Raw genomic sequence first — 57,671 nt, 5'->3', positions numbered from 1 at the left:
GGCGCGCCAGCTGCGCAACAGGAAGATCCTCGGTTCCGTCGCCCGCGCGCTGGCCCGCAGCGGACTGGGGCCGGCGCAACTGGAACTGGAGCTGACCGAGTCGGCGCTGATGGAAGACACGGAAACCGCGGCCCGGCTGCTGAAGGAACTCAAATCGTTCGGGCTGCGCCTGTCGGTGGACGATTTCGGCACCGGCTACTCGTCGCTCGCCTACCTGCGGCGCTTTCCCTTCGACAGCCTGAAACTGGACCGCTCTTTCCTGCTGCGGAACCAGGCCGACGAGGTCAGCCCGTGGAAGCTCGCCGAAGCCATCATCAACCTCGCGCACACGCTGGACCTGTCCGTGGTCGCGGAAGGCGTCGAATGCGAGGAGCATCTCGCCTTCCTGCGCACCACCGCCTGCGATGAGATCCAGGGGGCATGCATCAGCGAGCCGCTGCCGGCAGCGCGGCTGGAAAAACTGCTGCATGAGGCGTTCGCAACCGACGCCTGGGACAAGGAAGCCGGATAGCCGGAGGCGTGGCGGCCGCGGCGTCCGTTTGTCCCACCCACCCTACACCTTCATCTGGATGAGCTTCTAGTAGATCATCCAGATGATTTTGATGACTGGAGGACCGTAGGGTGGGTTGAGCAACGCGAAACCCACCATGTGCCTCGATGGGCGTAGCCAAAACGGTGGGTTTCGCCTGCGGCTCTACCCACCCTACGATCCTGCCAGATTCATCTGGATGATCTACTAGCCGAAGAACCAGTAGCAGACGAGAATGGACGCGAGCACCCCGGCCGCGTCTGCCACCAGCGCGCATCCCACCGCATGGCGTGCGCGCTGGATGCCGACGGCGCCGAAATACACCGCCAGCACGTAGAACGTCGTTTCCGTGCTGCCCTGCACGGTAGCGGCAACCAGCGCCGGGAAGCTGTCGACACCGGTGGTCTTCATCAGTTCGATCAGCAGGGCGCGCGCGGCGCTGCCGGAAAACGGCTTGACCAGCGCGGTCGGCAGCGCGTCGACGAAGCGCGTATCCCAGCCCACGAACTCCACCAGGTGGCGCAGTCCGCCCAGCGCCGCGTCCAGCGCGCCGGATGCGCGCAGCACGCCGACGGCGCACAGCATCGCCACCAGGTAGGGCAACAGGTTCTTCGCGACCTCGAACCCTTCCTTCGCGCCCTCGACGAAATTCTCGTAGACCGGCACGCGCCGCCATGCCCCGGCCAGCAGGAACAGCAGGATCAGGCAGAACAGCACGAGGTTGCCGAGCAGGGAAGAGAAGGCCGACAGCGCTGCCGCGGTCATGCCGGCCAGCAGCGCGATGAATCCGCCCAGCAGCAGCGCGGCGCCGCCCAGCCATGCCATCACCACCGGGTCGAGGATCTTGAGCCGCTGCATGGCGGCCACCGCCAGGAATCCGGCCAGCGTCGAGGCGCTGGTTGCCAGCAGGATGGGAAGGAATACCAGGGTCGGATCGGCGGCGCCCTGTTGCAGGCGATACATGAAGATCGACACCGGCAGCAGCGTCAGCGAGGAGGCGTTGAGCACCAGGAACAGGATTTGCGCATTGCTGGCCGCAGCCGGCGTCGGATTCAGTTCCTGCAGCGCGCGCATCGCCTTCAATCCAATCGGGGTCGCGGCATTATCGAGGCCGAGCGCGTTGGCCGTGAAATTCAGCGTGATCAGTCCCAGCGCCGGGTGCCCGGACGGCACTTCCGGCATCAGCCGGCGAAACAGCGGCGACAGCAGGCGCGCCAGCATTTCCACCAGTCCGGCCTTCTCGGCGATGCGCAGGAAGCCGAGCCACAGCGTCAGCGTGCCGAACAGCAGGATCATGACTTCCACCGACAGTTTCGCCATCGCAAAAAGGCTTTCCACCATCGCAGCGAATATGCCGGCATCGCCGCCCGCCAGCCAGCGCCCGAATGCGCTTGCGGCGGCGACAACGAAGAAGCCGAGCCAGAGGCCGTTCAGCATGGTCAGCCCCGGCTCGCGCCGCGGGGTGTAGCGCAAAGGAAATTCCGATGGAAGGTAAGGGACAGCGTCATGGTCAGGCGATCCTGGGGGAACGGCTCACGTAAAATAGGCCAAGGCGTTGCATGTTAACATCGACGTTATCGCTGCGGCGTGCGCCGTGGCATCTTTTTCCTCGTATTGCAGAAGACAATCGTGACAACTTCACAAGAGCTGCTCTCCCGACTGGCCACGCCGGCCATCGTTCTCGACCGCCAGCGCCTGCTTTCCAATTGCGCCCGCATGGCGGAGCGCGCGCGCAGCGCCGGGGTCAGGCTTCGGCCGCACCTGAAGACCGCCAAGTGCGCCGAGGTGGCGCGCCTGGCTACGTCCGGACAGTCCGGCGGCATCACGGTGTCGACGCTGGCCGAGCTGAATTATTTTTTCGAGGCCGGCTTCCGCGACCTGACCTATGCGGTCGGTATCGTTGCCGCCAAGATGGACGCGATCGAATCCCTGATCCGGCGCGGCGCGCAGGTGCGCATCCTGCTCGACTCGGTGCAGGCGGTCGCCGATCTGGCGGCCCGAGGCAGCGCGCTCGAGGTGCCGGTGCTGATCGAAATCGATTGCGGCGGCCGCCGTGCCGGCGTTGCTGCCGACGGGGACGCGCTGCTGGCGATCGCGCGCCATATCGAAGAGGCGCCCGGACTGGTCCTGGACGGCGTCCTGACGCATGCCGGCCAGGCCTACCATGCCGCCAGCGCCGCCGTGCGCAGCGAGATCGCGCGCGCGGAGCGCGATGCGGCGGTGTGCGCGGCGCGCCGGTTGCGGGATGCGGGGTACGCATGCCACACCGTCAGCATCGGTTCCACGCCCACCGCACTAACCGACATTCCGTTAACTGGCGTAACGGAGATTCGGCCAGGTGTGTATATGTTCATGGACCTCGCGCAGGCCGGGCTCGGCGTGTGCAGGCCGGAGGATATCGCCGTCAGCGTGCTGGCGACCGTGATCGGGCACCACCGCGAGGCCGGCCACCTGCTGGTCGATGCCGGCGCGCTCGCGCTGTCGAAGGACACCAGCGCCGGCGAGTTTGCGCCGGCAACCGGCTTCGGCGCCGTGTGCGACATCGACGGCCGGCCGGTTCCCGGGCTGCATGTCGCCGACGTCCACCAGGAACACGGATTCGTACGCAGCAGCGGCGGCCCCGTTCCCTTCGACCGTTTCCCGGTCGGCTCCCGGGTGCGCATCCTTCCCAATCATGCCTGCATGACGGTCGCGCCTTACCCGCAGTACGAGGTCATCGATACCGACGCCGGAACGCTGTCGCACTGGACCAAGACATATGGCTGGTAAGCGGATTCTGGTGATCGAGGACGACAGCGCGAACCTGCGGCTGATGCTGTTGCTGTTGAATGCGGCCGGACATAGGGCGAGCGGCGCCGCGAACGGCGAGTCGGGGCTGGCCGCGATGCGGCAGGACCTGCCTGACCTGGTGCTGTGCGACGGCTGCCTGCCCGACATTGACGGTTTCGAAGTCATCGGGCGCGTGCGGGCAGACGCCGGCCTGGCGCGCGTGCCGGTGATTGCGGTGACGGGCCTGGCGCGGTCAGGGGAAACAGACCGGTTGCTGGCTGCCGGATTCGACGGCTGCATCGGCAAACCGTTCGATATCAAGACTTTCGCAGCCGATGTGGGGCGCTTCCTCGAGCGGTAGGCGACCTGCGGTGTCGGCCGGTGCGGCAGGTCGGCGCCCGTTACGCGGCGACCACCCTCATTTGACCTTCGCGGTGTCGCCGGCGCCGAGGTCCAGCCGCCGGTTCTCGCGCACCATGCGCTCGAAGTCCGCCGGCGGGACCGGCGGGCTGAACAGGTAGCCCTGCAACTGGTCGCACCCGAGATCGCGCAGGAAGGCCATCTGTTCCGGCGTCTCGACGCCTTCGGCGACGATTTCCTGGCGCAGCTGCTGGCCCATCGTTACGATCGCGCGCGCGATCGCGCAATCGTTCTCCTCGTGCGGCAGGCCGATCACGAAGGCGCGGTCGATCTTGAGCGTGCTGATCGGGAATTTCTTCAGGTAGGCCAGGCTGGAATAGCCGGTGCCGAAATCGTCGAGCGCGAGCGCGAGCCCGCGCGCGGCGAGATCGTTCATGATCGGAATCACCGCTTCCGGCCCGCGCACCAGCAGCGTTTCGGTGATCTCCAGCTTGAGGCGATCGGGCGCCACCCGGTGCCGCTCGAGCACGTCCTGGATATGGTCGGGCAGGTGGCGGTCGAACTGGCGCGAGGACAGGTTGACCGCGACCGGCGGCACCTCGATGCCCGCATCCTGCCACTGCCGGATCTGACGGCAGGCTTCTTCCAGCACCCAGGTTCCCAGTTCCAGGATCAGGCCGGTTTCCTCGGCCACCGGGATGAAGATGCCCGGCGATACCATGCCGCGTTCCGGATGCTTCCAGCGCAGCAGCCCTTCCGCGCCGACGATGCGTCCGCTGCGCAGGCTGACCTTGGGCTGGTAGTGCAGAAGCAGCTGATCGCCGGCGAGCGCCCGGCGCAGCTCGCTCTCGAACCACAGGTGTTCCTTTGCCCGCTGGTTCATTTCGGGGCTGTAGAACATGTAGCCGTTTTCGCCGTTGTCGTGTACCCGGGTGCGGGCGGCATCGGCAAAGCGCAGCAGCGCCGCCGTCTCCATGCTGTCTTCCGGGTAGACCGATATGCCGACCGAGGCGCCGATGCGCAGGTGGTGGTTGTCGATCTCGAACGGATCGTCGAGCGTGGCCAGCATCTTGTTGGCGACGATGCCCGCGTGTTCGCGCTTCTGGATGTCGAGCAGCGCGACAGCGAACTTGTCGCCGTCGATGCGCGCCAGCACGTCGCCGTCGCGCAGCACCTGGCGGAAACGCCCGCTGATCTCGCACAGCAGCGCGTCGCCGACTTCCGGGCCGAGCGTGTCGTAGATCGAATGGAAGCGCTGCAGCTCGACCACCAGCAGCGCGCCGTGCGACTTGCTGCGCCGCGCGGCGGTCAGCGCCTGGCCGACCAGCTGGTGCAAAAGCGCGCGGTTGGGCAGGCCGGTCAGCGTGTCGTAGTTGGCCAGCCGCTGCATGCGCGCCTCGGCTTCCTTGTAGACGCTGATATCGGAAAAGATGGAGAACGCATGTGTGGTCTCGCCCTTGTCGTTGCGCACCACGCTGATCGTCACCGATTGCGGAAACACCTCGCCGTTCTTGCGCCGCCCCATGATTTCGCCGTGCCAGGGTCCGCCGCCTTTCATCGCGCCGCGCACCTGCGCGCGGAAGTCGGCGCTATGCTTGCCCGAGCGCAGCAGGTCCGGCGTCTGGCCGATTGCCTCCGCCGCCGAGTAGCCGGTGATGCGGGTGAACGCGGTATTGACCGAGACGATCCGTTCCTCGGCGTCGGTAATCAGGATGCCCTGGTCGCTGTCTTCGATGATACGCGCGTGCAGCCGCAGCTTGTCCTGGTACGACAGGCGCTCGGTGATTTCCGACATGCGCGCAACCATGCCGGCCGGGTTGCCGGCTTCATCGGTAGTCATCGTCAGCGCCAGGCTGGCCCAGAAGATCTCGCCCGATTTCTTGCGTCGCCTGACTTCCATCAGGGAATCGCCCTGCTCGAGGAAGAGTTCGGCGACTTCCTGGTCCTCGTCTGCATACAGGAACAGCACATGCTGGCCGATCGCTTCCGCAGCGGTGTAGCCGAACAGGCGTTCGGCGCCCTCGTTCCAGCCTGTCACATAGCCGGCCAGGTCCATCGTGATCACCGGTTCCGCCGGCTTTGCCGCCTCGCCGTCTTCCGTACCCCGCAGTGCGGCGAGCGCGGCTTCCAGGGCGCTCAACGCCTGCAGCTGCGCCGCGCCATCGAGGTCGCGCGCGTTGCGGCAGAGCGCAATGCAGCGGTCGATGGCACTTTTGTCAGGCATGTGCGCCCCCGCCGCTTTCGCGCACGACGTCCAGCATCCAGAGATGCGCCTGCACGATAAGAAGATTGAAATCCGTGTGCGCAACCGGGACCGCGGCCAGGCCGGCCGCAAGCACGTCGAGCTCGGATCGCTCGGCCGCTTCCACCAGGGTCAGCAGGCGGCCGACGTCGCCTTCATGCCGAAGCAGCGCGCCCATCAGGTGATCGCTGATCTTCAGCGGCCGCAGCACTTCCTCGAGCGGCATGCCGAACAGGATGCCGAGCAGGGAGAACATGCCGGCCATGAAGGCGGTTTCCTGTCCGGACTTGTCCAGGCCGGTCTCCCTGGCCAGCAGCTCCATCAGCCGTGCCCGCACCGCCACGCGCGCCAGAAGCATCGGCGAGCGCTCGTCGCCGGAACGCGCCGAAAACAGCATCAGGTTGAGCCAGCGGCGCAGCTGCGCGCGTCCGAGGATGAGGATCGCCTGCGCGAAGCTCGTGATCTGCCGGCTCATTCCCATGCCGAGCGAGTTGACCAGTCGCAGCAGGTGATAGGAAAGCGCGGGATCGCGGCGCAGCACCGCTTCGATTTCATGGGTGTCGGCGTCCGCCGACACCAGTTGCACCAGTTGCAGCGCCAGCGCACGGGATGCCGCCTGGCCGCGGCCGGGCTTGGCCGGCGGCGCCAGATACCAGCGGCCGGCGAGCCACCGGACTTGCGGCGGCAACCCCGGGGCGCACGCTGCGTCGGCATGCAATATCACTTCCGGCTCGACGAGGGTACAGCCGGCGGCGGCGAGGGCAGAAGCCATTTCGGCCGCCAGCCCGGGGCGGTAAGCCAGGCAAGGAAAGCGCTGCGCCAACTGCACGAAGTCTTCCTGCTCCAGCAGGGGCTGCAGCAGTCCGGGCGCGCCGTCGCCGATGCCGAGAAGCAGAGCGGCGGGTTTCCGGTTTTTATCGGCAAGCAGATCGACGGAAAGAAGCGGTACAGCGGGCATGGGCAGTCGAGCTCTGTGGAGTTGGAGAACATGTTACTCCAACGATCCGATATTGTTGATTACCGGAAAGAACTAGACGGAAAGTCTGGTGGCGGAAGCCAGGCTCGCGGACAGGAAGGCAAGGCGCGCGCCTCAAGCAAGCGTCGAGGCTATTTGCGGACCGGGGTCAAATGTGGAGAGTTGAGCCGGAGCCCCGTATTTCATCTTTGAATCAGGGGCCGGAGGGCGGGGGACCGGCGGCCGGGACGGGACGCCGGCCGGGGATGAAGCGCAGGGGGATTCAGCGGAAGGGAACGCACTTGGATTTGCGGATCGCGGTCTTGCGGGCTTCGACCACCTCACGCAATGCCGCCGCCAGCATTTCCTGCCGCCGGGTCGGCGGGATCATGTGGGCCGTGACGCTATACGCGCGGACGGCCCGCTCAAGGTTACGCAAGGCGCGCAATTCTTCGCTGTGTTGCTCGTCTAGCATCATGGATTTTTTCTTCCTGTTCAAAAGCTGCTCGGTATTCCCTAGACCGGGATTTCGCGCGCTTGTTCCCTGGAGGAAAAATTTCTTATGGAAAAAGAAGCACGAGAGCGCCTGGCTGCAGGAAAGCACGGGCGTTCGATTTTTAGTGGAAAGCCTCTAAACATAGTGAAGATCGAATAAAACGGCATGTTTATAATTGGTTGCTAAAGTTGCACCGGGGAAATAGGATTCGATTCCAGGCCGGATGCCGGCGCGTACAGGAACCGGGCTGCAAGCCGGGGCGCGTTAGCGGCAGCCGCGAGAAAAGCAGGGTGGGTATGGATATTCCAGTAACGGCCTCGCAGTCCAAAGTCTTTCCGCTCAATCTCGGCAGCGAGATGGGGCACGCATGCTTTCGCCTTACCGGCACGGTTGCCTTTTGCGTCTACCTCGCGCTGGCGTACTTTTCAGGTCATCTCGGCTCGCTGAACAATGCGGTGGTCGGCGTCTCGGCCTACCTCGCGTTCTCGGCGATCTGGATCGCGGTGGTCGGCCTGTCGCTGCTGACTTTCCGTACCCGCCGCATGCTATCCATCGTGCTCGACCAGGTGGTTTTTGCCTTTGCGATCTACCATGCCGGCGATGCCGCCGCGTCGGTGATCTGGGCATCGGTAGTGATGGCGATCGGCAACGGCCTGCGCAACGGGACGGGTTACGCCCGCCTGTCGTCGGTGCTGGGCGGGGTCTCGGTCGGCATTGCGTTGTCGCTGTCGCCGTACTGGCATACAAGCAAGTTCGTGATCGAGGGCATCGTGCTGTCGATCCTCGTGCTGCCCGCGTACACCCAGATGCTGTCGCAGCAGATTGCGCAGGCCAAGCGCGAGATGCAGCAGCGTGCCGCCCGTTTCGAGTCCGCGTCGCTTACCGATTCCCTGACGGGGCTGATGAACCGCTCCGGCTTCTTCCAATGCCTGCAAAAACTGATTGACGATGTTGCTCGCAACGGCACGCGCAGCGCGGTCATGCTGATCGATCTCGACGGTTTCAAGGCGATCAATGACGTCTGCGGCCATGCGGCCGGCGACGAGGTGCTCAAGCATGTCGCAACCCGCCTGCATGACTGTACCGAGGGCACCGGGCGGGTGGCGCGCATCGGCGGCGACGAATTCGGCATTGTGGTGGCCGACGCGTCCAGCCTGGCGGAACTCGAGCGGCTGGCACAATCGCTGATCGATGCCGTATCCGGCATGCAGGTCGCCGGCCGGCAAGACCTGAAGCTGGGCGCCAGCATCGGCATCTGCCTGCTGCCGGACGACGATTGCCGCGACGAGACCCGCATCATGGAAACCGCCGACCGCCTGATGTACCAGGCAAAGAAATCCGGCAAGAATCAATACCGGATCAATCCTTCCTGACAACGCGGCTCGCAAATCATCGGCGGGCATGCCCCCGGGCCGCCGCAATCGTCACGCTTTCGCGCCGGGTTTGAGGCGCCGCAAACGTCTCCCGCGCCAACATCCTAAGGTTGCTGTAGCACTCGACTGCGCAAGTCCTCCCTTTCCCGCAGCCATTCCCTTTCCTGTCAGGAAAGCCGCATCGCAGCGATCTTGCGCAATCTCCAACCACTGGGCCGGCCGCCTTGAATCGCTGTTTTACCGGACGTCCAAGAAGGCCGCCGCCCGCGCTCCACGGAGAGAAGAAATGACGGCGATTGTGCGCATCGACGATGAAGAGGTCGGCATGGCGGATTTCGTCAGGACCCTCAAGCTTACCGGACAGTTCGAAAGCCTTATCGAGCAACTTGTGCGGGACAAATTGACGGTCAGGGCGGCGAAGAAACACGGGATCAAGGTGAGTCCGGACGACATCCAGGAACGCGCCGACAACTTCCGCCGCGTACAGGGCCTGCACCGGGCGGCCGACATGAACAACTACCTGAACGCGATGGGCGTCTCCCTCGACGAGTTCGAGACTTTCGTTACCGACAGCCTGTATCAGGAAAAGATGATGGCCGAGGTGTGCAGCGACCAGGCTGTGCAGAAATATTTCAAGCTGAATTCGCCGCGCTTCGACAGCATCGAAGTCAGCCATATCGTGCTCGACGGCGAGGGCAAGGCCAAGGAAATGATTTCCTACCTGCGCGACGATCCCGACAGCTTCGAGGAAATGGCGCGCGAGCATTCGGTAGCCGACACGCGCGAGCAGGGCGGGCTGATCGGCAAGGTGCTGCGCGGTTCGCTCAAGACCGACATCGAGGCAAAGGTGTTCAACGCGTCCGAAGGCGACCTGCTCGGGCCGTTCCCTTCCGCCGATCGTTCCTTCTTTGAAATCTTCAGGGTCAACGCCAAGCATCCCGCGTCCCTCGACGAGGAAACCGCCGCCGAAGTGCGCCGCCTGTTGCGCGAGGAGTGGCTGTTTGCCCGCGCGCAGGAGCACATCATCGAAGTCCGATAGCCGGACCGCATCATGGACGCCGCGCAAAAGCCGCAGCAATCCCTGGCGGACTTCCTGTCGTCCGTCGAAATCCTGTCGCCGTTTTCACGCGAGGAAATCGAACGCCTCGCCGCGCACGCGGAGTCGCGCTTCTTCGCGTTCGGCGACACCGTGTGCAATGCGGGCGACCCGGCGGAAGGCATGTTCGTGGTGAAGTCCGGCTCGGTACGGGTGTTTACCGAGGAGCACGGCAAGGAAATCAGCATGGGCGTGCGCAAGGAGCGCGAGGTGATCGCCGAAATCGCGATGCTGCGCGACTACCGGCATGAATCCTCGGTGCGCGCCTCGCTCAAGACCGAGCTGCTGTTCATCCCGCGCAAGGTGATCGAGCCGCTGATCGCACGCAATCCGGCGGCGCTGGAATTCGTCGCCAGTTATGTCGCGATCAGTTCCGCCGGCGGCCTGGTGACGCGCCTGTTCGACCTGCGCGGCAAGGTGAACAAGGCGGAGCTGGAAGAGTTCGTGCGCAGTGTCGGCGTCAAGCGCGTCGCGGCCGGGCGCGAGATCCTGAAGCAGGACGGGCGCGAGGACCGCCGCCTGTACGTGATCCGGCATGGCGAGGTGAAGCTTCTGCGCACCGAGGAAGACACCGAATATCCGCTGGCCACGCTGCGCCAGGGCGACATTTTCGGCGAGAAGGCGTGTCTGATGCGGCAGGAGCAGATGGCGACGGTGACCGCGGTCACCGATACCACGCTGCTGGTGATTCCGGAAAAGACCATCCACCAGATCCTGGAACGCAACCCGAAGCTGCGCGAGGTGCTGGAAGACCGCATCCGCATCATCGAGCGCGAACTGCAGCGCCAGAAGAAACTCGCCGAGCGGCGCAAGCGCCCGATCCTGCTCGACCTGCAGACCAAGCCGGAGAGCGGCGAAAAGGTGATCAAGCGCTTCCCGCTAGTGGAGCAGGCGGAAGAAATGGACTGCGGCGCCGCCTGCCTGGCGATGATCTGCAAGCATTACAGCATTCCAATGACCCTCGGCAAGCTGCGCGAAATGGCCAACGTCACAACCCAGGGCGCGACGCTCGACAGCCTGGCGCGCGTCGGCGACTCGCTCGGCTTCGCCACGCGCGGCGTGCAGTGCACCTATGAAGCGTTGCTCGGCTTCCAGCTGCCGTTCGTCGCGCATTGGGAGGGCTATCACTACATCATCGTGTACGGCGTGTCGAAGAGGCATGTCTGGGCGGCCGACCCGGCGGTCGGCTTCAAGAAGATGACGGTGGAGGAATTCGAGCGCGGCTGGAGCGGCACCTGCCTGGTCTTCACGCCCGGGCAGGACATGGCGCAGCTGGCGGCAACGCGGTCGCCGTGGATACGCTTCGTCGGCTACCTGAAGCCGTACAAGAAAATCCTCGCGCACCTGTTCATGGCGACCTTCGTGATCCAGGTGCTGGGACTGGTGCCGCCGCTGATCATCCAGAACATCCTCGACGGCGTGATCGTGCACCAGAACGTCAGCCTGCTGCACCTGCTGATCGTCGGGCTGGTAATCTCCAACGTGTTTACCCAGCTGATGGCGACGATACGCTCCTTCCTTGCCAGCTTCATGGTGCGCAACCTGGATTTCGCGATGATGTCGCACTTCTTCAAGCACACCATGTCGCTGCCGTTCTCGTTCTTTGCCAAGCGCAAGACCGGCGACATCCTCGCGCGCTTCCAGGAAAACCAAACGATCCGCGCGTTCCTGACCGAGTCGACCATCACCACGATGCTCAACCTGCTGATGGTGTTCATCTACTTCACCATCATGTTCCTGTACAACGTGAAGCTGACGCTGGTGCTGATCGCCTTCGTGATCCCGATCCTGGCGCTCACGGTGATCGTATCGCCGCGCATCAAGAACTACGCGCGCGAAGCCTTTGCCGTGGGCACCGACGCCCAGGCCTTTCTGATGGAATCCCTGGGCGGCGTGGAAACCGTCAAAGGCATGGGCATCGAGCGCCCGGTGCGGCTGAAATGGGAGCGCAAGTACGCGAAATCGCTGGAAGTGCAGTATCGCGCGCAGACCTTCAACATCTGGGTCTCGCTTGCCGGCCAGGTGCTCAATGCGGCGACCACCATCGCGGTGCTCTGGGTCGGCACCGGCCTGGTGCTGGCGCGGGAGTTGAGCATCGGGCAACTGATCGCCTTCAACGCGCTGATGGGCAGCGTGCTGGCGCCGCTGATGGGGCTCGTCGGGCTGTGGAACCTGATGAACGACGCGGCGGTGGCAATGGAACGCCTCGGCGATGTGCTCGACATGGAACCGGAGCAGAAGCCGGCGGACCGGCCGTCGCGCGTGGTGCTGCCCGACCTGCAGGGCGAGATCCGGCTGGAAAACGTCTACTTCCGCTACGGCGGCAACGACACCGCCTATGTGCTGGAAAACATCAGCCTCGACATCAAGCCCGGGGAGCTGGTCGCCATCGTCGGCCGCAGCGGCTCCGGCAAGACCACGCTGGCCAAGCTGCTGGTCGGCTTCTACACGCCGACCGAAGGCAAGATCATGGTCGACGGCTATGACATGAACGTGATCGACAAGGATTACTACCGCGCGCAGGTCGGCTATGTCATGCAAAGCAACCTGCTGTTCTCCGGCACCATCGCCGAAAACATCGCCAGCGGCGATGACAGCCCGGACCGCAGGCGCATCGAGGAAGTGGCGAAGATGGCCGACGCGCATGCCTTCATCTGCAAGCTGCCTCTCGGCTATGAGCAGGTGGTGGGCGAGCGCGGCGTCGGCCTGTCGGGCGGGCAGATCCAGCGGCTGTGCATCGCGCGCGCGCTCTATCACGATCCGCGCCTGCTGGTGTTCGACGAGGCGACGTCGGCGCTGGACACGCAGTCCGAGAGCAACATCATGGGCAACATGCAAGACATCCTCGAGGGGCGCACCGCAGTCGTCATCGCGCACCGCCTGTCCACCATCATGCGCGCCGACAAGATCCTGGTGCTGTATGAGGGCGCGATCGTCGAACAGGGCCGGCACGACGAACTGGTCGACCGGCGCGGCATGTATTACGAACTGGTGCAGAAGCAGTTGAGCGCGGCATGAAGATACTCGACCAGCCCATCGCAGGCGGTTCGGCGATCTCCTATGCCGGATTGCTGGAAAAGATAGAAATCCTGCGCTCCGCGCTGCGCTGGGCCTCGCGCCTGGATCGTCCGGAAATCGAAAAGCTGCTGCGCCAGTCGAGCGCGCTGCGCGATGAAGTGATGCAGCTGTCGCACAAGGAGCGCTTCGTGCGCGCGGCGAGTTCGGCCGAGCCGGTGGAGCCGATGGAGCGCAGCGGCGGAGAACGCCGGCGTGCCTTGCTCGACCGCAGCTTCGTTTTCGAGGGAACCTTCGGCGACAATCCGAAGCTGCTCGAAGCGCTGGAAATCGCGGAAAAGGCGGCGCCCACCGACCTGCCGGTACTGGTCGACGGCGAGAGCGGCACCGGCAAGGAACTGATGGCAAAGGTGATTCATGCGAACGGCTCGCGCGCCGACAAGCCCTACATATCGGTGAACTGCGGTGCGATCCCGGAAAACCTGCTCGAATCCGAACTCTTCGGCCACCGCAAGGGTGCCTTCACCGGCGCCGCGAACGACCGCAAGGGCAAGTTCGAAAGCGCGCACAAGGGCACCATTTTCCTCGACGAGATCGGCGAGCTGCCGCTGGCCGGCCAGGTGAAGCTCTTGCGCGTGCTCCAGGCGCACGAGATCCAGCGCGTCGGCTCGGACGAGATCATCCACGTCGATACCCGCATCGTCGCCGCGACCAACAAGAACCTGCGCAAGCTGATTGCCGAGGGCAGCTTCCGCGAAGATCTGTTTTACCGGCTGAGCGTGATCCAGGTGACGCTGCCGCCGCTGCGCGAACGGCGCGACGAGATTCCGCTTCTGATTTCCTTTTTCGGCGACGAGGCGGCCGAGGCGCTGAAACGCACGCCGGTGAAGATGACGCCGCGCCTGCGTGATTTCCTGCTCAATTATCCCTATCCCGGCAATATCCGCGAACTGCGCAACCTGATTTACCGGTTGTCCTGCCTGGGCGGCGACGTAGCCGACATCGTGCACCTGCCGGACGATATCCGGCCGTCCGCGCCGGCGCGCGCCGCGTACGATGCGATCGCCGGACTCGACAACGGCGGCTTCAAGCTGACCTCGCTCTCCGATGCCAAACGCGCCGCCAGCGATGAAGCGGAGCGCGCCTTCCTCGAGCGCGGCTTGAAGGAGGTCGGGGGCACGGTCGCGGAACTGGCGCGGCGCTGCGACATGAACCGTTCCCACCTGCAGATGTTGCTGAAGAAGCACGGCATACGATCGAAAGACTTCCGCCAGCATCACGGGAACGCAGACGACAAGAGCAAGGCGCACTAGGAACGGTGCGCTGCATTGCCGCTTTTGCCGTGCCTTGATCCGTCCGAGCGCTGCAATGGGACGGCGTACCCGATCGCATCGTGTACGTCCGGCGGGCCCGGAAACGGCGGGACTCCGATCCGTCTGCCACCGTTCGCGCGTATATCACATTCACGCGTGCAGCTGCTCATGCAAGTTTTGCATGGCACCATAAAAACCCCGCATTTTTCTTCCTGCCTGAATTTCACTATCCTGCCCGGGTGCAAGATTTATCAACCGTCGCGGACAGCGCCGCGACTAAATAACTGAGGGGAGACAATGAAGACTACCGTCCTGAAACGATGCATCGCGCCGGTGCTCCTGCTGTCGGTGATGCAGGCGGCCACCGCGGCCGAAACCTACTGGGTCGCAGCCGAGGTTTCCTCCCGCTATACGTGCGCGTCGGTGGAATGCGGCATTGTTGGCAACTTGCGTTTAGGGGACAAGGTGGAAGTGCTTGAACTGAAATCCGAGATGGCGCGGATCACTCAGCAATATGACGCGAAATGCGTCAACGGACGCAGCAGCCTCGTTAAGCACGGCAACGACCAGTGCAATGCGAAGAACGGGATCCCGAACGGCACCCTGGCAGAGTGGGTTCGGAGGGTAGAGCTGAGCAAGCAAAAAACGTCATCCACGTCTCACCAGCAGTAGGGCAGGAAGCCATCTCCGTCAGCGGCCGCTTGATTCCCGGCCGCCGGAAGCTGACGCATGATTTCACTATCCTGCCCGGGTGCAAGAATTATCAACCGTCGCGGACAGCGCCGCGACCAAATAACAAAAGGGAGACAATGAAGACTACCGTCCTGAAACGATGCATCGCCCCGGTGCTCCTGCTGTCGGTGATGCAGGCTGCTGCCGCCGCCGAAACCTACTGGGTCGCAGTCCCGGTTACCCAACGCTACACGTGCCCATCTCTGGAGTGCGGCAGTGTCGGCCTCCTGCGTGAAGGGGACAAGGTGGAAGTGCTTGAACTGAAATCCGGCTGGGCGCGGATCACCGAGCAATATGACGCGAAGTGCGTCAACGGACGCACAGCTCTCGTTGAGGACAGCAACAACCAGTGCAATGCGAAGAACGGCATCCCGGACGGCACCTTGGCGGAGTGGGTTCGGAAGGTAGAGCTGAGCAAGCAAAAAACGTCATCCACGTCTCACAAGCACTAGGGCAGCAAGCCATCTGCATTAGCGGCCGCTCGCTTCCCGGTCGCTCGGAGTGCCGCATGATTTCACTATCCTGCCTGGATACAAGAATTATCAACCGTCGCGGACAGCGCCGCGACCAAATAACAAAGGGGAGACAATGAAGACTACCGTCCTGAAACGATGCATCGCCCCGGTGCTCCTGCTGTCGGTGATGCAGGCGGCCACCGCGGCCGAAACCTACTGGGTCGAAATTCAGTCCGTGCGCTACACATGCGCGTCCTCGGCTTGCGGTGTTCTTGGCTCTCTACGTGAAGGGAGCAAGCTGGAAGTGCTTGAAGTGAAATCCGGCTTTGGACGGATCACCGAGCAATATGACGCGAAGTGCGTCAATGGGCGCAGCAGCCTCGTTAAGGCCGGCTATAACGAGTGCAATGCGAAGAACGGCATCCCGAACGGCACCGTGGCAGAGTGGGTTCAGATGGAGTATCTGAGCAATCAGGCCCCGTCTCACAAACACTAGGGCAGGAAACCATCTGCGTCAGCGGCCGCTCGCTTCCCGGCCGCCCGGAGCTGCCGCATTAGTGCCGGCCGGGCCCGCCTTCACGCCTTCGGCAAACACCATCCTGCCGTTTTCGGTGCGCCTGTCGTCCCTGAACTCGCCTTCCCAGAAGCTGCCGTTGGCCCAGGTATAACGGCCCTGGCCCTGGCTCTTACCGCGCACCCAGCTGCCTTCATAGACGTCGCCGCTCTTGAACCGCGTGCTGCCTTGCCCGTGCGGAACGCCATTGCGCACATCGCCCTCGTAGCGGCTGCCGTCGGCGAAGACGATGATGCCGTGCCCGTTCGGTGCGTCGTTCGCCCAGTCGCCGCTGTAGCGCTGGCCGTTGGCCCAGATGAACTTGCCCCGGCCCTCCTTGCTGCCGCGCACCAGGGTGCCTTCGAACTGGTTGCCGTTGTTCCAGACAATCTTGCCGGTGCCGGAAACGCTCCCGGTTTTCGGATCGGTGGTGAAGTTGCCGGACATTGTCTGGTCAGCCAGCACGATTGTCCGCTTGCCGGATGATGCCGGTGCGGGCGACGGGACAGGTACCTGGGCAGGCGACGCTTCCAGCGCCGGCGGCGGCGTGCTCTGCTCGGGAGGCCGCTTCGATTCCGCAGGGACGGCCGGCTCCGGCGGCTTGATGCCGGCCTGCTTCGGGAGCGCATCCTGCACCGCGGGTGCAGCCGGTGCAGCGGATGCAGTGGATGCAGCTGCTGCGGCCGCGGCCGGCACCGCCGCGGGTGTGTCGGATTTCGCTGCCGGCGGCACGGAAGCTGCAGGTGCCGGCAGCGCAGGGACCTCCGGCTGGGGGCGCTCAGCCCGCAGCGCGGGAGGGCGCAGGCTCTCCAGGCGATCCCGCGCCAGCGCCGCATAACGGCCTTTCGGGTAGCGTCGCAGATAGCCTTCATAACCGGACACGCTGTTTTGGGCGGTCGCTTCGGTCCAGCGCGCCTCTTCCGGCGAAGCCGGCGGCTTCGGCTGACGGATGCTTTCCAGCCGCAGGCGTGCGATTTCTGCATAACGGCCGCGCGGGAACTCGCGCAGATATTTTTCGTAGCCGCCCGCCTTGTCGGAATTGCCGGCCTGCCGCCACAGGGCGTCCTCGCGCGAGCGCGCGGTCGCTGCAGCGGCCGTCGCCGGAGGCGCCGGCGTGCCGGGCCGGGCGGCATTCCCGGGTGTTTCCGGCGCCCGAGCGGCCGGAGGTTCAGCCGGCGCTGCCTTTGCGACGGGCGGCGGCGGTTCCGCTTCCTGTGCCGCCGGTTCCGCTTTCTGTGCCGGTGGTGCCGCTTCCTGTGCCGGTGGTGCCGCTTCCTGTACCGGTGGTGCCGCTTCCCGCGCCGGCGGTTCGGTGACGGCAGGTGGCGGCGACGGCGCGGCGCTGGATGGTGCCGGGGGCGGCAGGCTCGCCTGCGGCGCCGGCGGCGGTGTCACCGGTGGCGCAGGCAGTGCCGCCGATGGTGCCGGTTCCGGCGGCGGGCGTTCCGCGTCCTGTTCCGGCACCTCGCTCGCGCCGGACGATTCATAGGTGACGCCGCGGTCGGTGCCTGCCATCCATGGCAGCGGCACATCGAGCAGTGTGCGGTTGATGCCGAGGTAGACCCCCGAGGCAACACCGGCGGCGAGCAGGACCGCGAGCAGCGGCCATTCGCGCCGCCGCTTCGGCGCCTGTGCGGCGGGACGCGGGGGCTGCTGCGTGGCGCGCTGCGGTTTCGGCGCCGCACGGCCGGCGGCGGCGGGCGCCATGCGCGTCTTCATGTCGGCCATCGGATCCGGCTGGCTCAGCGCCGGCGGCGGCTGGCGGCGCGCAGGATGGGCGGTGCGCAGTACGGTCGTGGCCCAGCCGCCGTCCGCCTGCGGCAGCGTGCGCGGCGCGGTATCCATGATGTCAAGCGCATTGCGCAGTTCCGCGATCGACCGGTAGCGCTGCTCGGGCTTTACCGCGAGCGCCTTGTCGAGCACCGCGAGGAAGCCGCTGCTGTAGCGGCCCTTGCCGACTTCCCGCGCCGGCACCAGTTCGTCGTGCACCATGCGCGCGACCGCCGGCGGCGGGGCCTTGCCGGCGACCAGGTAATAGACGACGGCGGCCAGTGCATAGATGTCGGTCCACGGTCCCTGGCGCAGGCCGGCGATGTCGGCATACTGTTCGATCGGCGCATAGCCGGGCTTGAGGATCGCGGTCAGGCATTGCGTGAGGTCGCCGATCACCCGCCGCGCGGCACCGAAGTCGAGCAGCAGCGGCCGTCCGTCCTTGAGCAGCAGGATATTGTCGGGCGCGATGTCGCGGTGCAGGCAATGCCCCTCGTGAATGATTTCGATCGCATCGATCAGGTCCGCCAGCAGGATGCGGATCCAGGATTCGCTCGGCGTCACGCGGCGCTGCTTGAGCGCCTGTTTCAGGGTGATGCCGTCATAGAAAGGCATCACCATGTAGGCGGTGCCGTTGCCTTCCCAGAAACGGTGGACCTTGACCAGCGATGGCGAATCGAATTGCGCCAGCATCCGCGCTTCATTGATGAAGCTCTTCAGGCCGGCGGTGAACGTCTCGGCATTGTGCTCGGAGCGCACCGTCACCGCGAGTTTGGTGGTGCGTTTGGCCAGGCCAGATGGCATGTATTCCTTCAGCGCGACCTGGCGCTCCAGAGAGTGGTCGTAGGCAAGATAGACAATGCCGAAGCCGCCTTCACCGATCAGGTCCAGAATTTCGAATTCGCCGAGGTGGGTGCCGACCGGCAGCACGTTGGCGCCGTGGTCCGCGTCGCTGTCCGCCGCGGACGGCTTGAACGGCGTGCGGCGCGTGCGCAATGTGGTCTTTTGATTGAATTCGTTCGTCATGAAAATCTACCGAATCTTTCGAGCTGGACAGTCGTGCCAGGCGTGTGCTCCGATGCCGCCCGCGGGCGGCTGCTGCAGGCTGTACAAGCACCTTTGGTGCCAGCTGCACGCCTGTGCTGAATGCGACGGGCAGGGCGATGAAGCAGGATGAAAATCCCCGCGCCGGGCGACGGAACACGCAGGAAAACATCGGTTGCGCCCTGTGCGCGTGCCGCGGCTGTCACCTTTGGCCCGGCCGGCCCGCTGAACCCGTCGGCTTGCATCCAACACTTCCATAGTGTCTCCGGGCGCGCAGTCGGCCCGTCGCCAACACCGGCTGCGGGCGTCTTGCCGGCGGGGCTGCGCCGCACCGGACATCATCGTCCTGCAGGTGGCACAGTCGTTGATCTGCATCGCGATTCGTCCACTTTCCGGACATGCTGTCAGAGGGCGGGATTGAGCACTGTCTTGTCGTTGCTGTTAAGGTCGTCGGCGCGGGCGACAACCGCGGAGATGTTGTCGCGTCCGCCGCGGGCGAGCGCGATGTCGACCAGTTCCGATGCTGCCTGTCGGCAATCGCCGGTCACCAGCGCGCCGCGGATTTCCTGCTCGCTCACTTCATTGCTGATGCCGTCGCTGCACAGCAGGAAAACGTCGCCGTCGGCGACTTCGATCGCTTCGCTGTCGACGTCCAGCGCGTCAGCCGCGCCGACGGCGCGGGTGATCAGGTTGCGCGCTGGATGGTGGATCGCCGCCTCGGCGCTCAGGCCGCCGAACGCGAGCAGTTCTTCCACCTGGCTGTGGTCGCGGCTGAGCTGCATCAGGTGGCCGTTGCGGCACAGGTAGATCCGGCTGTCGCCGGCCCACAGGTAGGCGCAGCGGCGTCCGCAGGCAAGCAGTACCACGGCGGTGCTGCCGATGATCTGCGCACTGCGCTTGATCGCTTCCTCGCGCAGCCGGTGGTTGACCGCCTGCAGGCAGGCGCGCGCGTCAGCAATGAATGAGTCGAGATTGTCGGGCGGGGCAAGCCGGTCGAGCGCATCGACAACGGCGCCGCTGGCGACATCGCCCAGGGTATGGCCGCCCATGCCGTCGGCCACCGCCCAGATGCCGCGTTCAGGCCGGTCAAGGCAGGAGTCTTCATTGATCCTGCGGACCAGTCCGACATGGGAAATGGAGGACGACGTCCAACTGAATGGCGTGGTGTGCGTCACGGTCACCTCCTGGCCCGGGCTGATGTCGTACTGTGCTCGCTGCGATGAGTATAGAACCTGTGCCATCCGATATGACCCTTCGCACGCAGCGGGATTGTTGTACGTCTAATGCTTCGCGTTGTTGCTGTTCTCCGCGAGGGCGACATTGATGTTGGCATTGGCCGCACTGTTGTTGATGTCGACCACCTGGATCTGGTTGATCATCTGGTCGGCGTAGTTGTTGACCTGGTAAAAGTTGATCACGCTGGCGGCGCCGAAGGACGGCGTCGAGTGCGGCCGGATCCATCCGTACACCCAGCCGGCGCCGCCGCCGCCGCGGATGGCCGACATTGCCTCGTGGTCGAGGATGCGATCGGTGCGCAGGTCCTTGATGGTGATGGATGCCATGTTGTGTCTCCGTTTCGTTGTGCGGTGAAAGCGGCCGGGCCGCGCTTGTTCCTTGCGTTGCAAGCGGCATGCCAGTCGGATGTCGCGCGGCAAAGGAGACCCTGCGTTCTCCTTTGCGGTGCGAGATCAGAATGCGGCGTGCGCGGTCGCCCACTGGCTGGGATTGATGTTCAGCGCCAGCGGTCCGAACCCGGCCCCGATCACGCCGACGTTGTTCAAGGCATTGACCTTGATGTCCTGGATCTGCGTGATGTTCTGGTTGACGCCGACGTTGACGTTGGCGACCGGGCCGAGGCCGGCGAGCCAGGAATTGCCGCCGCGTACTTTTGCCATGGCACGGGAATCGAGGTCGTCGCTGCGGGACAAATCGCGGATGGTGATGTTCGACATGAAAGTTCTCCTTTGGATGGTGGGGGTGGAGGCGCTGCGGCCTCCACCGGGTCGCGTTGTTAGAAGCTGATGTTGTTGTTGGCGGTCTGCGTCGGGTTCACGGTCGAGGTGATGCCGCACACGAAGGCTGCGTTGTTGCCGTTGTTGTTCATCACGTCCTGGCTCTGGCCGATCTGCTGCGAAGCAGTGACGGTGGCGTTGCCGTAGCCGTAGCCGCCGAAGGTGGGCATCCAGCCCGGGACCGTGCCCTTGAAGGACGTGCCGCCGCGAATGGAGGCCATGCCGGAAGCGTCGAGGTCGGCGGCGATGGCGAGGTCTTGGATGATGAGGGTAGTCATGGTTGCTCTCTTTGAAGTAAAAGTGTCAGTCGAAAATTTGAAAACGCGTTCCGGATCAGAAGCGGATGTTGTTGTGAGCCGATTGCGTCGGGTTCACGGTCGAGGTGATGCCGCTGGCAAAGGCAACGTTGTTGCCGTTGTTGTTCACGACGTTCTGACTCTGGCCGATCATCTGCGAGACATCGAATTTTGCTTCGCCGAATCCGAGCGAGCTCATCCAGCCGGGCAGCGTGCCCTTGTAGCTGGTGCCGCCGCGTACGGCAGTCATGGCGGAAGCGTCGAGATCGGTGGCGACGGCGAGGTCTTTGATGGTCAGTGTGGTCATGGTTGGGTCTCCTGGAATGGGATAAGTGAGTCGATTAAAAATGGGTTGGGTCAGGCTCAGAAGCCGATGCTGTTGTTGGCCGATTGCGTCGGGTTCACGGTCGAGCTGATGCCGCTGGCGAACGCAACGTTGTTGCCGTTGTTGTTCACCACGTTCTGGCTCTGGCCGATCATCTGCGAGGCGTCGACCGACAGCTTGCCGGCGGCGGGTGCGCCATAGACAGGCGGGCAGTAGGACGGCGCGGTGTAGGCCGGGCCGCACCAGGAATAGGACGGCTTGCTGGTGCAGCCGCCGCGCACGGCGGACATGGCGGAAGCATCGAGGTCGGCGGCGGTGGCGAGGTCTTTGACAGTCAGGGTGGTCATGGAAAATCTCCTAAAGGTTGGTGGGTTAAATTGAGCATTTCGTTGCGCTCGGATGACATACTGCAGGGACTGTGCCAGTGCCGCTCCAGACGCAGTCATGTGGAGCTAAGTCTCTGAAAACAAAGGCAAATGTAAGAATATTTGTCACTTCGCCAGGCATCATTGACGGCCCCGGCGCCGCGGAGGATGACGGTGCGCCGCCAACAGTTTTCGGCCCGGTGTATGAAGGCATGCGACACCAGGGCGCGGGACGGAGCGCCGACGGCCGTGCGCGGCGGTGGACTGACTTTCATCAAGTAACAGAAAGTACCCGCTGATACAGTCATTGCACGGGACGCCGGGCAGAAGCCTGGAGCCATCGGCCGCCCACCCGCATCAACCACCTGCAAAGAAGGAAGAGATCATGCGATTGCACATCAGGACGTTTGTGGCAGCGATGTCGTTGCCCCTTTGCACAGCAGTGCTGGCGCAAGGCGGACAGGGAGAAATGACGGTCGAGATGAAGGCGGCGAGCGAATCCGGCGCCGGCGCCTCGCTGGGCAAGGTCACGATCCGGGAAACGCAGTATGGCGTGGTGTTTGCGCCTGCGCTATCCGGCCTCACGCAGGGCGTGCACGGCTTCCACGTGCATGAAAACCCGAGCTGCGATCCAAAGGAGCAGGGCGGCAAGATGGTGCCGGCGCTGGCCGCGGGCGGGCATTATGATCCGGCCGGCAGCAAGCGTCATGGCGCGCCATGGGGTGACGGCCATCTCGGCGACCTGCCGGCACTGTTCGTCGATGCGTCCGGCAATGCGAACAATCCGGTGCTCGCGCCGCGCCTGAAAATGTCGGATGTGAAAGGGCGCTCGCTGATGATCCATGCGGGCGGAGACAACCATGCGGACCAGCCGGCGCCGTTGGGAGGCGGCGGGGCACGCGTGGCCTGCGGCGTCATCCAGTGACGCATTGAACGGATGCGCCTGCGCGGCGCATCCGGCGGCTTATTTCGCCGTCCTGGCGGTCAGCCGGGTGCCGGTTTCTTCCGGCGGCATGTTGCCGGCGAATCCACGCGGGTAGTTCACGATGCGGTCGCTGCGCAGGATGGTGCGCGCCGGGAAGGTCTGGCGGCCGCGCGTGCGTGCGCCGCCGACGACTGCCTTCATCGCCTCGCGGTCGAGTTCCACGTTGTCGGACAAGTCCTTGATCACGATGGTAGCCATGGCTTGATCCTCCTGAGAATGTGAAGTGCGGATGGGTGCAGCCCGCACGGCGGGCGACGCGGTGCAGGCTGCTAACGGGCGGAGGCTTCGGGGGCGCTCCGGCCGGGATCAGAACGCCGCTTGCGCGTACGCCCACTGCGACGGATTGATGTCCAGCTTGAGCGGACCGAATCCGGCGCCGATGACACCGACATTGTTGAGCGCATTGACTTCGATGTTCTGAAGTTGCGCAATGTTCTGGTTGACGCCGACATTGACGTTGGCGACAGGACCGAGGCCGGCAAGCCAGGAATTGCCGCCGCGGACTTCGGTCATCGCCTTGCTGTCGAGCTCTTTGCTGCGCGGCAGGTCATGGATGGTGAGGTTTGACATGTGTGTTCTCCTTCAAGGCCGGGAGGAGGACAGGGCCTCCTCCCCGCAGGGCGTTTGCTTAGAAACGGATGCTGTTGTTGGCCGACTGGGTCGGGTTCACCGTCGAGCTGATGCAATTGGCGAACGCGACGTTGTTGCCGTTGTTGTTCTCCACGCACTGGCTCTGGCCGATCATCTGCGATGCGTCGACCGACAGCTTGCCGGCGGGCGCGCTGGATCCGGGCCAGCCGTACACCGGCGGGCAGTACGAATAGGACGGCAGGCTCTTGGTGCCGCCGCGGACGGCGGACATTTCGGCGCCGCCGAGTTCGGTGGCGAGGGCGAGGTCTTTGATGGTCAGTGTGGTCATGCTGGGTCTCCTGGAATCGGGCAAGTCAATCAATCAAAAAGAATGGGCGGCTCAGAAGCTGATGCTGTTGTTGGCCGTCTGCGTCGGGTTCACGGTCGAATGGATGCCGCTTGCGAACGCAACGTTGTTGCCGTTGTTGTTCATCACGTTCTGGCTCTGGCCGATCATTTGCGAGGCGTTGAAGTTCAGCTCGGGGGCTGCCTGCGGCGCGTAGCCCTTCACGCTTACCTGCGGCAGGCAGAAGGACGGGGCGCAGTACCCGTAGCCCTTCGAGGTGCCGCCGCGTACGGCGGACATGGCGGCGCGGTCGAGGTCGGCGGCGACGGCGAGGTCTTTGATCATCAGCTTGGTCATGGTAATTCTCCTGGTGGTTGGTTGGGTTGGATGGCGAGCATTTCGTTGCGCTCGCCAGACATACAGCAGGGACTGTGCCAGTCGCCGCGCAGGTCGCTGCGCTACGCAGCAAGTCATTGAAACGAAAGGGAAAGTTTTGGCCTGGAGCAGGCGGGGCGGAAGCGCGGGCAAACCTTGCGGCGTGCGGGATGACGGGCTGCAGCCAACAGATCCGGGGCCGGTGTCCGGCTGGCGGCGACAGTGCGGCGCCAGTGCGATGTGATTACGACGAGGACTTGCGGCGTTTCGGCGCGAGCATCACGCCGCTGCAGCTTGGCGCGCCACAATGGCAGGCGAAGGCGCGCTTGACCGCGGCGGTATGGCGGCCGTCATAGATCAGCGCGTAGTAATAGTTCAATTCCTCGCCGCGCACGATGTCGCGCAATGCATAGATGAAAACGCGCCCGTCTTCATGCTCCAGGGGTTCGCAGTTGGGCTCGCAGGAGTGATTGATGAAGCGCGCATCGTTGCCGCGCGCGCCGCCGTCGATCACGCGGCCATCGGCGAGGCTGAAGAGATAGGTATGGTTGAGCGGCCCCTCCCGGGTTCCGGCCCGCCGCAGCGCTTCATCCCAGTCGATGCGTTCCCCCTTGTATTCGATGATGCATTCGCCGGCGGCAATCCGGCGGCGGGCGAAGACGCCGTTGCCATGGACGGGGGAGGGGCGGACGATGCAGGGCGGCGAGGGGGAGCGGCTGGCAGGCAAGGCAGACCTCGATCGGCAAATGCGCTGCTGATGTGAACGGCCGCGGTTATCGAAGTTCCGGCGCCTTGGCGCGCCTCAAGCCTGGCAGAACACATTCCTGACCACCTTGTCGTCGCGCCGGTATTCCGGGCGGACCAGGAATTGCGTCTCGGTCAGGTGCACCACCTGTGCATCGCGAACCTTGAGCATTTTCCATCCGGCGCGTTCGCCGCTCTCGCTGCCGCCGGCAAGCTGGTAGCAGCGCAGCACCTCGTCGCCGTGTCGATCGGTTCCGTAGATGTGCGGCTCGACGATGCGCGAATAGCCGTGGTAGCGCAGTTCGAGAACGCGCCTTCCGGTGATCGCATTGCAGATGGTCGGGTTCATGGAGAGCGGATCGCTGATGTCCGGTTGCACACATGGAGTGTGACCCGGTCAGCCGGCTCAGTGTTCGCTGTGATGATAGGCTTGCTGGATCATGCGCAGCGCGGTGTACGTCGGATACACGTCCGCCCGTGCGAGGCAGGCAGCGTCCAACACCGGGCGCTGCGCGGATGGCGACACCATCAGGTTGATGTAGCGCATGTCGAGTCCTTCATGCTCCAGCCGCGTGACCGCTTCATCCTCGATCTCGAACATCAGGCGCCAGCTCAGGCGCATTTCTGCCGTTGTGCGTCGTTTCACGATCGCGTCTATCTCTTCGCGCAGACGACGTTCGGCTACCGCAAGTTCTGACACTTCAGCGTGCATGATCAATCTCTCGCTGTATATATGTACAGTATAGTCAGCGGCCGCCGAATGCCAAGGCGGCCACGCGTTTTCTTCGCCCGCAGCGGCGGGCACGGGAACATCTTATGGCTCGCGCCAGCCGCGCTCGCCTGACGAACCGCAACAAAAGTTGCCAATTTGCTAGAGCGCAAATTCTAATTTGCGCCGAGAAAGTTTTTCCTGATCACGCTATCATCCTTTCGTCTTGCCCTGATGCAACATTGGGGTGCCGGATAGTCCTGAAGGAGACAAGGATTGCCGGATAACGCGGCGGACATATAAAAAGGACACAGCAGATGAATCTGAACCGCTTACGTATCGGCCAGCGACTGGCCCTTGGTTTCGGCGTCGTGACCGCGCTGCTGATGCTGCTGGCGGCGCTGGCCTATGTGCGCATTGGCAGCCTGACCGGCGAGGTCGACCTGATGGTGAAGGATCGCTATCCGAAGACCATTCTCGCCAACAAAATCAAGTCCGACGTCGACGAAAGCATCCGCAGCATGCTCAACGTGCTGATCATGTCGGATCCCGAGCAGATCAAGAAAGAGCTGGCCAACATCGATGAGCGCAACCGCAGCGTGGACGCGTCCATCACCACGCTCAACGCCGTCCTCACCGACGACACGGGCCGTGAACAGGTCAAGGCGATCGTCGAGCTGCGCGACAAGTTCCTGCCGGCCCAGGCCAAGTTCGTTGCGCTCATCAACGAGGACAGGAAGGACGAGGCGATGATCAAGCTGATGTTCTCGGTGCGGCCGCTGCAGGGCAAGTACTTCGAACAGCTGGACGCCTTCATCAAGCACCAGAACGCCGAAATGGAAACGGCCGGCGCGGAGTCGAACGCGATCGCCCGGCAGACCGGCATGCTGATCCTCGCACTGGCGCTGGGCGCCGGCGCGCTCAGCATCCTGGTCGGCTTCCTGACCACGAGGCGGATCACGCGGCCGCTGAATGAAGCGGTAGGGATTGCCAAGCGGGTGGCGGCGGGCGACCTGACCAGCGAAATCAAGATCAAGACGCACGACGAAACCGGCGAGCTGATGAATGCGTTGCAGCACATGAACGAGAGCCTGCGCAAGATCGTGGGCGAGGTGCGCAACGGCACCGATAACATCGCTTCGGCCTCGCGTGAGATTGCGATGGGCAACATGGACCTGTCGCAACACACGCAGGAGCAGGCGGGCGCGCTGCAGGAAACCGCTTCATCGATGGGCCAGCTGACGCAGACGGTGCGTCAGAACGCGGACAATGCGCGCGAGGCCAACCAGCTCGCAGCGGCCGCCTCGCAGATCGCGGAAAAGGGCGGCGCGGTGGTGTCGCAGGTGGTGCAGACCATGGGCTCGATCAATGAGTCGTCGCGCAAGATCGTCGACATCATCGGCGTGATCGACGGCATCGCATTCCAGACCAATATCCTGGCGCTGAACGCCGCGGTGGAAGCGGCGCGCGCGGGCGAGCAGGGCCGCGGCTTTGCGGTGGTGGCGGCGGAGGTGCGCAACCTGGCGCAGCGCTCGGCGTCGGCCGCCAAGGAAATCAAGGCCCTTATCAGCGACTCGGTGGACAAGGTGGATGCCGGCGCGAAGCTGGTCGATCAGGCCGGCAGCACCATGAATGAAGTGGTCGCCAGCGTCAAGCGGGTGACGGGCATCATGCACGAGATCACGCAAGCCAACCAGGAACAGAGCAGCAGCATCGAGGAACTCAACCACATGATCGTCCAGATGGACGGCGTGACGCAGCAGAACGCCGCGCTGGTGGAGGAGGCGGCGGCGTCCGCGGAATCGATGCAGAAGCAGGCGGCGACGCTGGCCGATCTGGTCAGCGTGTTCAAGATCGACGGCGCCGGCGCCCCGCGCCGCGCACCCGCAGAAGAGGCCGGCCTGGCGCTCGTCGCCGCGGCGCCGGCCGCTGCACGCGCACCGGTTGCCGCGCCGCGCCCGAAGCCGCCGCGCAAGGCTGCGGCGGCCCCGTCCGCCCCGGTGCTGAATGCCGGCGACGGCTGGGAAGAGTTCTAAACCGATTCTTGTTTTAATGCATCTGGAGATACCATGAAAGTAGGCAACACAATCAGGCGGTTCGCGACCCTCGCGGGCCTTGCGCTTGGCATCTGCATCGGCGCGCAGGCGGCGGAAGTCGGCGGTGTCAGGCTCGACGACAATGTGAAGGTCGCGAATCAGGACCTGAAACTGAACGGCGCCGGCGTGCGCAGCTGGGCGGTGTTCAAGGTGTACGCGGCCGGGCTCTACCTGCCCGAGAAAAAGAAGACCGTTCCGGAAGTCCTGGCGCTCAACGGCGCGCGCCGCATGCACATGGTGCTGCTGCGCGACGTCAACAGCGAAGAGCTCGGACAAGCCTTCATGGATGGCCTGAACGCCAATTCGGACAAGGCGGAAAAGGCGAAATTCGTGAACCAGACGGTGAAGATGGGCGAGATTTTCGCGTCCATTCCGAAACTGGGCAAGGGCGACACCATCACCAACGACTGGATCCCCGGGTCCGGCATGCATGTGCTGGTCAACGGCAAGCGTGTGGGCGACGTGCTGCCCGATCTTGCGTTCTATAACGCGTTCCTGAAAATCTGGCTTGGTGAGAAACCGGTGGACCGTTCATTGAAGCAGGGCCTGCTCGGCGAATAATCCGTTTTCCGTTTCGAGCATCGCCGCGCGCGGGTAGCACCGCCCGCGGCGATGTTGCTTTCAGGCGCGTATGTTCTGTGTGCAAGGGAGTGCCGGTAACGCAACGCGCACGCCGCCGCAAGGTAACGGTTTGTACTATATTAAAACGACAAAGAGAAGGGCGAGCAGTATTGAACCCGGGATCGCCGCAGCAGCGCCGGAGCACTGCAGGCGGACGATGACTTGGGGAATCGAATGGCGACACCAATGCCGAGTCTTGCGAATGCCATCCGCATGTATCAGCGCGGCGGCGTCTCGCACAACGAGTTTTTCGCGCAGGTCGACCGCGCGCTGTCGGCTGACCGGGTCGAACCGACGCAGCTGCTCGAAATCCTCGATGACGAGCAGACCCGCGGGCATTTGCCGCCGGAAGTCTATGCCGAGCTGCAGCGGCGCGTCGAACGCGTGGTGGAAGCCACCACGCGCAGCTTCGGATCGGATCCCACCCGCATGCAGCCCGGCATGCAGCCCGGCATGCATCAGCACACCCATCCCAGCATGCGGCCGAGCATGCAGCCGCAGCCGGGCAGGCGCGTCGTGCCGCCGTCAGCCGTCGACACCGGCTCTCCCGCCGGGACCACCGACGGACTCGAGCGCATCAAGGGCGTGGGCGACACGCTGAACAACCGCTTCGTGCTGGAGGAATGCGTGGGGTTCGGCGGCATGGGAACGGTGTACCGCGCGCTGGACCTGCGCAAGCTGGAAGCGTCGGACCGCAATCCCTACATCGCGATCAAGGTCCTGAACGTGCAGTTCCGCGGGCATCCGAAGTCCCTCATCGCGCTGCAGCGCGAAGCGAAGAAGGCGCAGGCGCTCGCGCATCCGAACATCGTGCGCGTGTACGACTTCGACCGCGACGGCCCGATGGTGTACCTGACGATGGAATACCTGCAGGGCGGCCCCCTGAGCCGGGTGCTGCGCGCGCCGGGATTCAAGGGCATGCCGTATGACGAGGCGATGCACATCGTGCGCGGTGTCGGCAATGCGCTCGCGTACGCGCATGAGCGCGGCTTCGTGCATTGCGACCTGAAGCCCGCCAATGTCTTCCTCACGGACTCCGGCGAGGTGAAAGTCATCGACTTCGGCATTGCCCGCGTCTTCCACAAGCCCGAGGAGGAGGTGGAGGCGACCGTGTTCGACCCTGGCAGCCTGGGTGCCATGACCCCGGCATATGCCAGCCCGGAGATGCTGGAAAACCGTGAAACCGACCCGCGCGACGACATGTATGCGCTGGCCTGCATCACCTATGAAGTGCTGACCGGCCGCCATCCGTTCGACCGCCTGCCGGCCACGCAGGCGCGCAACGCCGGCCTGAAGCCGGTGCGGCCGCAACACCTGAATCACCGGCAATGGCGGGCGCTGCGCTGCGCGCTATCGTTCGAGCGCGAATCCCGCACGCCGAACATTGCGCAATTCCTGCAGCAAATGACCGGGGAGCGGCGCGGCATGCATTACGCCGCATATGGCAGCGCAGGTCTCGCGGCGGCCGTGCTGGTCGCCCTCGCATTGCATTATTACCGGAGTGAACCGGCGGCACTCCCGCCGTCGCCGCCTGCGGTGATCGCCGATACCTCTCCGCCGAAAGCGGCCGCGCCAGCGCCGCCGGCGCCGGCGCCCGCGGCATCCGCGCCGGCAGCGCCTTCTGCCCGGACCGCTCCGCCGCCGGCACCTGCACCTGCGCCTGCACCTGCACCGGTCCTCACGCTCGATGCGGTCTCGCGCGCGCTTGCCGGCATTCCCTGTTCCGCCTTGGTGCCGGCGGTGCGCGACGGCGCGGTACAGGTGCGCGGCTACTTGCAGGCGAGCTACGGCACCGCGAAACTGAAGGAAGCGCTCGCCAGCCTGCCCGGCGCAAAATCGGTGAACCTCGATGTGCAGCAGATCAGCGACGAGAAATGCGCAGTCGTGAACATGCTCGCGCCATACTGGGCCCGCAACAAGACGGCGGGCGGCAACGCGACGCTGCGGCCGAAGCAGGGGCGCGCCGAATTCGCGGAGGGCGAATCGCTGGTCCTCGATGTCAGCACGCCGGCCTACGATTCCTTCGTCAACGTCGATTACTATGCGTTCGACGGCAGCGTGCTGCACATGCTGCCCAGTCCCCGCGCAAAAGCGAACCAGGCGCCGCCGAACTATTCGGCGACCATCGGCAGCATGGGCAACTGGGTGGTCGCGCCGCCGTTCGGCACCGACCTCGCGGTGCTGCTGATCACGCCGGCGCCGCTGTTCGACGGACTGCGGCCGGAGCATGAAACGGCGGCGAATTACCTGCAGGCGGTGGAACGGCAGCTCAAGCAGATCGCCGCGAAATACGGCAAGGAAAAGATCCTGGTGGACTTCCTGCAGATCACGACGAAGGAAAAGAAATAGGTTGCCGCAGGCGTGGCGTGAAACACGCTGCGCGCGCATCGCGAGATCGTCCGTGCACGGCGTAAGAGAAGAAAGGTGGATCTGGCGCAGGCATTCGCCGGCTTCCCGCCTGCGCGGGAATGAACGTCGAGGTCTTGCACCGGATGCGCGGCGCGCCTACTTCAGGTCGCGCGCCACGCGGAAGCCGTTCTGCGAATGGCGCACGCTGGCGCCATATTTGAAGCGCGTCGAAGAGGGCATGTAGCCGCTGCCGTCGCGCCAGGAACCGCCGCGGATCACACGCTCGCGGCAGCCTGCCGCATCCCAGGCGCGGCTGTCGGACGGCGCGCCCTTGTAGGAATTGTGCCAGCAGTCCGCGACCCATTCCCAGACGCTGCCGTTCACATCGTGCAGGCCGTACGGATTGGCCGCAAACGAGCCGGCCTTGGCCGGGCCGTCCTGGCTCCAGGGTTCGCCGCAATCCTTGCAATTGGCATGGCCGGGCTTCATCTGTTCGCCCCACCAGAAGCGCGATGTGGTGCCGCCGCGCGCGGCATATTCCCATTCGGCCTCGGTCGGAAGCCGGTAGGGCTTGCCGCTGGTGCTGGAGAGCCACTTCACATACTGCTGCGCATCGTCCCAGCTGACGTCGCGTATCGGCGTGCCCGGCGCGCCAGCCGAGGCGATGCGCGGACAGCCGCCGCCTTCGACGCAGGCATTCCATTGTTCGACGGTGACTTCATATTTGCCAATTGCAAACGGCGTGCCGATGCTGACCTGGTGCGCCGGTTTTTCCGACGGGTCGCCGCTGTTGCTGCCCATCGTAAACGCGCCGGGCGTGACGGAAACCAGCACCGGGCAGGCTTCGCAATCCTTTACCTCCGCGCCGCGCGCCACTTTCGGGGCCGGTTGTTCCGGTCGTGCAACCGGTGGCGGCGGTTCGGTTTTTTCCTTCGGTGCCGGCCGCGCCTGTTCCGGGGCCGGTTTGGGCGCGCGCGGCTTTTCCGGTGCGCTTACCTTTGGCGGCGGCGCAGGCTTCGCGGCTTCCGCCGGTGCCTCCGGTTTCGCGGCGGCGCGCAGGCGCTCGATCCGGCTTTTCGCCAGCGCCGCAAACCGGCCTTTCGGATAAGCCTGCAGATAGGCTTCGTAGTCGCCGACGTCCTTGCTGTCCTTGATCGATTCCCAGAATGTGATTTCGTATTGCTCGGCGCTGTCCTTGGGCAGGATCGCGCGGCTGCCGCCGGCGCCCGCCGCCGCAAGCACGGGTGGCTGGAGAGTGCCGCTGCGGGGTGCGGCACCTAGCAAGGCTTGTACGGGATCTCCTGATGCTGCCTGCAATGCGGCAAGCAGCGCCGAGGTGAATGCACCGTTGCTCCCATTCTCCGCAGCGAAACCGCCGGGCGTCGTTGCATGGAGCACTGTGGTCGCGGACGGCTGCGGCGGCAGCGGGGCGCTGGCGCCGCCAAAGGGATTGTTCAGGCAAGTGTCGAGCAGCACGATATTGTGGCCACCCGGTCGCGCGGGTGACATGCGTTCCAGCACGCTGTCGAGCTCGATTCCCCTGCGCAGCAGCGTGGCCGGTGCGGCGAGGTCGATGTCCAGCGGCGCCAGCACGGTTTTGTCGCCGACCCGAAACCCATGGCCGGCGAAATAGAAGAGGCCGGTGCCGCCGCCGGCGAGCCGGGCCTGAAATGACTCAAGCGCATCTTCCATCCCGGCACGATCGAGGTTCCCGTAATGCATGACCTCGAACCCGGCGCGGCGCAGCGCAAAAGCCATTGCCTGTGCATCATTTGCCGGGTTCCGCAGCGGCGCGCCGGCGTAGCTGCTGTTGCCGATCACAAGCGCAAGACCGCGTGCCTGCCGCGCATTGCTGTCGCGGTGCAATTCCTTGCCTGCGGTAAAAGACAGCGTCACGCCGGCGGTCGCAGGCGAGGTGTCGCGCGCGGACGCGCTCCATGCGAAAGCGGTACAGGCCCACGCTATCAAGAGTTTTCGCCACACAGCAAGACCTTCAAGATGAGAATGTTTGCCATGGCCGCATCACCGCGCCTAGCCGCGGCGCTTGCATGGCGGCGACCCGCTTTTCTTTCATATCATCTGTTCCAATAGTCGAAGCGATTTGCGAAAGCACAAACGAGGGTGTACAACTTCTCCGAAAATGAGAGCACTCGCTTTTCCGGCGCCGGAAGGATTCCGGCAGCGGGCCGCGAGGCAGGGCGCCGGCCGGCAGCATACGGTTGAATGCAGCTGGAATGCCGCTCGGATTCGACGCCGCACTTTCTGCTGGAGGACGCCTCGATGCCGCGACTTGCCAATTTCACCGCCGTCTCCGTCGTAGCGGCGGCATGTCTCGGGGCTGCGCCGGTCCACGCGCAACGCACCCCGGCCCCGAAGAATGCCGAAGTCACGATCATCTGGCCGACGAATGGCGCGGTCATCCAGGGCGGCAAGTTCTGGCTGCGGATGGGCTTGCGCAACATGGGCATCGCGCCGAAGGGCGTCGAGCGCGAAGGCACCGGGCACCATCATGTCCTGATCGACACCGATCTGCCGCCGATGGACAAGGAAATTCCATCCGACCGCAATCATTTGCATTTCGGCGCGGGAGAAACCGAGGCGCGGATCGAACTCCCGCCCGGAAAGCACACGCTGCAGCTGCTGCTCGGCGATCACAACCACGTGCCCCACGACCCTCCGGTGCACTCGAGAAAGATCTCGATCACCGTCCGCTGAAATATGGACCAGGAGGATGGCCATGCTTCATTCACGCAAGGACGAAGGAGCAACAACCATGAGCCGGTTATCCGTTGCCGTCGCGGCATTCCTGCTTTACGGCGTTGCGCTCGCCGGCGATACGCCGGCGCCGCCGCACGCCTACCTGTACATCGGCTGGCCGAACAACGGTGAGGTGATTGCCGCCGGCAAGCCGTTCCGCGTCTGGTTCGGCCTGCGCGACATGGGCGTGGCGCCGAAGGACGTCAAGCTTCCGAATACCGGACACCACCATTTGCTGATCGACACCGACCTGCCGCCGGCGGATAAGGAAATACCGTCAGACCGCCAGCACCTGCACTTCGGCGGCGGCGAGACGGAAACGATGCTGGAATTGCCACCGGGAAGGCATACCTTGCAACTGCTGATGGGCGACGACAAGCACGTGCCGCACAATCCGCCGATTTATTCCAGGAAGATCACGATCACCGTCAAGTGACGCGGGCATATCCGAAGAATCCATGCTGCCGGGGTGGCGGATTGCCGTGCGGGTGCCGATACTGATAGCAGCAGCCGGCACATGGAGATGACATGGAAAACGCAGCGACCTCGGCCGGAGCGCTCGGCGCCGTGACCGCCTATCTTGAAGTTACCAGCGGCGAAGCCGTCCGGCCCACCGTGTTCCCGATTCATGATGAAGTCCTCATCGGTCGCGATCCGCAGGACTCCCTTGCATCCGATAAATTCCTCTGCATTCCCGAACACACGGTCAGCCGGCGCCATGCGCGCATCCGCCGACGCGGCGACAGCTATTTCGTGGAAGACCTGCATTCCTTCAACGGCACTTTCGTCGACGGCAACAAGCTCAAGCCGGGCGCCTGGCATGCGCTCAAGGATGGCGACGAACTCACCATCTCGTCGGCGCAGATGGTGTTCCATTCGCTGATGGTTCCCGCGCGGGACAACATGCCGACCATTATCACCAAGATGGTTGACGCCTCCGAGCTGACCCGCATCATGGACCCGCTGCCGAAGGCGAGCCAGAGCGACATGCAGCAGACGGTGCAGAAGCTGCACGCGATGGCGCAGGTCGGGATCGCGCTGGGCGCGGTGACCGACCGGGAAACGCTGATCGAAAAGATCATGAAGTTCATCTTCGAGCTGTTTCCGCTCGCCGACCGCGCGTTCGTGCTGCTGACCGAAGCCGGCGGCGGCGGCGAGCCGCGCCCGCTCGCGGTGCGGCGGCGCGACGGCAGTGTCGAGAACCTTGAACGGGTGCGGCTGTCGCGCACGATCGTCGACGAGGTATTCAACAAGAAACAGGCGATCCTTTCGGTGGACACCTTGTCGGACCGCCATTTCGGCGCGCAGGAATCGATCGTGTCGCAGGCGATCCGCAGCGTGATGTGCGTGCCGCTGGTGCACGAAAACGAATGCCTCGGGCTGATCCAGGTGGATGCGTCATCGGACCCGTATGCATTCAAGGAGCAGGATCTCGAGATGCTGACCGGCGTCTGCGCCGAAGCGGCGGTGGCATTGAAGAATTTCCAGTTGTATTCCGACATCGAACGCTTGCTCGACGGCTTCGTGCGGGCGTCGGTGCAGGCGATCGAAGAGCGCGACCCGGCGACCGCCGGCCATTCCTTCCGCGTGGCCGGCTATGCGGAAGGCCTGGCCCAGGCGGTGGACCGGGACGACGCGCCCGACCTGCGCCGGATCGGCTTCAGCCATGAACAGTTGCGCGAGATCCGCTATGCCGCGCTGCTGCACGATTTCGGCAAGGTCGGCGTGCGCGAGCATGTGTTGCGCAAGGAAAAGAAGCTCCACCATTACGAAATGCGCATGCTCGAAGAGCGCTTCAAGCATGCGCGCGCCTGCCTGGAACGGGAAGCGTATCGCGCGCTGGTGGAATTGCACGCGCGGCAGGACCTGTCGATCGGCGCATTTCGCGGTGAAAAGCGCAAGATCGAAGCCTTCCTGGAGGAAGAGTTTTCCCGCCTCGCGCACTTTCTCGGCACCATCCGCCAGGCCAACGAGCCGGCGGTGTCGCACGGCGGCGTGCTGCCCGACCTGCAGGCGATCCTCGATTATGCGTATTGCGACGCCGACGGATGCGACGCGGCGCTGCTGCACGAACATGAATTCTCCGCGCTCAGCCTGCCCAAGGGCTGCCTGACGGCGGAAGAGCGGCGGCAGATCGAATCCCATGTCGCCGATTCGTATTCCTTCCTGGTCCTGATTCCCTGGACCCGGGACCTGGCCAGCGTGCCGGCGATCGCGCACGGCCACCATGAAAAGCTCGACGGTTCCGGCTATCCGATGGGGCTGCGCGGCCCACAGATCAGCATGCAGACCCGGATCCTGACGATCTGCGACATCTATGACGCGCTGACCGCCGGCGACCGGCCGTACAAGAAGGCGGTGCCGGTCGAAAAGGCGCTCGACCTGATCGGCGCCGAGTGCCGCGCCGGCCATCTCGACCAGAGGCTGTTCCGGGTCTTCGTCGAAGCCCGGGTCTGGGCCGCCGCATAACCCGGCAGCAGGGCGACACCAACCACGGAAACTGCACACAAATGTCCATCGATTCCCTCCCAGTCCGCTCCCGTTCACCGGTACGGCGTTCCCTCGCGGGAGCGGTTTGCGCAACCCTGTTATGCGGCTGCGCCGATGTCAGCATGCCGGACTACAAGCGTCCCGAGACGCCGCTCAAGACCAGCTGGTCGCAGCAGCCGCAGGTGTCGCCCGCCGAGACGATCGCCCCGGACTGGTGGCGCGAATTCCAGGACCCGTATCTCGACACGCTGGTGCAGCGTGCGATCGCAGGCAACATCGACGTGCGCATCCTCGCCGCCCGCATCCAGCTGGCGGGCGCGGAAATAGGCGAAGCGCGCGCCGGCGCGCTGCCTTCGCTTGCCGCGGGCGCGGGCGCGAGCTTCGAAAAGAGCACCGGTCAGAAATTCAACAAGCAGTTCAATCTCGGCACCCAGGTGAACTGGGACATCGACATCTGGGGCAAGGTGGAGAAGGGCGTGCAGGCGCAGAAGGCCGCCTACCAGGCTTCCGAGGCGGATTGGCGCGCCGGCTACCTGACGCTGGTGTCGAATGTGTCGACCACCTATTTCCAGATCCTGCAGCTCGACGAGCAGCTGGACCAGCAGCAGCGCGCGCTGGACAAGAACAGGCAAATCCTCGGCATCTACGAGGCGATGGAGAAGAACGGCCTGATTCCCGGTACCCGGGTGCTGCAGCAGCGCGCCGAAATCAACCGGCTGACCAACGATTTGCTGGAGCTGCGCCGCTCGCGCGACCTCGCCGGCAACGCCCTGGCGACCCTGCTCGGCGTGCCCGCGGGCGAGTTCAAGGTGCCGCCCGGGCATCTGCGCGACCGGGTCCGCCTGCCGGTGGTGCCGGGCGGGCTGCCCGCCGAATTGCTGAAACGCCGGCCGGACATCGTCGCCGCCGAATTCCGCGTGCTGCAGGCCTACGACCTGGTCGGCGAAGCCAAGCTGGCTCAGCTGCCGTCGATCAGCCTGACCGGGCGCGGCGGCACTTCGAGTTTCGCGCTGACCGACCTGCTGAAGTCGTTCACCTTCGGGCTGCTGCCCAGCATTAACATCCCGCTGCTCGACCCGAGCGTGAAGGCGCGCGTGAAGACCACCGAGGCGCAGACCAGGGTCGCGGAGGAAGAGTACCGCAAGACGGTGATGGCGGCCTTCGAGGAAGTCGAGAATGCGCTGGTCAACCTCGACGCGCACAAGAAGCAGCGCACGGAACTGCAGCAGCAGGTCGACCAGCTGCGCACGGTGTCGGCGCAGATCGAGGCGCAGCTGAAGGAAGGCGTGGTATCGCAGCTCGAAGTGTTCGAGACCCAGCGCTCGCTGCTGTCGGCGGAACTGGCGCTCCTGGCCAACCATCAGCAGATCCTGTCCGATACCGTCACTCTGTACAAGGCGCTGGGCGGCGGCTGGCCCGCCGTCGCGGTCGGGAACGCAAGCCAATGAACGTGAGGAGGAGCATGCGCGACCCGGAAGCCACCGTCGGCATGCAGACGGCCGACCTGGCATTCGACATCGTGCTCAAGCCCGTGTCGCACCCGGAGACCGGCGACATCCGCATCGACGAAAGCCTGTTCGCGATCGGCCGCACCGAGCCGCCGTTTTCCGACTATCCGCCGGAAATCGTGGCCGACCTGTCGCGCCGCCATGCCCGCATCTTTTCGGAGCATGGCTCGGTCTATATCGCCGACCTCGACAGCAAGAACGGCACCGCGGTCAACGGCATCGACGTGCAGCAGAAGATCACGCGGCTGCAGGACGGCGACGAGATCTGCTTCGGCGGCCGGCTGACCTACCGGGTGCGCCTCGGCAAGCGCAAGGAAAACACGGTGCGCGCGTCGAAACTGGTCGGCGTGGTGCTCAATCCCGAGCGGGAAGACCTCGGCCTGCAGCCCATCGTGATCACCAGCTTTCCCTTCCTGATCAGCAAGGCCGACGACGCCTTTGCGCGCTACCGCGACGATTTTCCGCACCAGGTGAACTATCTGTCGCGCCGCCATGCGCATATTTTCCTCAAGGGCGGCCAGGCCTTCGTCGAAGACCTGGGCAGCACCAACGGCACCTTCGTCGCCGGCCGCCGCCTCGACGAGCATGCGGTGCCCCTCGGCGACGGCGATTCGCTGGCGTTCGGCGGCCATCATTTCGTCTACCGCGTCAGCCTGCACAAGGAAGAACGGGAAGTCGACCCCACCGTCACCAAGCTCAGCCCGCTGGCGCAAAGCGTGGCCAGGGCGGCCGGCAATCCGGACAAGACCACCTTCGTGGCGGCGCCTGACTCCTTTCTCGACATCTTCTGCGTCGATCCGGCCCCGGCCGCGGACGACGAGGTCAATGACGACGCGGCCGGCCCGGCGCACGAGGCGGGCCGGGAGGCGGGCCGGCGCAAGCCGCGCGGACGGGCGGCGATTTTCCTGTCCGAACTGGCGGGCGCGTTCTCCGGCGGCGCGCGCGGCGACCGCAAGCGCCCGCTGAAGATGGGCGCGGCCGCGGCGGTGGTGCTCGGGGGCGCCGGGCTGGCGCTGTACCTGAACCAGGCGCCGGAACGGGAGCTGCGGGATCTGCTCGCCAGCGGCGATTATGCGAAGGCGGCGTCGATCGCGAGCAGCCGGCTGGAGCAGGACGCCAGCAATGCCGAACTGAAGACGCTGGGCACCGAGGCGCTGCTCAAGGCGCACCTGCCGGACTGGATGGCCAGGCTGAAGGCGCGCGACTTCGACGGCGCCGGCGCCATCCTCGGCCGGATGAAGGAGTCGGCGCGGCACAACGACGAAGCGCAGCCGCTGCTGGCCGAACTGGAGTGGATGGGCAATCTGGCACGCTTCATGGCCGCGCGCGGCGGCGCCGAAGCGCCGATCCGGATCTACGGCGACGAAGAGCGGATCAGGGCACTGCTGAAACACTGGGAGGACGGCACCCAGCGCCACCAGCGCGCGTTCGCGCTGATCGCGCAGGCGGTGCCGGCGTTCGAGGCGGCGTATGCGGACGCGCTGAGCCAGGTGCGCCGGCTGCAAAGCGACGAAGCGGTCTACCTCGCGGCGATCGAGCGCCTGAAGATCACGGTGAACGACGAACTGAAACGCGACCGGCCGGAGGCGCTGGAGCCGGTGTTCAAGGAATACGCGGAAAAATATCCGCGCATCGGCGGGCTGGACGCGTTGCGGCAGGATCTGCGGCTGTACATGGAAATCGACAATGACGCGCGAGCGCGCAACCTCGGCGGCCTGATGGCGAAGCTCGAGAAGGCGAAGTTCCAGACGCCGCCGTTCCAGGAGCGCTTCCGCACCCTGTCCACCGGCAGCCTGTTTCCGCCGCCCGACATCGTCCGCCAATATCAGGCGGCGAACAAGGCCTGGCGCGAAGGGGATGCCGCGCAGTCGTTCGCGCTGCTGGAAAAGCTCCAGACCGGGCCGTGGGAGAAGTCGGTGGCGGCGCAGCTGCAGCGCCGGCGCGCGCTCGTCGAGCAGTTCGCCGCACTGCAGAAGGCGCAGGGCGGCAAGGACTACGACGAGCGGCTGCTGGCTTTCTACGGCTCGCTCGACCCGGACGACGACATCCACTACATCCGGGCGACGGAAGCGGACATCGGCCGCAACCGGGACAAGGCGATGGCCCGCGCGCAGGACCTGATGGCAAGGGCGCTGGCACGCTGGCGCCAGTACCGGGACAACGGCGCGATTGAAGGCGCGCAGCGCCTGGAGGGCGCGGTGTCGAGCCAGTTCCGCAGCCAGGCGAGGCTGCTGACCGAAGCGCAGCAAAGCGCGCAGCAGGGCATGCTGATCGCCCGCCAGCTGAAGGCCGACACGCCGGCGGAGTGGAACACGCTGCGCAGCGAGATCGATGCCGAAGCCGCGCAGCAGCGCAAGGACTTGCAGGACCTGCGCACCGTGCTCGATCCCAACCTGCTGAAGGAAAAACTCGCATTGATAGGAGGGCGGGGCAATGGTTTCTGATACACGCCTGCGGCCGTTGAATGAAGCCCTGGAAGACCACAGCGCCGAGGGCATCGCGATACTGACCTCCGAGCCATGGCGCTTCACGCAGGCGACCGTGATCGCGATGCTGGCGCTGGTGGTGGCGGCGCTCGGCTGGTCCTTCATCGGCAGCGCCGACGTGATCGTGACGGCGCAGGGATCGCTGCAGCCGGAGTCGGAAGTGCGGCGCTTCTATACGCCGATCGACGGCGAGCTGGCCAACATCTACATGGCCGAAGGGCAGCCGGTGAACAAGGGAGACACGGTTGCCCGCCTCAATGCGCGCGGCGCGATCGAGGCCGCCAAGAACGCGCTGGAAGCGCAGCTGAAGCTGGAGGACGCGGAACGGGAATGGAAGCTGTTCCCGGAAAAAAAGGCGCTGATGGAGCGCAAGGTGGCCGCGCTGAAGCAGGCGATGGAGCTCGAAGAGCACCAGCATGCCAAGCGCGTGGCGGAAGGCACCGACAGGCTGGCGGAAAGCCAGCGCGCGCAACTGCAGCAGGCGCGCACCGCGGTCGAGGATGCGCGCCGCGCGCGCGACGCGGCGCGGGACGAAGCCGACAAGTATGCGCGGCTGTTCTCGATGACGGGCGGCGGCGGCGTGTCGCAGCTGCAGGTCGAAAGCAAGAAGAATGCGCTGCTGGCGGCCGAGAACGCGATGCGCCAGGCGCAGGCGCGGCTGACCGAGCTCGCCGCGCGCCAGAGCCAGGAATTCACGCAGGCCAAGGCGCAGCTGGAAACCAGCGGCCAGGAATTCACCAAGCTGCAGCTGCAGTACGAGGCGGCGGCGAAGGAAATCGCGAGCACCGAGGAAAAGCTGCGGCTGCAGCTGCAGACCGCACGCCTGGTGGCCGAGGCGGCGGCGCGCATCCGCTTCGAGAACATCGACAAGGATAATTTCCTGCTCATCCTGGCGCCCGTCGACGGCGTGGTCACCGACGTCACCTCGACCCAGCCGGGCGAGAAGATCCAGGCCAACTCGCCGCTGGGCGGCATCGCGCCGCGCGATGCCCGGCCGATCCTGAAGATCGAGATCGCCGAGCGTGACCGCGCGTTCCTGAAGGAGGGGCAGGGCGTGAAGATGAAATTCAATGCCTTCCCCTACCAGCGTCACGGCGTGGTGACCGGCAGGCTCGAGCACATCTCGCCGGCGACCAAGCTGTCCGCGCAGCAGAAGCAGCCGGTGTATGAGGGCAGGGTCGCGCTCGACAAGGATCACTACCAGGTCGGCGAGACGACTTATCCGCTGCGCTACGGGATGACCGCGACCGCGGAAGTGGTGGTGCGGGAGCGGCGCATCATCGACATGGCGCTCGATCCATTCCGCCAGATCGGCGGCTAGCAGAGCATCCAGATGAATCTGGCAGGATCGTAGGGTGGGTAGAGCCGCAGGCGAAACCCACCGTTTTGGCTACGCCCATCGAGGCGCATGGTGGGTTTCGCGTTGCTCAACCCACCCTACGGTCCTCCAGTCATCAAAATCATCTGGATGATCTACTAGCAGAGCATCCAGATAAATTCAGAGAATAGTAGGGTGGGTGGGGCCGCCGAGGTAGAGCCGCCGGCGAAACCCGCCGTTCTGGCTTCGCCCACCGAGGCGCACGGTGGGTTTCGCTGCGCTCTACCTCGGCGGCCCCACCTCGGCGGCCCCACCCACCAACGGGTCCTCCACCTGTCAAAACCATTCGGACGCTTTACCAGGCCGCTGATCCCTTTCTTGTGCCGCATGCAAACGGGCCGCATGCACGGCCCGCGTCTTCTCCGGGCGCCAGCCTTTTGGCAGGCATTCAACGCGAAAAAACCATAGGAACTTGCCCCAAGGCAGAGAGTCGAACCTGCGCTTTTGGAGATGCACATGAACATGCTATTTGACGCAGCAGTGATTGAAAAGGCGGCAGCAGTTGACAAGGCGGCAGCCGCAGCAACGAACCCCTGGCGCGGTTTCCGCGGCGAGAACTGGCGCGGCGACGTGGCGGTGCGGGATTTCATCAACCAGAACTACACCGAGTACCGCGGCGATGACCGCTTCCTGACCGGCCCGACCGGACGCACCCGCAAGCAGATGTCCGTGTTCGACGACCTGCTCGCGCAGGAGCGGCGCAACGGCGGCGTGCTGTCGGTGTCCGGCGATGTCGGTTCGTCCATCACCGCGCACGGGCCCGGCTACATCGACCGGGCCAGCGAAGCCGTGGTCGGGTTGCAAACCGACGAGCCGCTGCGGCGCGCGATCTTCCCGCAGGGCGGCCTGCACATGGTGGAGCAATCGCTCAAGGAATATGGTTTCGGCAAGGTCGACCCGAAGATTGAAGAAATCTACACGCTCTACCGCAAGGACCACAACAACGGCGTATTCGACGCCTATCCGGCCGACGTGCTCGCGGCGCGCCATTACGGTCTCCTGACCGGCCTGCCCGACGCCTACGGCCGCGGCCGCCTGATCGGCTGCTTCCGGCGGGTGGCGCTGTACGGCGTGGACCGCCTGGTCGAGCTGAAGAAGAACGACAAGGCGAAGCTGGACGACGTGGCTTTCAGCGACGAGGTGATCCGCACGCGCGAAGAACTCTCGGAACAGATCCGCGCGCTGCAGGACCTGAAGCAGATGGCCGCCGCTTACGGCTTCGACATTTCCCGGCCCGCAGCCAATGCGCGCGAAGCGGTGCAATGGCTGTACTTCGCGTACCTCGGCGCGGCCAAGCAGTCGAATGGCGCAGCCACTTCGGTCGGCCGCATCAGCACCTTCCTCGACGTCTACATCCAGCGCGACCTGGAAGAGGGCACGCTGACCGAGGAAGAAGCGCAGGAACTGATTGATCACCTGGTCATCAAGTTCCGCGCGGTCCGCTACCTGCGCACGCCGGGCTTCGATGCGCTGTTTTCCGGCGACCCGACCTGGGTCACGCTGACGATCGCCGGCATGAGCGACGACGGCCGCTCGCTGGTGTCGAAAACCTGCTTCCGGGTGCTGCAGACGCTGTACAACCTCGGCAATTCGCCCGAGCCGAACCTGACCGTGCTCTGGTCGACGCGGCTGCCGCAGGGTTTCAAGGATTTCAGCGCGCGCGTCGCGATCGACACCAGCGCGATCCAGGTGGAATCCGACGACGCTATCCGGCCGGGGCATGGCGACGACGCGGCCATCTCCTGCTGCGTGTCGCCGATGGCCAACGGCCGCGCGATGCAATTCTTCGGCGCCCGTTGCAACCTGCTCAAGACCCTGCTGTACGCGATCAACGGCGGCCGCGACGAAGTCAGCGGCGCGCTGGTTGCGAAGGACATGGAACCGGTGACCGGCGATTACCTCGACTTCGACGACGTCAAGGCGCGCTTCGAAAAGATGATGGAATACACCGCCAGGATCTACATCAAGGCCCTGAACGCGATCCATTACATGCATGACAAGTACGCGTACGAAGCGCTGCAGTTCGCGTTGCTCGATACCGATCACTACAAGACGCTGGCCTGCGGCATTGCCGGCCTGAGCCATGTGGCCGATTCGCTCTCCGCTATCCGTTACGGCAAGATCCGCGTGCTGCGCAACGAGGCCGGCGTGGCAGTCGATTTCGTCAACGAAGGCGCGGAGTTCCCGTGCTACGGCAACAATGACGACCGCGTCGACGAGATCGCGGTGTGGGCGGTGCGCACCTTCATGGCAAAACTGCGCGAGCATCGCGCGTACAAGGATGCGGTGATCACGCAAAGCGCGCTGACGATCACGTCCAACGTGGTGTACGGCAGCGCGACCGGCAACAGCCCCGACTGCGCCGGCCCCGGCGGGCGCCGCGCCGGCCAGCCGTTCGCGCCGGGCGCCAATCCGTCCAACGGGCAGGACAGGAACGGCTGCGTCGCCGCCGGCTTCTCGGTCGCGAAGATCCCGTTCGACGACTGCGGCGACGGCATCTCGTGGACCTTCTCGATGGTGCCTTCCTCGCTCGGCAAGACGGCGGACGACCGCATCGGCAACCTCGGCGGCTTCATCGACGGCTTCGTGGAGCAGGGCGGCTATCACCTGAACATCAATGTGATGACGAAGGAAACGCTGCTCGACGCGATGGAGCACGGCGCGGAGAAGTATCCGAACCTGTGCGTCCGCGTGTCTGGTTATTGCGTGCTGTTCCACCGCCTGACGCGCCAGCAGCAGGAGGACGTGCTGAGCCGGACCTTCCACGAGCGCGCGTAAGCATGGGCGGAACCCTGCACAAGCTGTTGCACCGGCCGGCCGCGGAACACGGCGGCCAGCCGGGCGGCTACGTCCACGCGGTCGAAACCTTCGGCGCGGCGGACGGGCCCGGCCTGCGCTACGTGCTGTTTACCGCCGGCTGCAAGATGCGCTGCCTGTATTGCCACAACCCGGACAGCTGGACGCTGCGCGACGGCGACTGGCGCACGGTGGAAGAGGTGGTCGACGACATCGGACGCTACGCGGCTTTCTACCGGCGTACGGGCGGATTGACGGTCAGCGGCGGCGAGCCGCTGGTGCAGGCGGATTTCGTCGGCGCGGTGCTGCAACAGGTCAAGGCGCGCTATGGGCTGCATATCGCGCTCGACACCAACGGCAGCCTTGCGGCGTCGGTTCCGGATGCATGGTTCGACCCGGTCGACCTGGTGCTGCTGGACATCAAGCAGATGAACCCGGCGCGGCACCGTGCGCTGACCGGCCTCGAGCTGCAGCCGACGCTGGATCTCGCGCGCCGCCTGGACCGCATCGGAAAGCGCGCATGGATACGCTATGTGCTCGTGCCCGGCCATACCGACGACCATGAGGATGTGGAAGCGCTGGCCGGCTTCGTCGCCACGCTCGGCAACGTGGAGCGGCTGGAAATCCTGCCCTTCCACAAGATGGGCGAATCGAAATGGGCCGAGCTGGGCAGGAAATACCAGCTGGCCGATACGCCGGCGCCGGATGCGGCGCTGATCGAGCGCGTGAAGCGGCAGTTCGAGCGGCAGTTCGAGCGCCAGTTTGAGCGGCGGCCGATCATGGTGGTGGCGTAGCGCGCTACTCGATCTGTTTCGGTGCGCCGGACGCCTGGTTGCGCCGGAACAGCACCCAATAGACGCTGCCGACGAGCAGCGTTCCTCCCACCCAGTTCCCCAGCGTCACGGCGCCCAGGTTCAGCGCGAACAGGCCGAGAGGGATATCGACCGCCGCCGCATCGATGCCGGCGGCAGCCCAGAAGCTTTGCGGCGCGCCCCATTTGATCAGCAGGCCGTAGGGAATGAAAAACATGTTGGCGACGCAGTGCTCGAAGCCGGCTGCGACGAAGGCGGTGATCGGGAACTGGATCGCGAGGATCTTGCCGCTGGTGGTCTGCGCCGCCATCGATACCCAGACCGCGAGGCAGACCAGCACATTGCACAGGATGCCGAGGAAGAACGCATGCTGCGGCGCGAGCTTGCTCTTGGATGACGCGAGGTAGAGCGCGGTGCTGCCGACTTCCGCATGGCCGGACGCGTAGTGCCCGGCGAGGAAGACCAAGAGCGCGGTGCCGACCGCGCCGACGAAATTGCCGGTCCAGACCGTTATCCAGACGCGCAGCATGCGACGGGTGGTCAGCCGTCCGCTGGCCCAGGCCATCACCATCAGCGTATCGCTGGTAAATAATTGGGCGCCGGCGATCACGACCAGGATCAGCCCGAGCGAGAAGGTGACGCCCATCAGCAGGCGGGTCAGCCCGTAGGGCAGGAAGTCGGCGGCGCCGGCAATGGTGACGGTGGCAAACAGCCCGCCCAGCGCGATGAAGGCTCCGCCGAGTACAGCCAGGCCGAACAGGGTGACCATGTCCTGATTGGCTTTCTTGACGCCAACATCCTCCGCGAGCACCGCGATGGCGCCGGGCATGAGCGGGTCATTGCTGAGGCGGGCGCCATCGGCCATGCATCTCTCTCCGGTTTCTGTTGGCAACGCACTTTCTTTGGCAAGCGGAAGGCGGAACAGTTCTGTGCGGCGCTTCAGCCGGGCGTCGCGTTGCTTCACTGCAAGCAGCACTGTTTTCGCGGGCAGGCCGCGCGGATGCGGCGGAAATTTCGCAGTTGCCGCTTCATCGCCCAGGGAAGGTACAATTTCCGCCTCGATTCCCCGCCTCAAGACACCTGCCCGAAACGCCTGACGCAAGCCGATGCGATTCTTTCTCCCCATCCTGGGCCTCGCCCTGCTGGCCGGCTGCGCCGGCGGGCCGCCGATCGACCGCAGCTACACCTCGGTCTCGCAGGAAAGCCGCGTGCGGTATGTGATCGTGCATTACACGGAGGGCGACCTGGCGCGCGCGTTCGACGTGCTGACGAACGGCCCGGTCAGCAGCCATTACCTGATCTCTGACCGTCCCGCCGCGATCTACCAGCTGGTCGATGAAAACCGGCGCGCCTATCATGCCGGCGAGAGCGCATGGCAGAAGGATGCGCAGCTCAACGCCAGCTCGATCGGCATCGAACTGGTCAATCCCGGCTATCGCGACACGCCGCAGGGCAGGGTGTACTTCGACTATCCGCAGCAGCAGATCACGCTGCTGATCGACTTGCTGCGGCAGATCGTCGCGCGCCACCGGATCGATCCCGCGCGCATTCTGGGCCACAGCGATATCGCGCCGCAGCGCAAGGTCGACCCGGGGCCATTGTTCCCGTGGCGGCGCCTGGCCGCCGCCGGGCTGATCCGCTGGCCGGACATGGCGGAAGTCCTGCGCCGGCAGCCGGCGTTCGAAGCGCAACTGCCGGATATCGGATGGTTCCAGGCGAGGCTGGCGCGGCACGGCTACGTGCTGTCATCCAGCGGCGAACTCGACGCGGCGACGCGCCGCGTGCTTGCCGCGTTCCAGATGAAGTACCGGCCGGCGCGTCATGACGGCGAGCCGGATGCGGAAACGGCGGCGCTGCTCGATGTGCTGACGTCCGCGCCGCCGGGCGGCCGGTAGGCGCGGCATCAGGGTGAAATGAAGACAGCGCATTTCACCAGACGGTAGCGGCTTCGTGCAATGCGAAATCCTCCCGCGAGGCCTGCTTTTGCTTCCGCGCCTACCCCTTCCGAAATGCTTTAACTTTACGCCACGTCAACGTTTACCGTCTTGCCTTCGCCGAGACTACGCCTGTTGTAGCGAGTCGCAGAACCCGCACGGCACGTCAGGTCGTCAAAAAACACACAACGTTGGAGGCAGACAATGGAAAAAATCTGGCTGAAGTCGTACCCGCAAGGCGTTCCCCCGGAAATCGATCCCGCGCAGTACCGCTCCCTGGTGCATCTGCTGGAAGAGTCCTTCCGCAAGTACGCGTCGCGCAATGCGTTCGTCTGCATGGACAAGTTCATCACCTACGCCGAAGTGGATGACTATTCCCGGCGCGTCGGCGCCTGGCTGCAGGGACGCGGCCTGAAGAAGGGGGCGCGCGTGGCGATCATGATGCCCAACGTGCTGCAGTACCCGATCGCCGTCGCCGGCGTGCTGCGCGCCGGCTACACGGCGGTCAACGTGAACCCGCTGTACACGCCGCGGGAACTGGAGCACCAGCTCAACGACTCCGGCTCGGAAGCCATCATCATCCTGGAGAATTTCGCGACCACGCTGGAACAGGTGATCGCCAATACCCGCGTCAAGCACGTGGTCGTTGCCGACATGGGTGAAATGCTGGGCGGCGCCAAGGGTGTGCTGGTCAACCTGGTGGTGCGCCATGTGAAGAAGATGGTGCCGCCGTACTCCCTGCCGCGCGCGACCCGCTTCAAGCAGGTGCTGGCCGAGGGCGAGCGCCTGTCGCTGAAGCCGGTTTCGCTGAAACACGACGACGTCGCCTTCCTGCAGTACACCGGCGGCACGACCGGGGTGTCGAAGGGCGCGACGCTGACCCACCGCAACCTGATCGCCAACGTGCTGCAGAACGATGCGTGGATCAAGCCGGCGCTGGAAAAGGAGAAGGATACCGGGCAGCACAGCATCGTCTGCGCGCTGCCGCTCTATCACATCTTTGCGCTGACCGCGTGCATGATCATGGGGATGCGGCTGGGTTCGATGAACATCCTGATTCCGAACCCGCGCGACATTCCCGGCTTTATCAAGGTGCTGGCCAAGCACCGCTTCTCGGTGCTGCCGGCGGTGAACACGCTGTTCAACGGATTGCTGAACCACCCCGATTTCGCCAGGCTGGATTTTTCCTCGCTCCGCATCTCGCTGGGCGGCGGCATGGCGGTTCAGCAGGCGGTGGCCGAACGCTGGCTGAAGGTCACCGGTTGTCCGATCCTCGAAGCTTACGGCCTCTCGGAGACCTCGCCCGGCGCGACCGCGAATCCGGTCGAGATCAACGCATTTTCCGGCACCATCGGCGTGCCCCTGCCATCGACCGAGGTGACGATCCTGGACGACGACGGCAAGCCGGTGCCGGTCGGCCAGCCGGGCGAAATTGCCATCCGAGGCCCGCAGGTGATGGCCGGTTACTGGAACCGTCCGGACGAAACCGCCAAGGTCATGACGCCCGACGGCTTCTTCAAGTCGGGCGACGTCGGCATCATGGACGAGCGCGGCTTCGTGCGTATCGTCGACCGCAAGAAGGACATGATCCTGGTGTCCGGCTTCAACGTCTATCCGAACGAGATCGAGGGTGTGGTCGCGGCCCATCCCGGGGTGCTGGAGTGCGCCTGCATCGGCGTGCCGGATGCTAACTCGGGCGAGGCGGTCAAGCTGTTCGTGGTGCGCAAGGATCCGTCGCTGACCGTGGAGCAGCTGATGAACTACTGCAAGGAGCAGTTCACCGGCTACAAAAAGCCGAAGCACATCGAGTTCCGCAACGAACTGCCGAAGACCAATGTCGGCAAGATCCTGCGCCGTTCGCTGCGCGAGGAAGTGCAGCAGTAAGCGCCAGGGCACAATGAAGCAGGCAAGGTCCCGGAAAGGCAAGGCATCGGTCCGCGACACGCCGGCCTAGCTGGCGCGCGCGGGCCCCTTTTCTCCGCGCCGTCGCGCGACAGGACTCATGCACCTGCGCCCCGAGCGGAACGCATGCGCAGGGCTTCGCTCCTGGCCGCTGCAAACGTGCCCGTGCCGATCCATTCCCACAGCCTGTCCGCCACGCGGCCCGGACCTTGCACTCGTAGCTGACCGGTGTTCATCGCTTCCCCGGGCGTGCAGTCTCCGGTCCAGATTTCCGTGAGCGCGCGCACCGTGGAGGTCACGATGACGGCGGGCTGGCGGCCGGGATCGGTGCGGCACAAATCCACCGTGCCCTGCTCGACGACGAGCCACCAGGATTTTTCCGCAACCCGCGCATCGTGCAGGTCGAATTGAATGACTACCGGATCCGAGGGAAACATGGCGAGGCGGACCGAGCGCCGGATGTCCCACATCAGCAGCGCGGGATCGAGTTCGTCGTCGCGAAACCTGCTGTTCATCCAGCGCGCCCCCCAGTTGCCGAGGGCCATGATGATCGGGCCCAGTTCCTGGCCGGATTCGGTCAGGCTGTATTCCCAGACTTTTCCGGCGGCATGACGGCGCACCACGCCGATTTCCTCGAGATGGCGCAGCCGCTGGGCAAGCAGGCTGGTGGACATGCGGGGAACGCCACGGTGAATGTCGTTGAAACGCTTGCTGCCGCACAGCAGTTCGCGCAGTACCAGGGGTGTCCAGCGCTCGCACAAGGCTTCCGCGCCGCGCGCCACCGTGCAGAATTGTCCATAGCTGTCATCCATGGAAACCCCCAGCGCCAGGCCAGCGCCCGGCCACCCGAATGCTTCAGATTCTGGACTGGACGCCCGCATGCGTCAAGCGCAGGCTTTGCCTTCCGAGGGATGCCGGCACGCTCCGTTTGCTCCCTGGAGGCAAGGGCAGCTGTCCGCCTTTGATCCTGGAGCAATCCGCCTGCTGCCGCCCGTCCTGTTTCCATGATTTGCCCAAGGAGAAAACAGCATGAATGCACACGCACCTGCCGCCGCGAACGGCCTGACCCCGGAAATGCAGAACCTCAAAGCGCGCCTAAAAGCCACCTGGATGGCGGGTGACTACGGTCACTTCGCCAGGTATCTCGAGCCCGGTGCATTGGATTTCCTGAAGGAGCTTGAGCTCGGGAAGGGAACGCGGATGCTGGACGTCGCCTGCGGCGCTGGCCAGATCGCGATTCCGGCAGCACGCGCCGGCGTCAGCGTGACGGGCATCGACATCGCCTCCAACCTGATCGAACAGGCGAGGACGCGCGCGGCGGACGAATCGCTCGAGGTCCGCTTCGACGAAGGCGACGCGGAAGCGCTTCCCTATGACGATGCCTCGTTCGATGTGGTTGTCAGCCTCATCGGTGCGATGTTCGCGCCGCGACCGGACCGGGTCGCGGCCGAGCTGGTCCGGGTCTGCCGGCCCGGCGGCAGGATCGTCATGGCCAACTGGACGCCGGAGGGACATGTGGGGCAGATGTTCAAGATCATCGGCCGCCACGTGCCGCCGCCGCCGCTCATGCCGTCGCCGCTGAAGTGGGGAGAGGAGGCGACGGTGCGCGACCGCCTCGGGGTCGGCACCGCTTCGGTAAACGTCGAGAGGCGCTTGTATCCGATGCGTTACCCGTTTCCGCCGGAGCAGGTGGCCGAGTTCTTCTTTACCTATTACGGGCCGACCAACCGCGCGCTGGCGGCGCTGGATGCAGCCGGCCAGGCGGCGCTGCGGGAAGAGCTGGTGCAGTTATGGACGCGGAATAACAGCGCGCGCGATGACACGACAGCGGTGGACTCCGAATACCTGAAGGTGACGGCGATACGTGCGTAACCCGGCCTGCGCGTCCGCGGGCGCGCAGGGGGAATGAGCGGCGCGGCCATCCATGTGCACGCCTACAGCAATCCGCGCGCCGAGCTCAGCAGGTAGCCGGTGACGCAGGAGGTCGCCACGCCGATCAGGCCCGGCAGGATGAAGCTGTGGTTGACCACATACTTGCCGATATGGGTGGTGCCGGAGCGGTCGAACTGGATCGCCGCCAGGTCGCTCGGATAGGTCGGCAGGATGTAGTAGCCGTAGGCGGCGGCGCCGAAGGCGACGATATAACCGGGCGGCACGCCGATCGCCAGGCCCACCGGCACCATCGCGCTGATCGCGGCGGCCTGCGAGTTCACCAGCTTGGACACGAGCAGCAGCGCGATCGCATATGTCCACGGATGCGCCTTGACCAGGTCGGTCAGCGCGGTCTTCAGCGCGGGCAGGTGCGCCTCGAATACCGTGTCCGCCATCCAGGCGATGCCGAAGACCGCGACGACGGCGATCATGCCGGCCCGGAACACTTCGTTCTTGCCGATCGCCATCGGGTCTGTCTTCGTGAAGACGATGATCGCCGCGCCGGCCAGCAGCATGAACATCTGGATGGTCAGCACCATCGACAGCGGCTTGCCGGCCACCAGCGGACGCAGCGAAGGGAAGGCGCCGAGCAGGGCGACCACCGCGATGGCGCCGATGAAGATCCACATCGCGGTCCACTGGCTCGCCGACAGCGCCTTGCCGAGCAGGGTGGCGCTGTCGCCGTAGACGAAATTGCGGGTGTCGGGGTCGGCGATGCGTTGCTGGAAGTCCTGGTCCCGGTCGAGGTCCTTGCCGCGGAACCAGCTGAACATGCCGATCGCGAGCACGCCGGCCAGCGTGGCCGGAATCGAGATCGACAGCAGCGTGACGAAATCGATCGCGGGGCCGCCGGCGGGCGCCTTGGCCAGGAAGGCCACCAGCGATACCACCGCAACCGACACCGGGCTGGCCATGATGCCCATCTGGCTGGCGACCGACGACGCCGCCATCGGCCGTTCCGGCCGGATGTCATTCTTGATCGCGACGTCGTAAATGATCGGCAGCATGGTGTACACCACATGCCCGGTGCCGCACAGGACCGTCAGCAGGCAGGTGACGAAGGGTGCCAGGACGGAGATGTACTTCGGGTTGCGGCGCAGGACCTTTTCCGCCAGCTGCAGCAGCACGTCGAGGCCGCCGGAGGCCTGCAGCGTGGCGGAAGCCGCCACCACCGCGATGATGGTCAGCATGACGTCGACCGGCGGCTTGCCCGGCGCAAGCTGGAAGCCGAAGGTCATGATGACGATGCCGATGCCCCCGAGCAGGCCGAGGGCGACACCGCCCTTGCGGGCGCCGTAGAACAGGCAGGCGAGGATGATCGCGACCTGCAGCAGGATGTCCATGATGATCTCCCGTCGACGCGGCGTTACTGCTTCGTCGCGGTAATGATCTGGAAATTGCCGAAGAAGTAGGTGCTGCGCTGGCAGTCCCAGCGGCCGGTGTTTTCCAGGTGGCTGATCGGGTCGTGCGTGTCCCACAGGGCCAAGCCGAGCGGCTCGAACACCTTGAAGTAGGCCCAGCTCAGCGCGCGCAGCACGCGCGCGCTCGGGCGGTGGAATTCGCCGAGGAAGATCTTGCCGCCGGGCGCGAGGGTGCGGCCGGCTTCGTCCAGCGCCTTTTCCTTCAGGTGGTGCGGCAGTTCATGCAGCAGGAAGAAGATCACGTTCGCCGCAACGCTGGCGTCGGCCTGCTGCATGCAGGTGGCGTTGTCTTCCACATACTCGACCTTGCTGCCGTACTCGGCGAGCTTGGCCTTCGCGTGCGCCAGTTCGTTCGGGATGATGTCGGCCACGATCAGGCCCGCCGCGCCGCTCTGGAACGCCGCCTTCGCCACGCGCGGCATCACATTGCCGAAAGCGCAGGATGTGATCAGGACTTTCTTGCCCCGCAAATCCATCTGGCGGATCTCGGCGACGATCTTCGATACCAGGCGGTGATACTGGAACAACAGGATCGCCGAGATGATGGGCTGGAAATCGACCGCCTTGATCAGCCACTTGTTGGAGTAGACCGGGTAGACATGCGACTTGGCGTTGCTGGTGCGGGACAAACCGCGCACGACCAGCGCGCCGCGGGTAAAGACAAAGAAGAAGAGGGCAGTCGCGATGAGTGCGGCTGTCAGGGCGAGGGCGCCATTGATCATCCACGTATTCATTTTCATTTCCTTCACTGATGGGCTCGATCCGCAGGCAGCGGTGATTCGCGCTGCGTATCTGCTTTTGATTGGGAGCAAGAGTGGTGCCACGGCAAGGGGTCTGCCAGGGACAGGAACTGAATGAATGGCCAGGGATGTCTGCAGCCCGCGCAGGCCTTGCGCTCACGCGCTTGTGTGCACCGCGGCCGCAGTGGAGACGCAGGCGAGTCCTTGGCGCGGCGACAAGGGCAGGCGCGCAGCTTTCTCCGAAATGGAAAAGGATTTTTCCCGGGAGTTGGAACAGGCGTGGACTTTATTGCAGCGCCGCTGCGGCCGGACGGGCTGTGCCGGCCTTGGTGCTCGCGCGCCGTGCTCGTGCCGGTGCGCCTTCTGTTACGGCATCCGGGTCTTGGCGCCGGGCGGCTGGACAAGCGCGCGCTCACCCGGATAAGTGGAGCCAAGGCCGCGCGCCGCACTGGATGCAGCAAATTCCTTGTCGGCGCGTCGGATGTGAATCGATAGCCAATCGCGCAGCAGCGTCGATACCTGCGCCGCGACGGTGACATGTCCGGCTTTGTGGCGCGTTTCCAGTTCCAGCACTTTTTCCAGAAGCTCCTGGTGCAGGCGCCGGTGTTCGGCCAGCTTCGGATATCGGACCGCCTGCATGTGGTGTTCCTCGCGCTGGAAGTGTGCGCGCGTATAGGTGATCAGTTCCGTCAGGATGCCGCCCACCACTTCACGCCCTTCGCCCTGCGTGGTTGCGGTGTGCAGGTCGTTGACCAGCGCGATCAGGCGCTGGTGGTCATGGTCGATCAGGGAATTGCCGACGCTCAGGTCGTCACCCCATTCAAAATAAGCCACGTGTCCCCCCTTGACGGTAGTGCGGCCTGGCGGCGCTTGCCGGCGCCGCAGGCAGGTTGTCGCTCTGGCCCGCACAATGGCCGGGCCGCCCGCATTATGCGGCGTGCGCGTAACGCGGCGCCGGCAAGGCTGCCGCCGTGTCGGCGCGGTCGGGCAGGGCCGGCACTGCGGGCCGTGCCGCCGCGGCCTTGCCGATGAGTTCGCCATTGACCTTGAACAGCGCCACCGCCTGCGCCAGGCCGCGCGCCTGTGCTTCCAGCGATGCCGCCGCCGCTGCCGATTCTTCCACCAGCGACGCGTTCTGCTGCGTGGTTTCATCCATCTGGCAGATCGCCTGGTTGATCTGGTCGATACCGGCGGTCTGCTCGTTGGTCGCGGCGGCGATCTCGGCCATGATGTCGCTCACGCGGCGCACGCTGACCACGATTTCATCCATCGTGCTGCCCGCCTGCTCGACCAGGCGGCAGCCGTTATCGACCTTGTCGACCGAGTCCCCGATCAGTTCCTTGATTTCCCTGGCCGCGGTGGCCGAGCGCTGGGCCAGCACCCGGACTTCCGACGCGACCACGGCAAAGCCGCGCCCCTGTTCGCCGGCGCGGGCCGCTTCCACCGCGGCATTCAGCGCCAGGATATTTGTCTGGAAAGCGATGCTGTCTATCACCGTGATGATGTCGGCGATACGCTTGGAGGATTGGTTGATCGCATCCATGGTGTCGACCACCGCCGCCACCATGGTGCCGCCCTTGAGGGCGACGTCGGACGCGGACGACGCCAGCGCGTTCGCCTGCGCGGCGCTCTGCGCGTTCTGCTTGACCGTCGACAGCAGCTCTTCCATCGACGCCGCCGTCTCTTCGAGCGAACTGGCCTGCTCCTCGGTGCGGCTGGAGAGGTCGAGGTTGCCGGCGGCGATCTGCGCGGAAGCGGCCGACACCGTTTCGGTGCCGCCGCGCACCTTGCTGACCAGTTCCGCGAGGTGGTCGTTCATGTCGCGCAGCGCGCCCAGCAGTTGCCCGGTCTCATCGGTCGCGTTCACCTCGATCACGCTGGTGAGGTCGCCCGCCGCGACCGTGTGCGCGACGTCGACTGCTTGCGCGATCGGCCGGGTGATCGAGCGCGTGATCAGCCATGCGAGCAGGATGCCGAGGGCGACGGCGAACGCACCGAGCGCAAGCATCTGGTGGCGGCCGGAAGCGCTGGATTCGCGGATATCGTGCGCGCTGGTTTGCGCAAGCTGCTTCTGCAGCTCCGCCAATGCCACCACCGCTGCCTGCAACTTGTCGAGCTGGGGAAGCGTCTGCTCCATGATCACCTTGCGCGCCTCTTCCGTCTCCGTCGCCTCGATCAGGTTGCTCACTCTCGTAAAGGAGGCAACATAGCGGGCGCGTTCGGTCTTGATCGTTTCCAGCATTGCCTTGTCCTGCGGAAGATCGACCAGGCTTTCCAGCGTTGCGAGCGCGCCGGTGATGGCATGCTTGTTGGCGTCGATATGCGCGCGAATCCGGTCGCGGCCGGCCTGGTCGGGCACTACGAACAGCTCCAGGGTCAGCTTGGCATTCCCGGCAACGGTGGCGTTGATCTTGTTGGCCGCCTCCGACTTGACCCATTCCTTGTCGATCATGTGCGCCGTTGCATCCTCGATCTCGGAAAAATGAACCGACGCCGCGCCGATCAGCGCCAGCATCAAGGCAAGAACCAGGCTGAACCCAAGGCCCAGCCGTGTACCGATTTTCAGATTGTGGATTCTCATCTCCATCCTCGTAAGTGTTCGTATTGCCCGGGTGGCAGCAATACCGCGTGAATACGCCAACTCTTGTGCCGTCGGCGGTCGGGTCGGTTCCGGCGTGGGTAACCGGGGACCGGGCAATTAAAAGAAAGATCAGGAATCTATCTTAAAGGCAAAATTGCCTTGCGGAAACAAAAGTTTAGAGGAAATGCTCTAGAGGCCAGTTGGGTGCGCAATCAGGAAATGTTCTTCGATGCGACGGCGCGCAGGCAGAAACCCTGTATCGCACGGATCAAATCCGCTTCGTCGATGTCGGATTCGCGCCCGTCCTGCCAGGTGAGCGGCCCGACCAGTGCTTCGGCAATGACGCCGACCAGGGATGCGGCGGACACCGATGCGGACTGCGGCGGAAAGGCGCCGGTGGCGACGCCGTCCGCCACCAGCTGCCGGAAGATTTCGGCATAGGCCTGGCGATAGCGCAGGCGCTCGGCGTCGACCAGCGCGTCGACTGGTTCGGCGATCAGCGCATACGCCAGGCGGCGGCCGCGGATCGCGCGCGCGGCAAACTCTGCAATCGAGTCCAGCAGGCGGGCATCGGGTTCGCCGTCGGCCAGCGCAGTCTGCCTGACCACCTCCACTTCCTTTTCCGTGGCCATGCGGAAGACGACGGCGCACAACTGCGCCTTGGAGTCGAAATGCTTGTAGACCGCGCCGGTGGCAATCCCGGCCTGCTGGGCGACCGCCCCGATCGTCAGCGCGCCGAAACCGCCGTCGGATACCAGCTGCAGCGCGGCGTCGATGATCCGCTGGCGGATTGCTGCCTTGCGCGCTTCGGTCTTCTCGGTCGGGCGGTAAGCCATGGTTCAGCCTTTTTCGGAATGTCGCGGCGCAGTGTAACGGCGCGCAAGGAGTGCTGGCAAGCAACGGCTTGACAGGGGTTCGCTGGCATGTTGAACTGCACCTTAATGAAATGAATCGCAATTCAAAGTATTGTTCATTCTACACAGTTGGCGGCCCACGCCGTACCGCACGAGGAGACATCATGCTCGAGACCCGTTCCGAAAACCGCTATTTCGCCGACACCCACACGGTGGAAAACCAGCCGCAGCCGCTGCAGGACTACAACCTGTACCTGGAAGACCGCGCGTTGCGGGAAGCAGCCGCGCGCGAAGGCGCCGGCTGGGCGGAGGACAGCCTGCAGGCATTCGGCGCGCTGACCGGGTCGCAGGAAGTGATCGATCTCGGTTTCCAGGCGAACGAGAACAAGCCCGTGCTCCATACGCACGACCGCTACGGCCGGCGGGTGGACGAGGTGCGCTTCCATCCGGCCTACCACCGGCTGATGCAGATCTCGATCGAGCATGGATTGCACGCGTCGCACTGGACCGACCCGCGCGAGGGGGCGCATGTGGCGCGCGCGGCCAAGTTCTACATGCAAAGCCAGGTCGAGGCGGCGCACTGCTGCCCGATCACGATGACCTCCGCTGCGATTCCCGCACTGCGCATGCAGCCGGACCTGGCCGCCCTCTGGGAGCCGAAGATCCTCGCCCGCCACTACGACGGACGCAACGTGCCGGACAGCCAGAAGGAGGGCGTCACGATCGGCATGGCGATGACGGAAAAGCAGGGCGGCTCCGACGTGCGCGCCAACAGCACGCGCGCGATTCCGCTGGGCAGCGGCGGGCCGGGCCAGCCGTATGAACTGGTCGGCCACAAGTACTTCGTGTCGGCGCCGATGTGCGATGCCTTCCTGGTGCTGGCGCAGGCGCCGGGCGGCCTGTCCTGCTTCCTGCTGCCGCGCTGGCGGCCGGACGGCAGCAAGAACCCGCTGCAGATCCAGCGCCTGAAGAACAAGATGGGCAACGTGGCCAACGCCTCGTCCGAGACCGAGCTGCGCGGCGCGTTCGCCTGGATGGTCGGCGCCGAAGGACGCGGCGTGGCGACCATCCTGAAGATGGTGTCGATGACCCGTTTCGACTGCATGATCGGCTCCGCCGCCGGCATGCGCCAGGCAGCGGTCCAGGCGCTGCACCACTGCGCGCAGCGCGCCGCGTTCGGCAAGCTGCTGGCTCAGCAGCCGCTGATGCAGAACGTGCTGGCGGACCTGGTGCTGGAAAGCGAAGCGGCGCTGGCGATGACCATGCGTATTGCCGGCGCGCTCGACCGCAGCGAGCAGGACGAGTCGGAAAAGCTGCTGGTGCGCATCGGCACCGCGGTCGGCAAGTACTGGATCTGCAAGCGCACCCCGGGCCATGCGTACGAGGCGATGGAATGCATCGGCGGCAGCGGGGTGATGGAAGACAGCATCATGCCGCGGCTGTTCCGGGAATCGCCGGTGAATTCGATCTGGGAAGGCAGCGGCAACGTGCAGTGCCTGGACATGCTGCGCGCGATGCAGCGTGAACCGGGATCGGTGGAAACCTACATGGCCGAAGTGAAGCGCGCCGCCGGCGCCAACCGCCA

At 64.9% G+C, this 57,671-nt stretch carries 52 protein-coding genes (1 of these 52 running past the window's edge); 26 read left to right on the top strand and 26 right to left on the bottom strand.

What is annotated here, in order from left to right:
* Nucleotides 1-511 carry part of the coding region annotated (locus VEC01_RS12730; RefSeq protein ID WP_324901255.1) for a putative bifunctional diguanylate cyclase/phosphodiesterase on the top strand (this coding region is incomplete at its 5' end). 1,100 nt of the annotated region lie to the left of the window's left edge, so 511 of the 1,611 annotated nt are shown.
* 225 nt (nt 512-736) lie between these two features.
* Here the strand turns inward: VEC01_RS12730 and VEC01_RS12725 are convergent.
* The gene (locus tag VEC01_RS12725; RefSeq protein WP_324901260.1) at nt 737-1,966 is read right to left on the bottom strand and encodes a nucleoside recognition domain-containing protein; all 1,230 of its coding nucleotides are present in this window, start codon (nt 1,964-1,966) and stop codon (nt 737-739) included.
* 192 nt (nt 1,967-2,158) lie between these two features.
* Between VEC01_RS12725 and VEC01_RS12720 the strand changes: the two genes are divergently transcribed.
* Entirely contained in the window at nt 2,159-3,298 is a 1,140-nt protein-coding gene (locus tag VEC01_RS12720; RefSeq protein WP_324901254.1) for an alanine racemase, read from the top strand.
* Nucleotides 3,288-3,659, top strand: coding sequence for a response regulator (locus VEC01_RS12715; RefSeq protein WP_324901253.1), 372 nt, complete (start codon nt 3,288-3,290; stop codon nt 3,657-3,659). Before VEC01_RS12720 ends, VEC01_RS12715 begins: the two co-directional genes overlap by 11 nt.
* Nucleotides 3,660-3,716: 57 nt before the next feature.
* Here the strand turns inward: VEC01_RS12715 and VEC01_RS12710 are convergent, their stop codons facing one another.
* The 3 genes from VEC01_RS12710 to VEC01_RS12700 all read right to left on the bottom strand — a co-directional run bounded on the left by VEC01_RS12710 (nt 3,717) and on the right by VEC01_RS12700 (nt 7,459).
* On the bottom strand, nt 3,717-5,882 hold the full coding sequence (locus tag VEC01_RS12710) for a putative bifunctional diguanylate cyclase/phosphodiesterase (RefSeq protein WP_324901252.1): 2,166 nt from the start codon (nt 5,880-5,882) through the stop codon (nt 3,717-3,719).
* The gene (locus VEC01_RS12705; RefSeq protein WP_324901251.1) at nt 5,875-6,858 is read right to left on the bottom strand and encodes an EAL and HDOD domain-containing protein; all 984 of its coding nucleotides are present in this window, start codon (nt 6,856-6,858) and stop codon (nt 5,875-5,877) included. Before VEC01_RS12705 ends, VEC01_RS12710 begins: the two co-directional genes overlap by 8 nt.
* Before the next feature lie 280 nt (nt 6,859-7,138).
* Complete coding sequence (locus tag VEC01_RS12700; protein WP_324901250.1) at nt 7,139-7,459, bottom strand: hypothetical protein; 321 nt, start codon at nt 7,457-7,459, stop codon at nt 7,139-7,141.
* A gap of 188 nt (nt 7,460-7,647) precedes the next feature.
* Here VEC01_RS12700 and VEC01_RS12695 point away from each other — a divergent pair, with 188 nt between their 5' ends.
* The 7 genes from VEC01_RS12695 to VEC01_RS12665 all read left to right on the top strand — a co-directional run bounded on the left by VEC01_RS12695 (nt 7,648) and on the right by VEC01_RS12665 (nt 15,831).
* Nucleotides 7,648-8,724 (top strand): GGDEF domain-containing protein, encoded by a 1,077-nt coding sequence (locus tag VEC01_RS12695; RefSeq protein ID WP_324901249.1) that lies wholly within the window; start codon nt 7,648-7,650, stop codon nt 8,722-8,724.
* 286 nt (nt 8,725-9,010) lie between these two features.
* Complete coding sequence (locus VEC01_RS12690; protein ID WP_324901248.1) at nt 9,011-9,763, top strand: peptidylprolyl isomerase; 753 nt, start codon at nt 9,011-9,013, stop codon at nt 9,761-9,763.
* A 12-nt stretch (nt 9,764-9,775) separates the two neighbouring features.
* Nucleotides 9,776-12,838, top strand: coding sequence for a peptidase domain-containing ABC transporter (locus tag VEC01_RS12685; protein ID WP_324901247.1), 3,063 nt, complete (start codon nt 9,776-9,778; stop codon nt 12,836-12,838).
* A complete protein-coding gene (locus tag VEC01_RS12680; protein WP_324901246.1) occupies nt 12,835-14,148 on the top strand; it encodes a sigma-54 dependent transcriptional regulator in 1,314 nt (437 codons plus the stop codon). The genes VEC01_RS12685 and VEC01_RS12680 overlap by 4 nt, the downstream gene beginning before the upstream one ends.
* A 297-nt stretch (nt 14,149-14,445) precedes the next feature.
* The gene (locus tag VEC01_RS12675; protein WP_324901245.1) at nt 14,446-14,820 is read left to right on the top strand and encodes a hypothetical protein; all 375 of its coding nucleotides are present in this window, start codon (nt 14,446-14,448) and stop codon (nt 14,818-14,820) included.
* Between the two features lie 137 nt (nt 14,821-14,957).
* Nucleotides 14,958-15,332, top strand: coding sequence for a hypothetical protein (locus tag VEC01_RS12670; RefSeq protein WP_324901244.1), 375 nt, complete (start codon nt 14,958-14,960; stop codon nt 15,330-15,332).
* 136 nt (nt 15,333-15,468) lie between these two features.
* The gene (locus VEC01_RS12665) at nt 15,469-15,831 is read left to right on the top strand and encodes a hypothetical protein (RefSeq protein WP_324901243.1); all 363 of its coding nucleotides are present in this window, start codon (nt 15,469-15,471) and stop codon (nt 15,829-15,831) included.
* 18 nt (nt 15,832-15,849) lie between these two features.
* Here VEC01_RS12665 and VEC01_RS12660 read toward each other — a convergent pair whose 3' ends face one another.
* The 7 genes from VEC01_RS12660 to VEC01_RS12630 form a co-directional block, all read right to left on the bottom strand.
* Entirely contained in the window at nt 15,850-18,684 is a 2,835-nt protein-coding gene (locus VEC01_RS12660) for a protein kinase domain-containing protein (RefSeq protein ID WP_324901242.1), read from the bottom strand.
* A 422-nt stretch (nt 18,685-19,106) separates the two neighbouring features.
* Complete coding sequence (locus tag VEC01_RS12655) at nt 19,107-19,877, bottom strand: PP2C family protein-serine/threonine phosphatase (protein WP_324901259.1); 771 nt, start codon at nt 19,875-19,877, stop codon at nt 19,107-19,109.
* A gap of 105 nt (nt 19,878-19,982) precedes the next feature.
* Complete coding sequence (locus VEC01_RS12650) at nt 19,983-20,264, bottom strand: hypothetical protein (protein ID WP_324901241.1); 282 nt, start codon at nt 20,262-20,264, stop codon at nt 19,983-19,985.
* 126 nt (nt 20,265-20,390) lie between these two features.
* Complete coding sequence (locus tag VEC01_RS12645) at nt 20,391-20,654, bottom strand: hypothetical protein (RefSeq protein ID WP_324901240.1); 264 nt, start codon at nt 20,652-20,654, stop codon at nt 20,391-20,393.
* A 59-nt stretch (nt 20,655-20,713) separates the two neighbouring features.
* Nucleotides 20,714-20,992, bottom strand: coding sequence for a hypothetical protein (locus VEC01_RS12640; protein WP_324901239.1), 279 nt, complete (start codon nt 20,990-20,992; stop codon nt 20,714-20,716).
* A gap of 55 nt (nt 20,993-21,047) precedes the next feature.
* Entirely contained in the window at nt 21,048-21,317 is a 270-nt protein-coding gene (locus VEC01_RS12635) for a hypothetical protein (RefSeq protein WP_324901238.1), read from the bottom strand.
* Nucleotides 21,318-21,373: 56 nt separating this feature from the next.
* Nucleotides 21,374-21,682 carry a hypothetical protein gene (locus VEC01_RS12630; protein WP_324901237.1) on the bottom strand — a complete coding sequence of 103 codons (309 nt, stop codon included), beginning with the start codon at nt 21,680-21,682 and terminating at the stop codon, nt 21,374-21,376.
* A 403-nt stretch (nt 21,683-22,085) separates the two neighbouring features.
* On the opposite strand from VEC01_RS12630, the gene sodC reads away from it, so the two are divergent.
* Nucleotides 22,086-22,625 (top strand): superoxide dismutase [Cu-Zn] SodC, encoded by a 540-nt coding sequence (gene sodC, locus VEC01_RS12625; protein WP_414691448.1) that lies wholly within the window; start codon nt 22,086-22,088, stop codon nt 22,623-22,625.
* Nucleotides 22,626-22,664: 39 nt separating this feature from the next.
* Here sodC and VEC01_RS12620 read toward each other — a convergent pair whose 3' ends face one another.
* From VEC01_RS12620 to VEC01_RS12590, 7 genes are all read right to left on the bottom strand, one after another.
* Nucleotides 22,665-22,883, bottom strand: coding sequence for a hypothetical protein (locus VEC01_RS12620; protein WP_324901236.1), 219 nt, complete (start codon nt 22,881-22,883; stop codon nt 22,665-22,667).
* Between the two features lie 108 nt (nt 22,884-22,991).
* A complete protein-coding gene (locus tag VEC01_RS12615; protein ID WP_324901235.1) occupies nt 22,992-23,255 on the bottom strand; it encodes a hypothetical protein in 264 nt (87 codons plus the stop codon).
* A 58-nt stretch (nt 23,256-23,313) separates the two neighbouring features.
* Entirely contained in the window at nt 23,314-23,604 is a 291-nt protein-coding gene (locus tag VEC01_RS12610) for a hypothetical protein (RefSeq protein WP_324901234.1), read from the bottom strand.
* A gap of 51 nt (nt 23,605-23,655) precedes the next feature.
* On the bottom strand, nt 23,656-23,958 hold the full coding sequence (locus VEC01_RS12605; RefSeq protein WP_324901233.1) for a hypothetical protein: 303 nt from the start codon (nt 23,956-23,958) through the stop codon (nt 23,656-23,658).
* A gap of 262 nt (nt 23,959-24,220) precedes the next feature.
* Nucleotides 24,221-24,703 (bottom strand): SET domain-containing protein, encoded by a 483-nt coding sequence (locus VEC01_RS12600; RefSeq protein ID WP_324901232.1) that lies wholly within the window; start codon nt 24,701-24,703, stop codon nt 24,221-24,223.
* A gap of 75 nt (nt 24,704-24,778) precedes the next feature.
* A complete protein-coding gene (locus tag VEC01_RS12595) occupies nt 24,779-25,069 on the bottom strand; it encodes a hypothetical protein (protein WP_324901231.1) in 291 nt (96 codons plus the stop codon).
* Nucleotides 25,070-25,126: 57 nt separating this feature from the next.
* A complete protein-coding gene (locus VEC01_RS12590) occupies nt 25,127-25,366 on the bottom strand; it encodes a hypothetical protein (protein WP_324901230.1) in 240 nt (79 codons plus the stop codon).
* 380 nt (nt 25,367-25,746) lie between these two features.
* Between VEC01_RS12590 and VEC01_RS12585 the strand changes: the two genes are divergently transcribed.
* From VEC01_RS12585 to VEC01_RS12575, 3 genes are all read left to right on the top strand, one after another.
* On the top strand, nt 25,747-27,465 hold the full coding sequence (locus tag VEC01_RS12585) for a methyl-accepting chemotaxis protein (protein ID WP_324901229.1): 1,719 nt from the start codon (nt 25,747-25,749) through the stop codon (nt 27,463-27,465).
* Between the two features lie 33 nt (nt 27,466-27,498).
* On the top strand, nt 27,499-28,086 hold the full coding sequence (locus VEC01_RS12580; protein WP_324901228.1) for a chalcone isomerase family protein: 588 nt from the start codon (nt 27,499-27,501) through the stop codon (nt 28,084-28,086).
* A gap of 246 nt (nt 28,087-28,332) precedes the next feature.
* Nucleotides 28,333-30,495, top strand: coding sequence for a serine/threonine protein kinase (locus tag VEC01_RS12575; protein WP_324901257.1), 2,163 nt, complete (start codon nt 28,333-28,335; stop codon nt 30,493-30,495).
* A gap of 156 nt (nt 30,496-30,651) precedes the next feature.
* Here VEC01_RS12575 and VEC01_RS12570 read toward each other — a convergent pair whose 3' ends face one another.
* The gene (locus VEC01_RS12570; protein WP_324901227.1) at nt 30,652-32,463 is read right to left on the bottom strand and encodes an SUMF1/EgtB/PvdO family nonheme iron enzyme; all 1,812 of its coding nucleotides are present in this window, start codon (nt 32,461-32,463) and stop codon (nt 30,652-30,654) included.
* 312 nt (nt 32,464-32,775) lie between these two features.
* Between VEC01_RS12570 and VEC01_RS12565 the strand changes: the two genes are divergently transcribed.
* From VEC01_RS12565 to pflA, 8 genes are all read left to right on the top strand, one after another.
* On the top strand, nt 32,776-33,210 hold the full coding sequence (locus tag VEC01_RS12565) for a DUF4399 domain-containing protein (protein WP_324901256.1): 435 nt from the start codon (nt 32,776-32,778) through the stop codon (nt 33,208-33,210).
* 58 nt (nt 33,211-33,268) lie between these two features.
* Nucleotides 33,269-33,688 carry a DUF4399 domain-containing protein gene (locus tag VEC01_RS12560; RefSeq protein ID WP_324901225.1) on the top strand — a complete coding sequence of 140 codons (420 nt, stop codon included), beginning with the start codon at nt 33,269-33,271 and terminating at the stop codon, nt 33,686-33,688.
* A 92-nt stretch (nt 33,689-33,780) separates the two neighbouring features.
* Nucleotides 33,781-35,721, top strand: a complete 1,941-nt coding sequence (locus VEC01_RS12555; protein ID WP_324901224.1) for an HD domain-containing phosphohydrolase — start codon at nt 33,781-33,783, stop codon at nt 35,719-35,721.
* 41 nt (nt 35,722-35,762) lie between these two features.
* Nucleotides 35,763-37,190 (top strand): efflux transporter outer membrane subunit, encoded by a 1,428-nt coding sequence (locus tag VEC01_RS12550; protein ID WP_324901223.1) that lies wholly within the window; start codon nt 35,763-35,765, stop codon nt 37,188-37,190.
* Nucleotides 37,191-37,204: 14 nt separating this feature from the next.
* Nucleotides 37,205-39,694, top strand: coding sequence for an FHA domain-containing protein (locus VEC01_RS12545; protein WP_324901222.1), 2,490 nt, complete (start codon nt 37,205-37,207; stop codon nt 39,692-39,694).
* Complete coding sequence (locus tag VEC01_RS12540; RefSeq protein ID WP_324901221.1) at nt 39,684-41,057, top strand: HlyD family efflux transporter periplasmic adaptor subunit; 1,374 nt, start codon at nt 39,684-39,686, stop codon at nt 41,055-41,057. The genes VEC01_RS12545 and VEC01_RS12540 overlap by 11 nt, the downstream gene beginning before the upstream one ends.
* Nucleotides 41,058-41,570: 513 nt before the next feature.
* Nucleotides 41,571-43,892 (top strand): formate C-acetyltransferase, encoded by a 2,322-nt coding sequence (pflB, locus tag VEC01_RS12535; protein ID WP_349256519.1) that lies wholly within the window; start codon nt 41,571-41,573, stop codon nt 43,890-43,892.
* Between the two features lie 2 nt (nt 43,893-43,894).
* Complete coding sequence (pflA, locus tag VEC01_RS12530) at nt 43,895-44,704, top strand: pyruvate formate-lyase-activating protein (RefSeq protein ID WP_324901218.1); 810 nt, start codon at nt 43,895-43,897, stop codon at nt 44,702-44,704.
* A 4-nt stretch (nt 44,705-44,708) separates the two neighbouring features.
* Here pflA and VEC01_RS12525 read toward each other — a convergent pair whose 3' ends face one another.
* On the bottom strand, nt 44,709-45,587 hold the full coding sequence (locus tag VEC01_RS12525) for a formate/nitrite transporter family protein (RefSeq protein WP_324901217.1): 879 nt from the start codon (nt 45,585-45,587) through the stop codon (nt 44,709-44,711).
* Nucleotides 45,588-45,828: 241 nt separating this feature from the next.
* On the opposite strand from VEC01_RS12525, the gene VEC01_RS12520 reads away from it, so the two are divergent.
* On the top strand, nt 45,829-46,617 hold the full coding sequence (locus VEC01_RS12520; RefSeq protein ID WP_324901216.1) for an N-acetylmuramoyl-L-alanine amidase: 789 nt from the start codon (nt 45,829-45,831) through the stop codon (nt 46,615-46,617).
* A 243-nt stretch (nt 46,618-46,860) separates the two neighbouring features.
* Complete coding sequence (locus VEC01_RS12515) at nt 46,861-48,540, top strand: long-chain-fatty-acid--CoA ligase (protein ID WP_324901214.1); 1,680 nt, start codon at nt 46,861-46,863, stop codon at nt 48,538-48,540.
* Nucleotides 48,541-48,656: 116 nt separating this feature from the next.
* Here VEC01_RS12515 and VEC01_RS12510 read toward each other — a convergent pair whose 3' ends face one another.
* A complete protein-coding gene (locus VEC01_RS12510) occupies nt 48,657-49,370 on the bottom strand; it encodes a winged helix-turn-helix transcriptional regulator (protein WP_324901212.1) in 714 nt (237 codons plus the stop codon).
* Nucleotides 49,371-49,587: 217 nt separating this feature from the next.
* On the opposite strand from VEC01_RS12510, the gene VEC01_RS12505 reads away from it, so the two are divergent.
* Complete coding sequence (locus tag VEC01_RS12505; RefSeq protein ID WP_324901210.1) at nt 49,588-50,430, top strand: class I SAM-dependent methyltransferase; 843 nt, start codon at nt 49,588-49,590, stop codon at nt 50,428-50,430.
* A 62-nt stretch (nt 50,431-50,492) separates the two neighbouring features.
* Here VEC01_RS12505 and VEC01_RS12500 read toward each other — a convergent pair whose 3' ends face one another.
* The 5 genes from VEC01_RS12500 to VEC01_RS12480 form a co-directional block, all read right to left on the bottom strand.
* A complete protein-coding gene (locus tag VEC01_RS12500) occupies nt 50,493-51,833 on the bottom strand; it encodes an anaerobic C4-dicarboxylate transporter (RefSeq protein ID WP_324901208.1) in 1,341 nt (446 codons plus the stop codon).
* A 23-nt stretch (nt 51,834-51,856) separates the two neighbouring features.
* Nucleotides 51,857-52,645, bottom strand: coding sequence for a class I SAM-dependent methyltransferase (locus tag VEC01_RS12495; RefSeq protein WP_324901207.1), 789 nt, complete (start codon nt 52,643-52,645; stop codon nt 51,857-51,859).
* Nucleotides 52,646-53,017: 372 nt separating this feature from the next.
* On the bottom strand, nt 53,018-53,485 hold the full coding sequence (locus tag VEC01_RS12490) for a bacteriohemerythrin (RefSeq protein WP_324901205.1): 468 nt from the start codon (nt 53,483-53,485) through the stop codon (nt 53,018-53,020).
* Between the two features lie 94 nt (nt 53,486-53,579).
* A complete protein-coding gene (locus tag VEC01_RS12485) occupies nt 53,580-55,232 on the bottom strand; it encodes a methyl-accepting chemotaxis protein (RefSeq protein ID WP_324901204.1) in 1,653 nt (550 codons plus the stop codon).
* Between the two features lie 212 nt (nt 55,233-55,444).
* Nucleotides 55,445-56,068, bottom strand: a complete 624-nt coding sequence (locus VEC01_RS12480; RefSeq protein ID WP_324901202.1) for a TetR/AcrR family transcriptional regulator — start codon at nt 56,066-56,068, stop codon at nt 55,445-55,447.
* A 182-nt stretch (nt 56,069-56,250) separates the two neighbouring features.
* On the opposite strand from VEC01_RS12480, the gene VEC01_RS12475 reads away from it, so the two are divergent.
* Nucleotides 56,251-57,671, top strand: a 1,421-nt coding sequence (locus VEC01_RS12475; protein WP_324901200.1) for an acyl-CoA dehydrogenase family protein, incomplete at its 3' end; no start/stop codon positions are given.

Source organism: Noviherbaspirillum sp. (genome assembly GCF_035627455.1).
In the GTDB taxonomy this organism is placed as follows: domain Bacteria; phylum Pseudomonadota; class Gammaproteobacteria; order Burkholderiales; family Burkholderiaceae_D; genus Noviherbaspirillum.
The sequence above is the reverse complement of the archived record's forward strand: the minus strand, read 5'-3'. Positions and strand labels throughout refer to the sequence as shown.

Coding starts and splice junctions, on each gene's coding strand:
- VEC01_RS12525 (WP_324901217.1), bottom strand. CDS start 45,587: ATGGCCGATGGCGCCCGCCTCAGCAATGACCCGCTCATGCCCGGCGCC.
- VEC01_RS12565 (WP_324901256.1), top strand. CDS start 32,776: ATGCCGCGACTTGCCAATTTCACCGCCGTCTCCGTCGTAGCGGCGGCA.
- VEC01_RS12650 (WP_324901241.1), bottom strand. CDS start 20,264: ATGGCATCCATCACCATCAAGGACCTGCGCACCGATCGCATCCTCGAC.
- VEC01_RS12680 (WP_324901246.1), top strand. CDS start 12,835: ATGAAGATACTCGACCAGCCCATCGCAGGCGGTTCGGCGATCTCCTAT.
- VEC01_RS12630 (WP_324901237.1), bottom strand. CDS start 21,682: ATGACCACCCTGACTGTCAAAGACCTCGCCACCGCCGCCGACCTCGAT.
- VEC01_RS12615 (WP_324901235.1), bottom strand. CDS start 23,255: ATGTCAAACCTCACCATCCATGACCTGCCGCGCAGCAAAGAGCTCGAC.
- VEC01_RS12595 (WP_324901231.1), bottom strand. CDS start 25,069: ATGAACCCGACCATCTGCAATGCGATCACCGGAAGGCGCGTTCTCGAA.
- VEC01_RS12705 (WP_324901251.1), bottom strand. CDS start 6,858: ATGCCCGCTGTACCGCTTCTTTCCGTCGATCTGCTTGCCGATAAAAAC.
- VEC01_RS12575 (WP_324901257.1), top strand. CDS start 28,333: ATGCCGAGTCTTGCGAATGCCATCCGCATGTATCAGCGCGGCGGCGTC.
- VEC01_RS12500 (WP_324901208.1), bottom strand. CDS start 51,833: ATGGACATCCTGCTGCAGGTCGCGATCATCCTCGCCTGCCTGTTCTAC.
- pflB (WP_349256519.1), top strand. CDS start 41,571: ATGAACATGCTATTTGACGCAGCAGTGATTGAAAAGGCGGCAGCAGTT.
- VEC01_RS12635 (WP_324901238.1), bottom strand. CDS start 21,317: ATGACCACACTGACCATCAAAGACCTCGCCGTCGCCACCGATCTCGAC.
- VEC01_RS12620 (WP_324901236.1), bottom strand. CDS start 22,883: ATGGCTACCATCGTGATCAAGGACTTGTCCGACAACGTGGAACTCGAC.
- VEC01_RS12660 (WP_324901242.1), bottom strand. CDS start 18,684: ATGACGAACGAATTCAATCAAAAGACCACATTGCGCACGCGCCGCACG.
- VEC01_RS12645 (WP_324901240.1), bottom strand. CDS start 20,654: ATGTCGAACATCACCATCCGCGATTTGTCCCGCAGCGACGACCTCGAT.
- VEC01_RS12640 (WP_324901239.1), bottom strand. CDS start 20,992: ATGACTACCCTCATCATCCAAGACCTCGCCATCGCCGCCGACCTCGAC.
- VEC01_RS12670 (WP_324901244.1), top strand. CDS start 14,958: ATGAAGACTACCGTCCTGAAACGATGCATCGCCCCGGTGCTCCTGCTG.
- VEC01_RS12510 (WP_324901212.1), bottom strand. CDS start 49,370: ATGGATGACAGCTATGGACAATTCTGCACGGTGGCGCGCGGCGCGGAA.
- VEC01_RS12550 (WP_324901223.1), top strand. CDS start 35,763: ATGTCCATCGATTCCCTCCCAGTCCGCTCCCGTTCACCGGTACGGCGT.
- pflA (WP_324901218.1), top strand. CDS start 43,895: ATGGGCGGAACCCTGCACAAGCTGTTGCACCGGCCGGCCGCGGAACAC.
- VEC01_RS12695 (WP_324901249.1), top strand. CDS start 7,648: ATGGATATTCCAGTAACGGCCTCGCAGTCCAAAGTCTTTCCGCTCAAT.
- VEC01_RS12605 (WP_324901233.1), bottom strand. CDS start 23,958: ATGACCAAGCTGATGATCAAAGACCTCGCCGTCGCCGCCGACCTCGAC.
- VEC01_RS12725 (WP_324901260.1), bottom strand. CDS start 1,966: ATGCTGAACGGCCTCTGGCTCGGCTTCTTCGTTGTCGCCGCCGCAAGC.
- VEC01_RS12675 (WP_324901245.1), top strand. CDS start 14,446: ATGAAGACTACCGTCCTGAAACGATGCATCGCGCCGGTGCTCCTGCTG.
- VEC01_RS12520 (WP_324901216.1), top strand. CDS start 45,829: ATGCGATTCTTTCTCCCCATCCTGGGCCTCGCCCTGCTGGCCGGCTGC.
- VEC01_RS12665 (WP_324901243.1), top strand. CDS start 15,469: ATGAAGACTACCGTCCTGAAACGATGCATCGCCCCGGTGCTCCTGCTG.
- VEC01_RS12555 (WP_324901224.1), top strand. CDS start 33,781: ATGGAAAACGCAGCGACCTCGGCCGGAGCGCTCGGCGCCGTGACCGCC.
- VEC01_RS12545 (WP_324901222.1), top strand. CDS start 37,205: ATGCGCGACCCGGAAGCCACCGTCGGCATGCAGACGGCCGACCTGGCA.
- VEC01_RS12710 (WP_324901252.1), bottom strand. CDS start 5,882: ATGCCTGACAAAAGTGCCATCGACCGCTGCATTGCGCTCTGCCGCAAC.
- VEC01_RS12580 (WP_324901228.1), top strand. CDS start 27,499: ATGAAAGTAGGCAACACAATCAGGCGGTTCGCGACCCTCGCGGGCCTT.
- VEC01_RS12485 (WP_324901204.1), bottom strand. CDS start 55,232: ATGAGAATCCACAATCTGAAAATCGGTACACGGCTGGGCCTTGGGTTC.
- VEC01_RS12585 (WP_324901229.1), top strand. CDS start 25,747: ATGAATCTGAACCGCTTACGTATCGGCCAGCGACTGGCCCTTGGTTTC.
- VEC01_RS12495 (WP_324901207.1), bottom strand. CDS start 52,645: ATGAATACGTGGATGATCAATGGCGCCCTCGCCCTGACAGCCGCACTC.
- VEC01_RS12480 (WP_324901202.1), bottom strand. CDS start 56,068: ATGGCTTACCGCCCGACCGAGAAGACCGAAGCGCGCAAGGCAGCAATC.
- VEC01_RS12610 (WP_324901234.1), bottom strand. CDS start 23,604: ATGACCACACTGACCATCAAAGACCTCGCCCTCGCCACCGAACTCGGC.
- VEC01_RS12515 (WP_324901214.1), top strand. CDS start 46,861: ATGGAAAAAATCTGGCTGAAGTCGTACCCGCAAGGCGTTCCCCCGGAA.
- VEC01_RS12685 (WP_324901247.1), top strand. CDS start 9,776: ATGGACGCCGCGCAAAAGCCGCAGCAATCCCTGGCGGACTTCCTGTCG.
- sodC (WP_414691448.1), top strand. CDS start 22,086: ATGCGATTGCACATCAGGACGTTTGTGGCAGCGATGTCGTTGCCCCTT.
- VEC01_RS12560 (WP_324901225.1), top strand. CDS start 33,269: ATGAGCCGGTTATCCGTTGCCGTCGCGGCATTCCTGCTTTACGGCGTT.
- VEC01_RS12715 (WP_324901253.1), top strand. CDS start 3,288: ATGGCTGGTAAGCGGATTCTGGTGATCGAGGACGACAGCGCGAACCTG.
- VEC01_RS12505 (WP_324901210.1), top strand. CDS start 49,588: ATGAATGCACACGCACCTGCCGCCGCGAACGGCCTGACCCCGGAAATG.
- VEC01_RS12690 (WP_324901248.1), top strand. CDS start 9,011: ATGACGGCGATTGTGCGCATCGACGATGAAGAGGTCGGCATGGCGGAT.
- VEC01_RS12540 (WP_324901221.1), top strand. CDS start 39,684: ATGGTTTCTGATACACGCCTGCGGCCGTTGAATGAAGCCCTGGAAGAC.